At 62.0% G+C, this 57397-nt stretch carries 53 protein-coding genes (1 of these 53 cut by a window edge); 25 read left to right on the top strand and 28 right to left on the bottom strand.

Translation table 11 applies throughout. From position 1 onward, the window contains the following. The 8 genes from BM416_RS23060 to pqqE form a co-directional block, all read left to right on the top strand. Window positions 1–539, top strand: the 3' portion of a protein-coding gene (locus BM416_RS23060; RefSeq protein ID WP_092489595.1) for a flavin monoamine oxidase family protein. It extends 1144 nt beyond the left edge of the window; only the last 539 of its 1683 coding nucleotides appear in the window; its start codon lies beyond the left edge, outside the window; the stop codon is at window positions 537–539. Between the two features lie 11 nt (window positions 540–550). Continuing rightward, entirely contained in the window at window positions 551–1345 is a 795-nt protein-coding gene (locus BM416_RS23055; protein ID WP_092489573.1) for a carbon-nitrogen hydrolase family protein, read from the top strand. A 48-nt stretch (window positions 1346–1393) separates the two neighbouring features. Further along, on the top strand, window positions 1394–3763 hold the full coding sequence (gene pqqF / locus BM416_RS23050; protein ID WP_092489572.1) for a pyrroloquinoline quinone biosynthesis protein PqqF: 2370 nt from the start codon (window positions 1394–1396) through the stop codon (window positions 3761–3763). A 159-nt stretch (window positions 3764–3922) separates the two neighbouring features. Next, complete coding sequence (gene pqqA / locus BM416_RS23045) at window positions 3923–3997, top strand: pyrroloquinoline quinone precursor peptide PqqA (RefSeq protein WP_003194766.1); 75 nt, start codon at window positions 3923–3925, stop codon at window positions 3995–3997. A gap of 71 nt (window positions 3998–4068) precedes the next feature. Beyond that, entirely contained in the window at window positions 4069–4980 is a 912-nt protein-coding gene (gene pqqB / locus BM416_RS23040; protein WP_032883902.1) for a pyrroloquinoline quinone biosynthesis protein PqqB, read from the top strand. A gap of 11 nt (window positions 4981–4991) precedes the next feature. After that, the gene (pqqC, locus tag BM416_RS23035; RefSeq protein ID WP_065938223.1) at window positions 4992–5744 is read left to right on the top strand and encodes a pyrroloquinoline-quinone synthase PqqC; all 753 of its coding nucleotides are present in this window, start codon (window positions 4992–4994) and stop codon (window positions 5742–5744) included. Beyond that, complete coding sequence (pqqD, locus tag BM416_RS23030) at window positions 5741–6016, top strand: pyrroloquinoline quinone biosynthesis peptide chaperone PqqD (protein WP_027605935.1); 276 nt, start codon at window positions 5741–5743, stop codon at window positions 6014–6016. The genes pqqC and pqqD overlap by 4 nt, the downstream gene beginning before the upstream one ends. Beyond that, window positions 6009–7139, top strand: coding sequence for a pyrroloquinoline quinone biosynthesis protein PqqE (gene pqqE / locus BM416_RS23025; RefSeq protein ID WP_092489571.1), 1131 nt, complete (start codon window positions 6009–6011; stop codon window positions 7137–7139). Before pqqD ends, pqqE begins: the two co-directional genes overlap by 8 nt. Window positions 7140–7144: 5 nt before the next feature. Here the strand turns inward: pqqE and BM416_RS23020 are convergent, their stop codons facing one another. The 4 genes from BM416_RS23020 to BM416_RS23005 form a co-directional block, all read right to left on the bottom strand. Further along, entirely contained in the window at window positions 7145–7303 is a 159-nt protein-coding gene (locus BM416_RS23020; protein WP_024077743.1) for a YqaE/Pmp3 family membrane protein, read from the bottom strand. 95 nt (window positions 7304–7398) lie between these two features. Further along, window positions 7399–7719, bottom strand: a complete 321-nt coding sequence (locus BM416_RS23015; RefSeq protein WP_027605937.1) for a helix-turn-helix domain-containing protein — start codon at window positions 7717–7719, stop codon at window positions 7399–7401. Beyond that, window positions 7703–8068 (bottom strand): type II toxin-antitoxin system RelE/ParE family toxin, encoded by a 366-nt coding sequence (locus BM416_RS23010; protein WP_092489570.1) that lies wholly within the window; start codon window positions 8066–8068, stop codon window positions 7703–7705. Before BM416_RS23010 ends, BM416_RS23015 begins: the two co-directional genes overlap by 17 nt. A gap of 224 nt (window positions 8069–8292) precedes the next feature. After that, window positions 8293–9561: an aspartate aminotransferase family protein gene (locus BM416_RS23005; RefSeq protein ID WP_092489569.1), complete on the bottom strand. Its 1269-nt coding sequence runs from the start codon at window positions 9559–9561 to the stop codon at window positions 8293–8295. 209 nt (window positions 9562–9770) lie between these two features. Between BM416_RS23005 and BM416_RS23000 the strand changes: the two genes are divergently transcribed. Further along, on the top strand, window positions 9771–10670 hold the full coding sequence (locus BM416_RS23000) for a LysR family transcriptional regulator (protein ID WP_092489568.1): 900 nt from the start codon (window positions 9771–9773) through the stop codon (window positions 10668–10670). Between the two features lie 240 nt (window positions 10671–10910). Here the strand turns inward: BM416_RS23000 and BM416_RS22995 are convergent, their stop codons facing one another. From BM416_RS22995 to bioB, 10 genes are all read right to left on the bottom strand, one after another. Further along, window positions 10911–12689 (bottom strand): acyl-CoA dehydrogenase C-terminal domain-containing protein, encoded by a 1779-nt coding sequence (locus BM416_RS22995; RefSeq protein ID WP_092489567.1) that lies wholly within the window; start codon window positions 12687–12689, stop codon window positions 10911–10913. A 122-nt stretch (window positions 12690–12811) separates the two neighbouring features. Further along, the gene (locus BM416_RS22990) at window positions 12812–14581 is read right to left on the bottom strand and encodes an acyl-CoA dehydrogenase C-terminal domain-containing protein (RefSeq protein WP_092489566.1); all 1770 of its coding nucleotides are present in this window, start codon (window positions 14579–14581) and stop codon (window positions 12812–12814) included. Window positions 14582–14671: 90 nt separating this feature from the next. Beyond that, entirely contained in the window at window positions 14672–15961 is a 1290-nt protein-coding gene (locus BM416_RS22985) for a GGDEF domain-containing protein (protein WP_027605943.1), read from the bottom strand. A gap of 204 nt (window positions 15962–16165) precedes the next feature. Then, window positions 16166–17971 carry a phenylacyl-CoA dehydrogenase gene (locus BM416_RS22980; RefSeq protein WP_027605944.1) on the bottom strand — a complete coding sequence of 602 codons (1806 nt, stop codon included), beginning with the start codon at window positions 17969–17971 and terminating at the stop codon, window positions 16166–16168. A 252-nt stretch (window positions 17972–18223) separates the two neighbouring features. Beyond that, window positions 18224–18505, bottom strand: coding sequence for a hypothetical protein (locus tag BM416_RS22970; protein WP_027605946.1), 282 nt, complete (start codon window positions 18503–18505; stop codon window positions 18224–18226). A gap of 106 nt (window positions 18506–18611) precedes the next feature. Beyond that, a complete protein-coding gene (gene bioD / locus BM416_RS22965) occupies window positions 18612–19292 on the bottom strand; it encodes a dethiobiotin synthase (RefSeq protein WP_027605947.1) in 681 nt (226 codons plus the stop codon). Continuing rightward, a complete protein-coding gene (bioC, locus tag BM416_RS22960; RefSeq protein ID WP_092489564.1) occupies window positions 19289–20101 on the bottom strand; it encodes a malonyl-ACP O-methyltransferase BioC in 813 nt (270 codons plus the stop codon). Before bioC ends, bioD begins: the two co-directional genes overlap by 4 nt. Then, entirely contained in the window at window positions 20094–20825 is a 732-nt protein-coding gene (locus BM416_RS22955; protein WP_092489563.1) for an alpha/beta fold hydrolase, read from the bottom strand. The genes bioC and BM416_RS22955 overlap by 8 nt, the downstream gene beginning before the upstream one ends. After that, window positions 20818–21999 (bottom strand): 8-amino-7-oxononanoate synthase, encoded by a 1182-nt coding sequence (gene bioF / locus BM416_RS22950; protein ID WP_092489562.1) that lies wholly within the window; start codon window positions 21997–21999, stop codon window positions 20818–20820. The genes BM416_RS22955 and bioF overlap by 8 nt, the downstream gene beginning before the upstream one ends. 46 nt (window positions 22000–22045) lie before the next feature. Next, window positions 22046–23101, bottom strand: coding sequence for a biotin synthase BioB (bioB, locus tag BM416_RS22945; RefSeq protein ID WP_065925417.1), 1056 nt, complete (start codon window positions 23099–23101; stop codon window positions 22046–22048). A 92-nt stretch (window positions 23102–23193) separates the two neighbouring features. Between bioB and BM416_RS22940 the strand changes: the two genes are divergently transcribed. The 5 genes from BM416_RS22940 (at window position 23194) to rarD (ending at window position 28884) form a co-directional block, all read left to right on the top strand. Next, a complete protein-coding gene (locus tag BM416_RS22940; RefSeq protein ID WP_092489561.1) occupies window positions 23194–23931 on the top strand; it encodes a ComF family protein in 738 nt (245 codons plus the stop codon). A gap of 52 nt (window positions 23932–23983) precedes the next feature. Further along, on the top strand, window positions 23984–24748 hold the full coding sequence (locus tag BM416_RS22935; protein WP_092489560.1) for a TOBE domain-containing protein: 765 nt from the start codon (window positions 23984–23986) through the stop codon (window positions 24746–24748). A gap of 79 nt (window positions 24749–24827) precedes the next feature. Next, window positions 24828–26726 carry a PhoX family protein gene (locus BM416_RS22930; protein WP_092489559.1) on the top strand — a complete coding sequence of 633 codons (1899 nt, stop codon included), beginning with the start codon at window positions 24828–24830 and terminating at the stop codon, window positions 26724–26726. A gap of 175 nt (window positions 26727–26901) precedes the next feature. Next, entirely contained in the window at window positions 26902–27876 is a 975-nt protein-coding gene (locus tag BM416_RS22925) for a serine/threonine protein kinase (protein WP_015886213.1), read from the top strand. Between the two features lie 123 nt (window positions 27877–27999). Further along, a complete protein-coding gene (rarD, locus tag BM416_RS22920; RefSeq protein ID WP_092489558.1) occupies window positions 28000–28884 on the top strand; it encodes an EamA family transporter RarD in 885 nt (294 codons plus the stop codon). Between the two features lie 222 nt (window positions 28885–29106). Here rarD and BM416_RS22915 read toward each other — a convergent pair whose 3' ends face one another. Beyond that, a complete protein-coding gene (locus tag BM416_RS22915) occupies window positions 29107–29619 on the bottom strand; it encodes a glycine cleavage system transcriptional repressor (protein WP_027605957.1) in 513 nt (170 codons plus the stop codon). A 266-nt stretch (window positions 29620–29885) separates the two neighbouring features. On the opposite strand from BM416_RS22915, the gene BM416_RS22910 reads away from it, so the two are divergent. Beyond that, window positions 29886–32063 carry a malate synthase G gene (locus BM416_RS22910; protein ID WP_092489557.1) on the top strand — a complete coding sequence of 726 codons (2178 nt, stop codon included), beginning with the start codon at window positions 29886–29888 and terminating at the stop codon, window positions 32061–32063. 118 nt (window positions 32064–32181) lie between these two features. Here BM416_RS22910 and BM416_RS22905 read toward each other — a convergent pair whose 3' ends face one another. After that, on the bottom strand, window positions 32182–32628 hold the full coding sequence (locus tag BM416_RS22905) for a response regulator (RefSeq protein ID WP_092489556.1): 447 nt from the start codon (window positions 32626–32628) through the stop codon (window positions 32182–32184). A gap of 246 nt (window positions 32629–32874) precedes the next feature. On the opposite strand from BM416_RS22905, the gene BM416_RS22900 reads away from it, so the two are divergent. From BM416_RS22900 to BM416_RS22865, 8 genes are all read left to right on the top strand, one after another. Beyond that, window positions 32875–34797 (top strand): putative nucleotidyltransferase substrate binding domain-containing protein, encoded by a 1923-nt coding sequence (locus tag BM416_RS22900; protein WP_175539091.1) that lies wholly within the window; start codon window positions 32875–32877, stop codon window positions 34795–34797. Continuing rightward, window positions 34794–35501: a 3'-5' exonuclease gene (locus tag BM416_RS22895; RefSeq protein ID WP_092489554.1), complete on the top strand. Its 708-nt coding sequence runs from the start codon at window positions 34794–34796 to the stop codon at window positions 35499–35501. The genes BM416_RS22900 and BM416_RS22895 overlap by 4 nt, the downstream gene beginning before the upstream one ends. A 100-nt stretch (window positions 35502–35601) precedes the next feature. Continuing rightward, window positions 35602–36120, top strand: a complete 519-nt coding sequence (locus BM416_RS22890) for an RNA polymerase sigma factor (protein WP_027605963.1) — start codon at window positions 35602–35604, stop codon at window positions 36118–36120. Continuing rightward, entirely contained in the window at window positions 36117–37085 is a 969-nt protein-coding gene (locus tag BM416_RS22885) for a FecR domain-containing protein (RefSeq protein ID WP_092489553.1), read from the top strand. The genes BM416_RS22890 and BM416_RS22885 overlap by 4 nt, the downstream gene beginning before the upstream one ends. 219 nt (window positions 37086–37304) lie before the next feature. Continuing rightward, window positions 37305–39737, top strand: coding sequence for a TonB-dependent siderophore receptor (locus BM416_RS22880; RefSeq protein WP_092489552.1), 2433 nt, complete (start codon window positions 37305–37307; stop codon window positions 39735–39737). Between the two features lie 171 nt (window positions 39738–39908). After that, entirely contained in the window at window positions 39909–41012 is a 1104-nt protein-coding gene (locus BM416_RS22875) for a PepSY-associated TM helix domain-containing protein (protein WP_092489551.1), read from the top strand. Then, window positions 41009–41191, top strand: coding sequence for a hypothetical protein (locus BM416_RS22870; RefSeq protein WP_092355556.1), 183 nt, complete (start codon window positions 41009–41011; stop codon window positions 41189–41191). Before BM416_RS22875 ends, BM416_RS22870 begins: the two co-directional genes overlap by 4 nt. 100 nt (window positions 41192–41291) lie before the next feature. Next, on the top strand, window positions 41292–41921 hold the full coding sequence (locus tag BM416_RS22865) for a glutathione S-transferase family protein (protein WP_092489550.1): 630 nt from the start codon (window positions 41292–41294) through the stop codon (window positions 41919–41921). A 186-nt stretch (window positions 41922–42107) separates the two neighbouring features. On the opposite strand, the gene creD is transcribed toward BM416_RS22865, so the two are convergent. Genes creD through BM416_RS22845 form a run of 4 tightly spaced genes read right to left on the bottom strand, consistent with a single transcriptional unit; the run spans window position 42108 to window position 46150 of the window. Further along, window positions 42108–43481 (bottom strand): cell envelope integrity protein CreD, encoded by a 1374-nt coding sequence (creD, locus tag BM416_RS22860; protein WP_092489549.1) that lies wholly within the window; start codon window positions 43479–43481, stop codon window positions 42108–42110. Window positions 43482–43532: 51 nt separating this feature from the next. After that, window positions 43533–44972 carry a two-component system sensor histidine kinase CreC gene (gene creC / locus BM416_RS22855; protein ID WP_092489548.1) on the bottom strand — a complete coding sequence of 480 codons (1440 nt, stop codon included), beginning with the start codon at window positions 44970–44972 and terminating at the stop codon, window positions 43533–43535. Further along, window positions 44972–45640 (bottom strand): two-component system response regulator CreB, encoded by a 669-nt coding sequence (gene creB / locus BM416_RS22850; protein ID WP_027605971.1) that lies wholly within the window; start codon window positions 45638–45640, stop codon window positions 44972–44974. The genes creC and creB overlap by 1 nt, the downstream gene beginning before the upstream one ends. Before the next feature lie 9 nt (window positions 45641–45649). Further along, complete coding sequence (locus BM416_RS22845) at window positions 45650–46150, bottom strand: retropepsin-like aspartic peptidase RloA2 (RefSeq protein WP_027605972.1); 501 nt, start codon at window positions 46148–46150, stop codon at window positions 45650–45652. Window positions 46151–46323: 173 nt separating this feature from the next. Between BM416_RS22845 and BM416_RS22840 the strand changes: the two genes are divergently transcribed. Next, window positions 46324–47211: an acyltransferase gene (locus BM416_RS22840; RefSeq protein WP_092489547.1), complete on the top strand. Its 888-nt coding sequence runs from the start codon at window positions 46324–46326 to the stop codon at window positions 47209–47211. Here BM416_RS22840 and BM416_RS22835 read toward each other — a convergent pair. The 8 genes from BM416_RS22835 to glyA form a co-directional block, all read right to left on the bottom strand. Then, window positions 47208–47780, bottom strand: a complete 573-nt coding sequence (locus tag BM416_RS22835; RefSeq protein ID WP_092489546.1) for a DUF2780 domain-containing protein — start codon at window positions 47778–47780, stop codon at window positions 47208–47210. The genes BM416_RS22840 and BM416_RS22835 overlap by 4 nt on opposite strands. Before the next feature lie 303 nt (window positions 47781–48083). Further along, window positions 48084–49283 carry a formaldehyde dehydrogenase, glutathione-independent gene (gene fdhA, locus BM416_RS22830; protein WP_005792122.1) on the bottom strand — a complete coding sequence of 400 codons (1200 nt, stop codon included), beginning with the start codon at window positions 49281–49283 and terminating at the stop codon, window positions 48084–48086. A gap of 120 nt (window positions 49284–49403) precedes the next feature. Continuing rightward, window positions 49404–50261 carry a formyltetrahydrofolate deformylase gene (gene purU / locus BM416_RS22825; protein WP_057702207.1) on the bottom strand — a complete coding sequence of 286 codons (858 nt, stop codon included), beginning with the start codon at window positions 50259–50261 and terminating at the stop codon, window positions 49404–49406. 10 nt (window positions 50262–50271) lie between these two features. Next, the gene (locus tag BM416_RS22820) at window positions 50272–50904 is read right to left on the bottom strand and encodes a sarcosine oxidase subunit gamma (protein ID WP_027605977.1); all 633 of its coding nucleotides are present in this window, start codon (window positions 50902–50904) and stop codon (window positions 50272–50274) included. A gap of 123 nt (window positions 50905–51027) precedes the next feature. After that, on the bottom strand, window positions 51028–54045 hold the full coding sequence (locus BM416_RS22815) for a sarcosine oxidase subunit alpha (protein ID WP_027605978.1): 3018 nt from the start codon (window positions 54043–54045) through the stop codon (window positions 51028–51030). Then, entirely contained in the window at window positions 54042–54344 is a 303-nt protein-coding gene (locus BM416_RS22810; RefSeq protein WP_003194855.1) for a sarcosine oxidase subunit delta, read from the bottom strand. Before BM416_RS22810 ends, BM416_RS22815 begins: the two co-directional genes overlap by 4 nt. 15 nt (window positions 54345–54359) lie before the next feature. Next, window positions 54360–55610 carry a sarcosine oxidase subunit beta gene (locus tag BM416_RS22805; RefSeq protein ID WP_010207084.1) on the bottom strand — a complete coding sequence of 417 codons (1251 nt, stop codon included), beginning with the start codon at window positions 55608–55610 and terminating at the stop codon, window positions 54360–54362. A 22-nt stretch (window positions 55611–55632) separates the two neighbouring features. Further along, a complete protein-coding gene (gene glyA, locus BM416_RS22800; RefSeq protein ID WP_065947481.1) occupies window positions 55633–56886 on the bottom strand; it encodes a serine hydroxymethyltransferase in 1254 nt (417 codons plus the stop codon). Between the two features lie 245 nt (window positions 56887–57131). Here glyA and BM416_RS22795 point away from each other — a divergent pair. Continuing rightward, on the top strand, window positions 57132–57397 hold a 266-nt coding region (locus tag BM416_RS22795), incomplete at its 3' end, for a helix-turn-helix domain-containing protein (RefSeq protein WP_139237770.1).

The following is a 57397-nucleotide window of genomic DNA, read 5'->3' as shown; positions in this document are numbered from 1 at the left end:
CCGGCCGCGACCTGATGAGCATGACCCTCACCGATCGCCTCACGCGCGGCACTTACCTTTTCGACAACGGCGAGGACAAACCAGGGGTGATCTGCCTGTCGTACTCGTGGATGAGCGACGCGCTGAAAATGCTCCCGCAGCCCATCGACAAGCGGGTGAAACTGGCGCTGGACGCCTTGAACAAGATCTACCCGAAAGTCGACATCAAGGCGCGCATCATCGGCGACCCAATCACTGTGTCCTGGGAGGCCGACCCGCATTTCCTCGGGGCCTTCAAAGGCGCGCTGCCAGGTCACTACCGCTACAACCAGCGCATGTATGCGCACTTCATGCAGAAGGACATGCCCGCTGAACAACGTGGGATTTTTATCGCCGGTGACGACGTGTCCTGGACTCCAGCATGGGTGGAGGGCGCGGTACAAACCTCATTGAACGCGGTGTGGGGCATCATGACCCACTTTGGCGGCAGCACTCACCCCGAGAACCCGGGGCCGGGTGATGTGTTCGATGAGATCGGGCCGATTGCCCTGGCCGATTAAGGAGTTACGCCATGCGTGTCGCCCTGTACCAATGCCCGCCGCTACCGCTGGATGTAGCCGGGAACCTCAAGCGCCTGCACCAGCTCGCGCATGAAGCGACCGATGCCGATGTGCTGGTGCTGCCGGAGATGTTCCTCACCGGTTACAACATCGGCGCCGAAGCCGTAGGTGCATTGGCCGAAGCGCAGGATGGGGAGTCTGCGCAAGCCATTGCCGAAATCGCACAAAACGCCGGGCGAGCCATTCTGTACGGCTATCCGGAGCGGGCCCAAGACGGGCAGATCTACAACGCCGTGCAGTTGATCGACGCCCACGGCCAGCGCCTGTGCAACTACCGCAAGACCCATCTGTTCGGCGATCTGGATCACTCGATGTTCAGTGCCGGCGATGATGATTTCCCGCTGGTGGAACTCAACGGATGGAAGCTGGGGTTCCTGATCTGCTATGACCTCGAGTTCCCGGAAAACACCCGACGCCTGGCCCTGGCCGGTGCCGAGCTGATCCTGGTGCCCACCGCCAATATGGTGCCGTTCGACTTTGTCGCCGATGTCACCGTGCGGGCGCGGGCCTTCGAAAACCAGTGCTATGTGGCCTACGCCAATTACTGCGGGCACGAAGGCGATATCCAGTACTGCGGGCAAAGCAGCATTGCCGCACCGGATGGCCAGCGAATCGCCCAGGCGGGCCTGGATGAAGCCTTGATTGTCGGGACAGTGGACCGGCAATCGATCCTCGACGCCCGCGCCGCCAACCATTACCTGCAAGACCGGCGTCCCGAGCTTTACGGCCCGCTGCACAAGCCCTGATTGAATGGGTTTGTTAGCATAGGCACTTGCCCCGTTCTGGAAGTGCCCATGCCCGCCCCGGCCCACCTTTATCCCGTTCACCTGACCCTGGCCAATGGCCTTCGGGTTTCCCTGCGCCATGCACCGCGCTTAAAACGTTGCGCGGCGGCGCTGCGGGTCGCTGCCGGTAGCCACGACGTGCCGTTGGCCTGGCCGGGGCTGGCGCATTTTCTTGAGCATTTGGTGTTTCTGGGAACCGAACGCTTCCCTACGGGCGAAGGCCTTATGGCCTACGTGCAGCGCCACGGCGGCCAAGTGAATGCAAGCACCCGCGAACGCACCACGGACTTCTTCTTTGAACTACCGGTTTCAGTCTTTGCCCACGGGCTGGAGCGACTGGCGGACATGCTGACCCATCCGCGCCTGACCCTGGAAGATCAACTGCGCGAGCGCGAAGTGCTGCACGCCGAGTACGTCGCCTGGTCCCAGGATGCCAAGGCACAGCAGCAGGTGGCGCTGCTTGAAGGCTTGGCAGCGGATCATCCACTGCGCGGCTTTCACGCGGGCAACCGCGACAGCCTGCCGGTGGAGCGCGAGGAATTTCAAAAGGCACTCAGGGAATTCCACGGACATGTCTATCAAAGCGGGCAGATGACCTTGAGCCTCGCCGGCCCGCAGACGCTGGATGAGCTGGAAGACCTGGCGCAGCGTTTCAGCGCGCAACTGATCGCTGGCCCCTTGCATCCGCAGGCCTCACCACCGGCCTTGATGCAAGGCCAGGCTCGGCGCTATCAACACATCGACAACAACCACCTGCACCACGTCATCACCTGTGAAGGGCCCCGCGAAGCCCTGGATTTCCTCTGCACCTGGCTCAATGCTTCTGCGCCGGGCGGGCTGCTCGCCGAGTTGAAAACCCGACACTTGGCCAGCGCCCTGCAGGCATCGGTGCTGTACCACTTCGCCGGACAAGCCGTACTGGATATCGACTTTACACTCGACAGCAAGGACGAACCGACCACACCCATTGAGACGCTGCTGCACGACTGGCTGAGCTTTTTCGCCCACAGCGACTGGACGCCACTGCGCGAAGAATTCGCCCTGCTGAACGCTCGCCAACAACAGGTCCAGGGCGCCCTGGCATTGGCTCGAAACGACAGCGAAGACCTCAGTGAACAGGGCGTCGCCACGCTCAAGGCCCTGCTTGATTCACTGCACTTGCCGCCCGCCGAACATCGTTGGCAACTGCCCCCGAACAACCCGTTCCTGCGCCCACCGGCCAAAGAAGAACGCGCCGGCCTGATCCGTGGCCAAACCAGCGCTCACCGAGGCTTGCGCACGTTTGCCCAGGATCGTTCACGGGGGCGAAGGGACGTATCGGCGCTGACCTTCAGCCAGGCCTTGGCGGATGACGGCGATGAAGGCGCGCTGTACGTGCAGTGGCGCTTCGACGCGCCAGCGCCTGCCGGGCTGGAAAACACCTTGCAGCCATTGCGTGAGCATGCGCGCCAGGCGGGCGTCGAATTATCGTTCGAAGCCACCGGCAATGATTGGCGGGTGAAAATGATGGGGCTGCACGAGCCGATGCCAGCCGTGCTGGAGGCGTTGGCGCAACACCTGAACCTGCCGCAGGAAACTGCCCCGACACCTGCGCCCATGATCGCTATCCGGGAACTGCTCCAGGCCCTGCCCGCGTGCTGCGCCACCGGCCATGCCGACGCCAGCGAACAGCCTGGATCCTGGGCCACTGCACGCTGGCACGGCCTGGGGCTGAGTCTGCCCGCCGCATGTGAAACGTTGATAAAGGCGGCCGCCGCCCGTCTGCCTGGGCAACCTGCACACTTCGAACCGTCTCTTCAACACCTCGGTGGTCAACGTGTGTGGCATACGGTTAAAACTCACTCAACCGAAGCCGCCGTGCTGCTGTTTTGCCCGGCACCCAGCCAATCCCTGGCCGATGAAGCCTCATGGCGGCTGCTTGGGCACCTGCTCCAAGGGCCGTTTTACCAACGCCTGAGGGTCGAGTTGCAGTTGGGCTACGCCGTATTCAGCGGTGTCCGACAGATCAACGGGCAAATCGGCCTTCTCTTCGGTGTGCAATCACCCAGCGTTTCACTGGCAGGTATCGTCGATCACCTGCAAGCCTTCCTGAAACACCTACCGTTGTTGATCGACGGCACCGGTGACGTGGGCAATCATGCCTTGGCACAGCAGTTCTGCGCTGCGACGTTAGCGATCACCCAAAGCGCCGAACTGCTTTGGCACGCGCGCCTGGCGGGCCATCCGTCGGATTACCTGTACCGGCTTCAACAGCTGATCCAGGCCCGCACACGGGAGGACCTGCAACACGCGGCCCAACAGCTGCAGGACGCGACCGGCGGCTGGCGATGCATCGCCAACGGCCCACCTGTCGACGAAATCTGGCAACCAGCGAGCTGATCATTGCCAACCCTGCAACAGGCTTTTTCCACCAAGACAGCGCTAACTTGAGAAGAATTGCGTAACATTCCCACGCACACATCTGAACATCTCCGACTGGAGGTGGACTATATGTATTACTTGGTAGTAAACGTCCCATCCCTTCGTAGGAGTAAGAATATGACCTGGTCCAAACCTGCTTACACTGATCTGCGCATCGGCTTCGAAGTCACCATGTACTTCGCCAGCCGCTAAGCCGCTGGGTAATACAACGCCTCGGTTCGCCCGGGGCGTTTTTGTTTTGAGCTTTGCTTGATGGAGCGGCCATGTTTGTCCAGATTCTAGGTTCCGCCGCTGGCGGCGGCTTCCCGCAGTGGAACTGCAACTGCGTGAACTGCGCAGGTTTTCGTGACGGCAGCCTGCGGGCGCAGGCGCGGACCCAGTCGTCCATCGCCATTTCCGACGATGGCGTGAACTGGGTACTGTGCAATGCCTCGCCGGATATTCGCGCGCAACTCCAGGGTTTTGCGCCGATGCAGCCCGGCCGCGCACTGCGCGACACCGGCATCAGTGCCATCATCCTGATGGACAGCCAGATCGATCACACCACCGGTTTATTGAGCCTGCGCGAAGGTTGCCCGCACCAGGTGTGGTGCACCGACATGGTCCATGAAGACCTGAGCACCGGCTTCCCGCTGTTCACCATGCTCACCCACTGGAACGGCGGCCTGGCCTGGAACCGCATCGAGCTGGATGCCAGCTTCACCATCCCGGCCTGCCCCAACCTGCGCTTCACCCCGTTGCCCCTGCGTAGCGCCGCCCCACCGTACTCGCCGCACCGCTTCGACCCGCATCCAGGCGATAACATCGGCCTGATCGTCGAAGACCTGCGCACCGGCGGCAAACTGTTCTACGCCCCGGGCCTGGGCAAGGTCGACGCGCCGTTGCTGGAGATCATGGCCGGCAGCGATTGCCTGCTGGTGGACGGTACGATGTGGGACGACGATGAAATGCAGCGCCGTGGCGTCGGCACCCGCACCGGCCGCGAGATGGGCCACCTGGCGCAGAATGGCCCCGGCGGCATGCTCGAAGTGCTGGAGCAATTGCCCGAGCAGCGCAAGGTGCTTATCCACATCAACAACACCAACCCGATCCTCGATGAAGATTCTCCCGAGCGCGCGGAACTGGTGCGGCGCAACGTCGAAGTCGCTTACGACGGCATGAGCATTGAATTGTAGGAGCAGACGACATGACTGACACACCATTGAGCACCGCAGAGTTCGAAGCCGCCTTGCGGGCCAAAGGCGCCTTCTACCATATCCATCACCCGTACCACGTGGCGATGTATGAAGGCCGTGCCACCCGCGAGCAGATCCAGGGCTGGGTCGCCAACCGTTTCTATTACCAGGTGAACATCCCGCTGAAAGACGCCGCGATCCTGGCCAACTGCCCGGACCGCGAGATCCGTCGCGAATGGATTCAGCGCCTGCTCGACCACGATGGCGCACCGGGTGAGGACGGCGGCATCGAAGCCTGGCTGCGTTTGGGCCAGGCGGTCGGCCTCGACCCCGACCAGCTGCGCTCCCAGGAACTGGTGCTGCCCGGCGTACGCTTTGCGGTAGACGCCTACGTCAACTTTGCGCGCCGCGCCAGCTGGCAGGAAGCCGCCAGCAGCTCGCTCACCGAGCTGTTCGCGCCGCAGATCCACCAGTCGCGCCTCGACAGCTGGCCGCAGCACTACCCGTGGATCGACCCCACCGGTTACGAATATTTCCGCACCCGCCTGGGCCAGGCGCGGCGCGACGTGGAGCATGGGCTGGCAATCACCTTGCAGCACTACACCACCCGTGAAGGCCAGGAGCGCATGCTGGAAATCCTCCAGTTCAAACTCGATATCCTGTGGAGCATGCTGGATGCCATGAGCATGGCCTACGAACTGAAACGCCCGCCGTATCACAGCGTGACCGAGCAGCGGGTGTGGCATAAAGGGATCACCCTATGAGCTTCGATCGCAGCAGAAAACCGACCTGGCGCCAGGGCTACCGCTACCAGTACGAACCCGCGCAAAAAGGCCATGTGTTGCTCTACCCCGAAGGCATGATCAAGCTCAACGACAGCGCCGCGCTGATTGGTGGCCTGATTGACGGTGAGCGCGACGTGGCGGCGATCATTGCCGCCCTCGAAGAACAGTTCCCCGGCGTGCCTGAGCTGGGTGACGACATCGAGCAATTCATGGAGGTCGCCCGTGCTGAGCACTGGATCACCCTTGCCTGAAAAACCCGCCATCGGCCTGCCGCTGTGGTTGCTCGCCGAGCTGACCTACCGCTGCCCGTTGCAATGCCCGTATTGCTCCAACCCGCTGGACTTTGCCGAGCAGGGCAAGGAGCTGAGCACCGAGCAGTGGATCAAGGTATTTCGCGAGGCCCGTGAGATGGGCGCGGCGCAACTGGGGTTTTCCGGCGGTGAGCCGCTGGTGCGCCAGGACCTCGCCGAGTTGATCGCCGAGGCGCGCAAGCTGGGGTTCTACACCAACCTGATCACCTCGGGCATCGGCCTGACCGAGCAGAAGATCAGCGACTTCAAGAAAGCCGGCCTGGACCATATCCAGATCAGCTTCCAGGCCAGCGACGAACAGGTGAACAACCTGCTGGCCGGTTCGAAAAAAGCCTTTGCGCAAAAACTGGAAATGGCCCGCGCAGTGAAGGCGCATGGCTACCCGATGGTGCTGAACTTCGTCACCCATCGGCACAATATCGACAAGATCGACCGCATCATCGAGCTGTGTATTGCGCTGGAGGCGGATTTTGTCGAGCTTGCCACCTGCCAGTTCTATGGCTGGGCGCAGCTCAATCGCGTGGGTTTATTGCCGACGAAGGAACAACTGGTGCGCGCCGAACGCATCACCAACGAATACCGCGCCAAGTTCGAAGCAGAAGGCCATCCGTGCAAGCTGATATTCGTGACGCCGGATTACTACGAGGAACGCCCGAAAGCCTGTATGAACGGCTGGGGCAGTATCTTTCTGACCGTGACGCCAGACGGCACCGCCTTGCCCTGCCACGGCGCCCGACAGATGCCGGTGCAGTTTCCCAATGTGCGCGACCACAGCATGCAGCACATCTGGTACGACTCTTTCGGGTTCAACCGCTTTCGCGGCTACGACTGGATGCCCGAGCCGTGTCGTTCGTGCGATGAAAAGGAAAAGGATTTCGGTGGCTGCCGTTGCCAGGCCTTCATGCTCACGGGGGATGCGAGCAATGCCGACCCGGTGTGCAGCAAGTCCGAGCAGCACGGCATCATCCTCAAGGCGCGGGAAGAAGCCGAGTACGCTACCCAGACCATCGAGCAACTGGCCTTTCGCAATGAGCGCAATTCACGGCTCATCGCAAAAGGCTGACGGGCTCAGCGCTTGGCGATGATGTACACGGCGTGAATGATGCCTGGGAAGTAACCGCACAAGGTCAGCAGAATATTCAGCCAGAACGCGCCGGCGAAACCCACTTGCAGGAACACACCCAGTGGCGGCAGCAGAATGGCGATGATGATACGAATGAAGTCCATGGGTCAGCTCCAGAAAATCGGCTCGTGTGAGCCGTGTAGCTAATCGACCTTGGGCGTTCGTGAGGGTTCAGTGGGATCTGGCACCGGGCCATCCTTCAGGCCAGAATCTCTAACCCATGCTTTTGCACGATGCTAAGAAGTTTGAGCGCCATGCCGCTGGGTTGCTTCTCGCCAGATTCCCATTTCTTCACCGTGGAGGCGCTGGTATTCAGGTAACGAGCAAACACCGGTTGGCTGACATGGCTACTTTCACGTAGCTGCTTGATCTGTTCGGCAGGTATTTGTTCCGGGACGGCAGAGAAGCACGCTTCGTCGTATTCACGAAGGGTAGTTTTACTAATGGCACCGATGGCATAAAGCGCTTTGGCGGATTGGTGAATGGACTCCAGCGCTTCACTTTCATATTTTTTGGTCATGATGTATCTCCACAAACGCCCTGAGATCCAAGAGCTGCTGGATCTGCGTTTCGTTTAAGCCTTCATAAACTTTTGCCATCGCCCGAAACCAAGCCAAATCTTTCTGACTGATATTGCTTTGGTCTTGCTTGGCGAACAGCAACTGATAAACCCAGTATTGCCTGCCCTTGGCCAACACTATGGAGCGATGCCTATTCTGGTTGAGGCGCTTTTTCCAAACACCGCCGCCCAGATTATCTGCCTGCCCCCTCAGCAATTGGCCAAATGCCTCCCTCAACTCCGAATCGTAGATCCAGGACTTGCTGGCCGCATCAGCAAACTGCCGTGTTTTAAACAACCTAAGCCTCATGGATATCCCTTCCCATAAACATACCACCCAGTGGTATAGATTAGAAGTGGAGCAACCAATGCTCCGTCGACAGTCCTTATCGACGCACGCTAAAAAGCCATTGTTTTCACAGGCGATCAATCAACGCTTTCAATCCAAAAATTTCACACGCAAAAAAACGCCCCCAGCCGAAAAAATCAGGCTGGAGGCGCCGCGTATACCGCGAGACGGTTCAGGAATATGGGTTAAACAGCGATGCCCTTGCGGCATTGCAACTGGGCGGTGCGCACCCGGGAAAAAGCGCGGGCCAGGCGCAGGAGCATTTCGTCGATGTTGCTTTTGCTCACCGTAAGCGCCGGGGTGAAGCGCAGGCAGTCAGGTTGCGGGGCGTTGAGGATCAGGCCTTCGTGCAGGGCGGCTTTTACCACTGCATCTGCAGAATCATCCGACAACGTCAGGCCCCAAATCAGGCCGTCGCCGCGCAATTGGCCCTGGTCGTAGCGGTAGGCCAGCCGGGCAAGGCCTTCGCCCAGGTAAAGGCCTGATTCACGTACGTGTTCCAGGAAGCCGTGCTCCAGCACCGTATCGAGTACCGCCAGCCCGGCCGATGCCATCAATGCGTTGCCATGATGGGTGCCTTCCAGCTCACCCACTTCAAAGCAACAGGCGTTGCCGCGCGCCAGCAGCGCAGCCAATGGCACGCCGCCGCCCAGGCCTTTGCCGAGGGTGATGATGTCGGCTCGCACGCCGTATTGCTGTTCGGCAAGCAAGGTGCCGCAACGGCCAAGGCCGGTTTGTACTTCGTCGAGGATCAGCAGGATCCCCAGTTCGCGGCACAGCCGTTCAACCCCCTTGAGGTAATGCTCCGTCGCGGGGATCACACCGGCTTCGCTCTGGACCGGCTCCAGCAGGATGGCGACTGTCTGTGCATCGACCGCTGCATGCAGGGCCGGCAGATCGTTGAACGGCACATGGCTGAAGCCGGGCAATTGCGGTTCAAAGCGGTTTTCCAGATTGCCGGCCGACGCCGCCAGTGCCGCGAAACTGCGCCCATGGCAACCATTGCTCGCGCTGATAATGCGGTAGGCCCCGCCGCGATGCAGTTGGCCCCACTTGCGCGCCAGCTTGATCGCCGCTTCGCAGGCCTCGGCGCCACTGTTGAGCAGGTAGGCCTGGTCGCTGCCGGTACGATGGCACAGGCGGTCGACAAGATTGAGTTGAGCGCGGTTATGCAGACCCAGGCCTGGATTGATCAGGGCCTGGGTCTGGTCGGCAAGGGCTTTGATCAAGACCTGCGGGCTGTGGCCGAGGCTGTTGGCAGCGTTGCCCTGGCTGAAATCCAGGTAAGCACGGTCGTCGCTGTCCCACAGCCACGAGCCCTGGCCACGTACGAAAACCTGAGGCGGCCTCGCCACGGTGGGCATCAGCGCCTCGCTGGACAGCGTATCGGGTGAAGCCTCCAGCACCAGGTCGTCCAGGCTGGGCACGGGGCGACGCATATTGAAGAGATTCACAGCTTGCCCCCAGTGGCAACCGGGCCTTGGTCGGTTTTCCCTGCAATCACTGTCTGCGGGTGTGTTGCCTTGCCTATGTAAACGCCATCAACATAAACGCTGTTCATTGCCCGATCCGGCCCTGTAAGCCCTGCGAATAGGCGCTAGACTAGGCGCCTCGGGGGCCACCGGCCATTTCGTTTTTCCAGCTTTTTCGATAAGTAAGTCTTATGGATTTCAAACAACTGCGTTATTTCGTCGCGGTGTATGAAGAAGGCCATGTGGGCCGTGCCGCTGAACGCCTGTCGATCTCCCAGCCGGCGCTCTCACAACAGATCCGCCAGTTGGAGCGCAACCTCGATGTAAGCCTGTTCGAACGCAGCAGCAAACGCCTGCTGCCCACCCTGGCCGCCCATACCCTGTACAACCATGCCTTGCCGCTGATCGATGGCATGCAGCAAGCCGTCGAAGCCTTGCGTAACTTCAAGGGCCAGGCCATGCGCACCCTGGCCATCGGCGTGCTGCAAACCGTGCACACCAGCCTGGTCCCGCAAATGCTCGAGCGCGTGCGCAAGGCCCAGCCGCACCTTGTGGTGCAGATCTACGAATTGACCGGGATCGAGATTGAACGGCGGTTGCTTAACGGCTCGCTGGACATCGGCATCAGCTATCTGCCGCCACGCCAGCCGGGGCTGCACGGCGTGTTGTTGTATGAGGATGAGCTGAAGGTGGTCATCCCCGAGGACCATCCCCTGCGCGAATTCAAGAAAGTCTCGCTGAAACAGGCCGCCGAACTGCCGATGTTGTTGCTGGGGGAAGAGTTTCAGGTTCGACAGATCTGGCAGGGTCAGTTATCCAACCTCGGACGCCGGCCGCAGGTACAGGCAGAGTTGAATACCATGGTGGGGATTCTCGACAGCTTGCCTAACACCAAATTGGCCACGGTGCTGCCGGGACGCTCCCAGGACGAACACAACAGCCAGTCGCTGCTCTGGAAGCCCTTGAGTGAACCCAGGGTGCCGTTAAAGGTAGGTTTGGTGTGTCGCGATGTACAGCGCCAGCAGGCAACCATGGCGCTGCTGCGCACCTTGCTGGAAGACGTGATGAATGCCCCGCCGGCACTGCCGTGAAATTCGGCGCCTGACTTTTTCGCGGGCAAAAGAAAACCCCGCCGAAGCGGGGCTTTGCAGACTGTTTCCCTGACATCCATTTCACTCCGCCATCCTGGCAGAATCCTACGTGTCCGTGTTGTTGCTTTGCGCTTCCTGCGCGACGTCCATGTGAAGTAGATTATCCGTGGATCCAATTTGGCGATAGAGGACGATTAGCAGTACGTCATGTAAGAGAATGCTTACACGCCCTCCAAGCCCTTAGAACAGTGCCTCATCCAGCAAAAACAAGGATTCGCTACCGGCTTTTACCGACGCACTCAGCGAGTGAATACGTGGCAACAGACGCGCAAAGTAGAAGCGCGCGGTGCCCAGTTTGCTGGCGTAGAAGTCTTCCTCAGCCTCCTTGCCCAACGCGGCCTTGGCCATGCGTGCCCACATATAGGCGTAGGCCATGTAACCAAATGCATGCAAATACTCCACCGACGCTGCGCCGATCTCGTTCGGGTTGGTCTTGGCGCGATCCAGCACCCAGGCGGTCAATTCGTCCAGGTTATCCACCGCTGCGCTCAGCGGTTGGCTGAACTCAGCCAATTCGGGCCCCGCTGAGGCGATGAACTGGCGGATCTCGTCAGCGAACAAGGTGTAGAACGCACCGCCGCTGCCGACGATCTTGCGCCCCATCAAATCCAGTGCCTGGATGCCGTTGGTGCCTTCGTAGATCTGGGTGATACGTACATCACGCACCAGTTGCTCCTGGCCCCACTCACGAATGTAACCGTGGCCGCCAAACACTTGCTGGCCGAGCACGGTGGTTTCCAGGCCCAGGTCGCTGAGGAACGCCTTGGCGACCGGCGTCAACAAGGCCACCAGGTTATCGGCCCGCTCGCGGGCAGCGGCATCTTCACTGAACTTGGCGATGTCCAGCTGCGTCGCCACATAGGTGGAAAACGCGCGTCCGCCTTCGTTGGCGGCTTTCATGGTCAACAGCATACGGCGCACGTCGGGGTGGACGATGATCGGGTCGGCCACTTTGTCTTTGGCCTGGGCACCGGTCGGCGCACGGCTTTGCAGGCGGTCGCGGGCATATTCAATCGCGTTCTGGTAGGAGCGCTCTCCGGACGCCAGGCCCTGGATACCCACGCCAAGGCGCTCGTAGTTCATCATGGTGAACATCGCCGCCAACCCACGGTTGGGTTCGCCCACCAGGTAACCCACGGCTTCGTCGAAGTTCATCACGCAGGTGGCGGATGCCTGGATACCCATCTTGTGTTCGATGGAGCCGCAGCTCACCGGGTTGCGCGCGCCCAGGCTGCCGTCGGCGTTGACCATGAACTTCGGCACCAGGAACAGCGAAATCCCCTTGGGGCCGGCCGGGGCGTCCGGCAGCTTGGCCAGTACCAGGTGAATGATATTCTCGGTGAGGTCGTGTTCACCGCCAGTGATAAAGATCTTGGTCCCGCTGATCCTGTAGGAACCGTCTGCCTGCGGCTCGGCCTTGGTGCGGATAATCCCCAGGTCGGTACCGGCGTGTGCTTCCGTCAGGCACATGGAGCCGGCCCACTCGCCGGAATACATCTTCGGCAGGTAGATGGCCTTGAGTTCCTCGCTGGCGTGGGTGTTGATCGACACGCAGGCGCCGGAGGTCAGCATCGGGTACAGGCCGAACGCCAGGCTTGACGAGTTGATCATCTCCTCGACCTGGGCCGATACCGCCTTGGGCATGCCCATGCCGCCAAACACGGGATCGCCGCCTACGCCGACCCAGCCACCTTCAGCGTAGGTCTTGTAGGCCTGTGGATAACCATCCGGAGTAAACACCGCCGTGTTATCCCAGCGGCAGCCCTGTTCATCGCCGCCACGGCTGAGCGGGGCGATGGATTTGGCGGTGACCTTGCCGGCTTCTTCGAGGATGGCCTCTACGGTTTCGGCGTCAACGCTGTCTGCCAATGCCGGCAATTGGGCCCAAGTGGTGGCGACCTCAAAGACTTCGTTGAGGACGAAGCGCATATCACGCAGCGGCGCTTTGTAATCAGCCATGGCAAACCTCGTGAGAACGTGAAAAGTGATTCGATAGGATCGGTTTTACAGGCTCCGAGTGTACCCGAACAACTTTTCAGACACATAGGGTCCACTTGTGACTGACTGGTATTTTTAAGTCATCATAGCGCAAACGACTCCGCAGGCAGACTCATCAGGCATTCGCTGCCCGCTTCCACGGCGGCGCGGTGGGTTGCGGTACGTGGCAGCAGGCGCTTGAAGTAGAAGTCGCAGGTCGCCAGCTTGGCCTTGGCGAAGTCAGTGTCATCCTGCGCCAGCGCTGCAATGGTCATCCGAAGCCACAGGTAGGCGAGGATGATGTAACCGCTGTACATCAAGTAATCCACCGCCGCTGCGCCCACCTCATCCGGGTTTTTCATCGCGGCCATACCGACCTGGGTGGTCAGCTCGCCCCATTCCTGATTCAGTTGATTAAGCTGCACCACATAGCCCTTGAGCTGCGCATGTTCGGCATTCGCCGCGCAAAACTTATGCACGATTTTGGTAAAGCCGCGCAGCAGCCTGCCCTGGCTGCCCAACACCTTGCGCCCCAGCAGGTCGAGGGCCTGGATGCCGTTGGTGCCTTCGTAGATCGGCGCAATCCGCGCATCGCGCGCCAGTTGTTCCATGCCCCACTCACGAATGTAGCCATGGCCGCCGAATATCTGCATGCCGTGGTTGGTCACCTCCAGCCCGGTGTCGGTCATAAAGGCTTTGCAGATGGGAGTGAGGAACGCCAACAGGTCTTCGGCCTCCTGGCGCTGGCCGGCGTCGCTGCAAAGGTGCGCGGTGTCGAGCAACTGCGCGGTGAAATAGGTCAGTGCGCGGTTGCCTTCGTTGAAGGCTTTCATGGTCAGCAGCATACGGCGCACATCGGGATGCACGATGATCGGGTCGGCGGCTTTCTCCGGGGCCTTGGCGCCGGTCAGCGCGCGCATTTGCAGGCGGTCGTTGGCGTACTTGATTGCGCCCTGGAAGCTCGCCTCGCCATTGCACAGGCCCTGCATGCCGGTGCCCAGGCGGGCGTGGTTCATCATGGTGAACATGCAGTTGAGGCCTTTGTTCGCCTCGCCAATCAAAAAGCCCTTGGCGCCGTCGAAGTTGAGCACGCACGTGGCCGAGGCCTTGATGCCCATCTTGTGCTCGATAGAGCCGCAGTGCACCGCATTGCGCTCAGCCGAATCCACATGGAACTTGGGCACGATAAACAACGAGATACCCTTGGTGCCCGCCGGCGCATCTGGCAGCTTGGCCAGCACCAGATGGATGATATTGGCGCTCATGTCGTGCTCACCGGCCGAGATGAAGATCTTGCTGCCGGTGATCGCGTAGCTGCCATCCGCCTGGGGCACGGCACGAGTCTTGATCAGGCCCAGGTCGGTGCCGCAATGGGCTTCGGTCAGGCACATGGTGCCGGTCCATTCGCCGGCGGTGAGTTTGCTCAGGAACGTGGCCTTCTGCTCTTCGGTGCCGTGGGCGTGGATCGCCGACATCGCGCCGTGGGTCAGGCCCGGATACATGCCCCACGAGGTGTTGCTGGAGCCGATCATCTCGCTGAGCACCAGGCCCAACGAGTGCGGCAGGCCCTGGCCACCGTAGGCCGGGTCTGCCGCCACGCCGTGCCAGCCGCCTTCGACGTACTGGGCGAAGGCTTCCTTGAAGCCCTTGGGCGTGGTCACCACGCCGTTGTCGAAATGGCAGCCCTCTTCATCACCACTGCGGTTGAGTGGCGAAAGCACGTTCTCGCAGAATTTGGCGCCTTCTTCCAGGATTGCACTGACCATGTCCGGGCTGGCGTCCGTGGCGCCCAGGGCAGCGTAGTGGCCGTGGAAATCAAACACGTGGTCGATCAGAAAGCGCATGTCGCGCAGGGGAGCTTTGTACTCAGGCATGGCGATGTCTCCGGCAGCAGATCCTTTCAACCTACTGCCGGCCAGCGCCTCGGACAATCATTGTAGAACCGCTGAATACAGCGCCATCACTCAACCGGCAGCGCTCTGCATGCGCACCGCGCCACGGCGGGTCTGCCCGGCCGCAACCACACAGTTACGCCCCGCGCCCTTGGCGGCGTACAGCGCCTGGTCGGCGGACTTGAGCACTTCTTCCGCCGTGCGCTGGTCGATCTGGCGTTCGGCCACGCCGATGCTGACCGTCACCGACACACTCGACGCGCCGCTGCCCGCCCGGCGTTGACGGCCTTGTTGATCATCCTGGGGCCGGTCCGAATTGCGCAGCTTGATGTCGTAGTTGGCGACGATCTCGCGGATTTCCTCCAGGTGCGGCATGCACTCATCCAGGGTCTTGCCGGCAAACACCACGGCGAATTCTTCACCGCCGTAGCGGTAGGCACGCCCACCCCCATTGACCTTGGACAGCTTGCTCGCCACCAGGCGCAGTACCTGGTCGCCCACATCGTGACCATGGGTGTCATTGAAGCGCTTGAAGTGATCGACGTCGGTCATCGCCAGCACATAGTTGCGCCCCAGCCGCTGCATGCGTTCGTTCAGGGCACGGCGCCCCGGCAGGCCGGTCAGTTCGTCGCGGAACGCCATTTGATAAGCTTCGTGGGCCACACCGGCGGCGATCATCAGCATGACCTGGCTGCACATGATATTCAGCGTGAACGGAAGGATGAAGGTCTGCGGCAACATCCAGAACATCCCCAGCAACCCGACCAGTTGCGCCGCATGCAGCGGGCGCGGCTGGTACCAGTATTGCGCCGCCAGAGTGAGGAAGCCGACCAGGAACATCGGGTATGACAGCTGGATCAGGCTCATCCAGGTCCCATGCAGAGCGGGCCAGCGGATCTCCGCCAGCCAGTTCAGCAGTGCCTGGGGATAACTTTGCTCCAGGGCCAGCGCGACGCTGCCGATTGCCAGTAGCACCGCACAACGGGCAACGAAGTCGCGAAACAGGTGGGTCTTCTCCTGCCACAGCGCGTAGATGCTGAACAGCAGCGGCAATAACAGGCAACACAGGTGAAACACCACGGCTGCGTCTTCGCGCACGCGGCCATTGTCGCGATAGAAATCGGTCTGGGTATCGAGCAGGAAGTAGGCGATGTACACCGTGATCATCAGGAACAATTCACGCTGGCGGCGATAAACCGCGCAGTACGAACCGCCCAGCAACAGCACCAGGGTCGGCAACACATTGAACAGCGAGGTGAAAAAGACGCTGAGGTCCTTGACGTACGCAGCCGAGAGCCCGGCCAGCAACAGCAGCAACGAAGGAAGAAAGTGACTGAAACGTAAAGCAGACACGCGTGACAAGGGTAAAACTCCGACCCGCAAAAAGTAGTGGCACTGTGCCTTGATGCGAACAGTTAAGCACACCTTGCCCGTCATGTATCACATTGCCATCACTGTAACGGCAGCCGGAGAAAATCCCTGAGCGCTGCACTGTGTTTTTTATCCCCCAATGAAAAAACCGCCGCTCCCAAGGGAAGCGACGGTTTCAGATGAACCCGGTAAGGCTTAGTAAGCCAGGCCGAAGTCTTCTTCTTTCATGTCCATCAGGTTACTGGCGCCCGACAGCATGGTGGCCACGTGGGTACGGGTCCGCGGCAGGATGCGCTGGAAGTAGAAGCGCGCGGTTTGCAGCTTGGCGGTGTAGAACGCTTCTTCGCTGGTACCGGCGGCGAGTTTTTCGGCAGCCAGGCGCGCCATGTCGGCCCAGAAGTAAGCCAGGCAGGCGTAACCGGAGTACATCAGGTAATCCACCGAAGCGGCCCCCACTTCTTCGCGGTCTTTCATCGCGGCCATGCCGACCTTCATGGTCAACTCGCCCCACTCTTTGTTCAGCGCAGCCAGCGGTGCCACGAACTCCTTGACCGCGTCGTTGCCTTCGTTGGCCTGGCAGAACTTGTGCACGATCTTGGTGAAGCCCTTGAGCGCTTCGCCCTGGGTCATCAGCACTTTACGGCCGAGCAGGTCCAGTGCCTGGATGCCGGTGGTGCCTTCGTACAGCATGGAAATGCGGCTGTCGCGAACGTTCTGCTCCATGCCCCACTCGGCGATAAAGCCGTGGCCGCCATAGATCTGCACGCCGTGGTTGGCGGATTCAAAACCGACTTCCGTCATGAACGCCTTGGCAATCGGGGTCATGAATGCCAACAGGCCATCGGCCTGTTTCTTGGCCTCGTCGTCGGTGCCGTACTTGACGATGTCCACTTGCTTGGCGGTGAAGTACACCATCGCACGGTTACCTTCGGCGAAGGCTTTCATGGTCAGCAGCATGCGGCGCACGTCAGGGTGCACGATGATCGGGTCAGCGGCCTTTTCCGGCGCTTTCGGGCCAGTCAGGGAACGCATCTGCAAGCGATCGCGGGCATATTTCAGGCCGCCCTGGAAGCCGATCTCGGCGTGGGCCAGGCCTTGCAGCGCGGTGCCCAGGCGAGCGGTGTTCATAAAGGTGAACATGCAGTTCAGGCCTTTGTTCGCCGGGCCGATCAGGAAACCGGTGGCCGCGTCGAAGTTCATCACACAGGTGGCATTACCGTGGATACCCATCTTGTGTTCCAGGGAACCACAGCTCACGGCGTTGCGCGCACCGATCGAGCCGTCGGCGTTGGGCAGGAACTTGGGCACGATGAACAGCGAGATGCCTTTGGTACCGGCCGGTGCGTCCGGCAGGCGGGCCAGCACGATGTGGACGATGTTGTCGGCCATGTCGTGTTCACCGGCCGAGATGAAGATCTTGGTACCGGAGACTTTGTAGGAACCGTCGGCCTGAGGCTCGGCCTTGGTGCGCAGCATGCCCAGGTCGGTACCGCAGTGTGGCTCGGTCAGGCACATGGTGCCGGTCCACTCGCCCGACACCAGCTTGGTCAGGTAGGCCTCTTGCTGCTCGGGGGTGCCGTGCTCGGAAATGGTGTTCATCGCGCCATGGGACAGGCCCGGGTACATACCCCACGACCAGTTGGCTTCGCCGACCATTTCGCTCACGGCCAGGCCCAGGGATTCCGGCAGGCCTTGGCCACCGTGCTCCACGTCGTGGGCCAGGCTTGGCCAGCCGCCTTCGACAAATTGCTTGTAGGCTTCTTTGAAACCAGCAGGGGTTTTAACGCCAGACTCACTCCAGGTGCACCCTTCGATGTCACCCACGCGGTTCAACGGTGCCAGCACTTGCTCACAAAACTTGGCGCCTTCTTCGAGAATGGCGTCAACCATGTCCGGGGTAGCGTCCTGGCAAGCCGGCAGGCTCTGATAGTGCGCTTCATAGCCGAGCAGTTCGTCACGAACGAAGCGAATATCACGCAAGGGGGCCTTGTAGTCAGGCATAGCGATAAACCTCTGCTGATGTATCTGGAATGAACAACCGCGTGGATTTGTTATGGCGGTCAAACAGGTGTTTGAAACATACGTTTACGACCTGGGGATGTCAAGCGCCGTCCAGACACCGTTTGTCATGACGCGGGTCAATGGCAGGCATGGCGAGGCCTGCGGCGGGATGCCACAAGGTGCTCAGAAGAAAATGGAGGATTGCACAAAGGCGACCAGCCCCAGGAAGGAGCCGGTCGTACGAAAGAGGGGTTAAGCGAAGGTGTCGATCAGGGTACCGAGCATTTCGTCTGAAGCCTTGGCGACCTTGGCGCCCAACTCCACTTGAAACTTGCCTTGGGCCATTTCAACCATATTGCTCGCCGAGTTCGTCGGCTGGGCGCGGTCATTGGCTTGCAACCGGTCGCTCTGTGCGTCCGACGGCTGGGTGGTCGCGGCGCTGGCAATTCTGCCGGCGGCCTGGTCGACACGGCTCTGCCCGGCCTGAATGGTGCTCAGCCCCGAGTAAAACGCGCTGCTGCCAGAGATGTCCATGGCTTCAACCTGCCTTTAGAGAATCGTGAAGTTGAATTGAAGCAGACATACTGGCAAAAAGCCCGTTAAAAACACTAATGGCATAATGCCGTGCCGATAGCCAGAATCAGTCAAGCAGGTCCAGTTGCAGGTACTCGGCTACCGCCTCAGCGCCGGCGTGCTTGAGCTTGGGCACTCGTCCAAGGCATGGCGCGGGCAAACGCTCGGCCAGGGTGGCGAGGTTTTCTTCCAGACGAGAGGTCTTGGGGTCGATGATATTCGCCACCCAACCGGCCAAGGGCAAACCGTCCCGGGCGATGGCTTCGGCGGTGAGCAAGGCATGGCTGATGCAACCCAGGCGCACGCCCACCACCAGGATCACCGGCAGTTGCAGCGCCATGGCCAGGTCCGACAGGTTGTCCTGGTCAGCCAACGGCACACGCCAACCGCCTGCGCCTTCGATGAGGGTGAAATCCGCCTGACGCGCCAGAATCTGCTGCATGGGTTTCAACAACGACTGCACCGTCAGCGCGACGCCGGCCTCCCGCGCGGCCAGATGGGGCGCGATGGCGGGTTCGAACGCCACCGGGTTGACCTCGGCATAACTCAACGGCAATGAACACTCGGCCAGCAGCGCCAGGGCATCGGCGTTGCGCAAGCCCTTGGCCGTGACCTGGCAGCCGGAAGCCACGGGCTTTCCAGCCGCAGTGCTTCTGCCCGCTTGCCGGGCGGCGTGCAACAGGCCGGCGGCGATAGTGGTCTTGCCGACATCCGTATCGGTGCCGGTGATGAAATAGGCGGCGCTCATAGGGGCTTCTCCAGGACGGCGTACACCACTTGATACGTGGCCGGCAGTCCCTCGGCCTGACGGAACTGCTCGTAGGCGTCTACCAGTGCAACAATCCGCGCACGGCCCGTCAACCCTCCCGGGCGGCCCGGATTGAGATTATGCGCCCCCAGCGCCTTGAGCTCATGGGTCAGGCTGCGCACATCCGGGTAATGCAGCACATGGGCACTCCGCTCCAGGCTGACCACGCGCAAACCACTGGCCGCGCACAACTGCTGGTACGCCTCGAAAGTGCGGAAGCGATTGACGTGCACCAGGCCATCCGCCGCCCGCCAGCTTTCGCGCAGCTCATCCAGCGTCCCGACGCACAAACTGGCGAACGCCAGCACGCCACCCGGTTGCAGCACGCGATAGGCCTCGCTGAGCACCGCCTCGAAGTTCGCACACCACTGCACCGCCAGGCTGGAGAAGAGCAGCTCGAAGCTCTCGGCTTTCAGCGGCAAGCGTTCTGCATCGCCCGCGACAAAATGATGTGCGCCACCCAAAGGCCACGCATGGTTAAGCATGCCCTCGGCAATATCCAGCGCCACACCTTGGCTGGCGGGCAACAACTCGCCCAGCACACGGCTGAAATAACCCGTGCCGCAGCCCATATCCAGCCAATGCCGTGGCGCACACGCTGATGGCAGCCGGGCCAGCAGCCCATGCCCTACGGCTCGCTGTAACTCGGCGACGCTGTCGTAACTGGCCGCCGCACGGGAAAACGACGCCGCCACCTGACGTTTGTCCGGCAAGGCGCCCGGCAGGAAGGGCTGGGATAAATCAGTCATCGACGCACTCATGCAAAAAAGCCTGGATGGCCCCCGCTACACCGTGGGGGTCTTCCAGAAGAAAAGCGTGACCAGCCTGTTCAATCAGGCCGATTTCCACATCCGGCAGCAGCCTCAGCAGGTCGCTGGCGGCTTCGGCGGGCACCAATCCGTCCATGCCGGCGAACAGGTGCAACTGTGGGCCGCGATAAGCCAGCAAGGCTTCGCGGGTATCCAGTTGGGCCAGCAGTTCCAGGCCGGGCATCAACACGCTGGACGCTGAATGCGGCGCGCCGCTGACCAGCAGGCGCGACAGCCCCCGCGGGTCTTCGGCGCCCTTGGCGCACAACAGGCCGAAGCGCTTGAGGGTGACTTGGGAGTCGGCATGGCAGCCGGCCAGGAACGCATCGAAGGTCGCGGCGGGCATCCCATGGGGCCAGCCGTCGTGGGCGACGAAACACGGGTTGCTCGCCAGGGTCAGCAAGCCGCAGCAACGCTCGCCGCGCCGCGCCGCCAGTTCTGCAGCGAGCATGCCGCCCAGGGACCAGCCGCCCAGCCAGGCGTTGTCGGGCAGGGTAGCGTCGAGTTCGTCGAGCCATTCATCGAGGTCGCTGGAATCAAGCGCCGGCAATGGCTCGACCTGCACCTGCAGGTGTGCGTCCAGGCCACGCAAGGCAGCGGCCAAAGGCTCCAGCGGCGATACGCCGAGGCCCCAGCCGGGCAGCAGGATCAGTCGATCACGCATGCTCGGGCTCCATGGCACCAGACAAGCGGAAACACTCTTCCAATGCGTTTAACAATAGCTGCACCTGCGCTTCGCTGTGGGCTGCGGTCAAGGTCACGCGCAAACGCGCGCTGCCGGCAGGTACGGTGGGCGGGCGGATCGCCGTGACCATCAGGCCGCGCTCACGCAGCATCCGCGACAGCCGCACGGCCTTGGCACTGTCGCCGATCAGGATCGGCTGGATCGGTGTAAAGCTGTCCATCAAGTCCAGGCCAAGCTGCTCGGCGCCCTGGCGAAACTGACGAATCAGGCGGTCGAGGTGTTCGCGCCGCCAATGTTCGGTGCGTAGCAGCTCCAGGCTTTTCAGGGTGGCGCAGGCCAGCGCCGGCGGTTGGCTGGTGGTGTAGATATACGGCCGGGCAAACTGGATCAGGCTTTCGACCAGGTCCTCACTGCCCGCGACAAACGCGCCCGCCGTGCCGAACGCTTTGCCCAGGGTGCCGACCAATACCGGCACGTCGTCCTGACTCAAGCCGAAATGCTCGACGATCCCACCGCCGTTAGCACCGAGCGGACCAAAGCCATGGGCATCATCCACCATCAACCAGGCGCCTTTGGCCCGGGCGGCACGGGCCAGCGTCGGCAGGTCGGCCAGATCGCCGTCCATGCTGAACACGCCATCGGTGACCACCAGCGTATTACCGGTGGCTTTCTCCAGGCGCTTGGCCAGGCTGATCGCATCGTTGTGCTGGTAGCGATTGAAGCGCGCACCGGACAGCAAGCCGGCATCCAGCAGCGAGGCATGGTTGAGACGGTCCTCCAGCACCGTATCGCCCTGCCCCACCAACGCCGTGACCGCACCAAGGTTGGCCATGTAGCCGGTGGTAAACAGCAACGCTCGCGGGCGGCCGGTAAAGTCGGCCAGCGCCTCCTCCAGTTCATGGTGCGGCGTGGCATGGCCCACCACCAAGTGCGAAGCCCCGCCGCCCACGCCCCAACGCGACGCCCCGGCGCGCCAGGCCTCGATCACTTGCGGGTGACTGGCCAGGCCCAGGTAATCGTTATTGCAGAATGCCAGGAGGGGTTGACCATCAACCACCACCTCCGGGCCTTGGGGGCTCTGGAGCAGCGGACGTTGACGGTAAAGGTGTTCGGCACGGCGGGCAGCAAGGCGCGCGGAGAGATCAAAAGACATGCAGGCCTCGGGGTGGCAGGTGCAACTCGATCAAAACAGGTGGGAATCAAACAACGGCGTTATAGAACTGCTCGCTGCTCTTCTGCTCCACCAACGCCTGTTCGATGGCCGCCTGGTGCACTTCATCCGCATGCTCTTCACGGGCTTCCGGCAGGATGCCCAGGCGCGAGAACAGTTGCATGTCCTTGTCGGCCTGAGGGTTGGCGGTGGTCAGCAATTTGTCTCCGTAGAAGATCGAGTTGGCACCGGCAAAGAACGCCAGGGCCTGCATCTGCTCGTTCATGGCTTCGCGCCCCGCCGACAGGCGCACATGGGATTGCGGCATCAGGATGCGCGCCACGGCCAGCATGCGGATGAAATCGAACGGGTCGATGTCCTCGGCATTTTCCAACGGTGTGCCGGCGACTTTCACCAGCATGTTGATCGGCACCGACTCCGGATGCTCCGGCAGGTTGGCCAACTGGATCAGCAGGTTGGCGCGGTCGTCGAGGGACTCGCCCATGCCGAGGATGCCGCCGGAGCAGATCTTCATCCCCGACTCACGCACATAGGCCAGGGTTTGCAGGCGCTCGCTGTAGGTACGGGTGGTGATGATACTGCCGTAGAACTCCGGCGACGTATCCAGGTTGTGGTTGTAGTAATCCAGGCCGGCCTGGGCCAGGGCTGCAGTCTGGTCCTGGTCGAGACGGCCGAGGGTCATGCAGGTTTCCAGGCCCATGGCCTTCACGCCTTTGACCATCTGCAGCACATAGGGCATGTCTTTGGCCGACGGGTGTTTCCAGGCGGCACCCATGCAGAAACGGGTCGAACCGATGGCCTTGGCGCGAGCGGCCTCTTCGAGGACCTTCTGCACTTCCATCAGCTTTTCTTTTTCCAGGCCCGTGTTGTAGTGGCCCGACTGCGGACAATATTTGCAATCTTCCGGGCAGGCACCGGTCTTGATCGACAGCAGGGTCGACACCTGTACACGGTTGGCATCGAAATGCGCGCGGTGCACGGTCTGCGCCTGGAACAACAGATCATTGAACGGCTGCACGAACAACGCTTTGACTTCGGCTAAGGACCAATCGTGACGCAAGGTGGCGGTGGTGCTGGCGCTCATGGGCGATTCCTTGATTATGCTTTGGCAAGCGCTGCGGGAAGGGCAATACCCACAGACACGACACGGATGCTCGGCATATTTAAGGAAGATTCATGCACTGTCAACCAAGCTACAAACACGAAGTTTACATCTGGTCAAAAAACATACAGAAATGTTTAATCTGCGACGAGACGACTGAAACCGCTGACTGTGTGTGCAACGTCTGCGAAACCGAGCTGCCCTGGCTGACGGAGCATTGCGAAATCTGCGCCTTGCCTTTGGCGATGGACGGCCTGGTCTGCGGCCAGTGCCTGAGACAACCGCCCGCCTTTAAACACGTGATCGCCCCCTGGACCTACAGCTTTCCGGTGGACACCCTGATCAGTCGCTTCAAGCACCAGGCACGCTGGCCCCTCGGGCATATGCTGGGGCGCTTGCTGGGGCACTACTTGCAACATCGCTTCGACAACCACTCACTCACCCGCCCGGACATGCTGCTGCCGGTGCCCATGGCCCGCAGGCGCCTGCGTGAACGGGGCTATAACCAGGCGCTGATGCTGGCGCGCTGGCTCAGCGCCGACCTCGACCTTCCCCACGATGAACACCTATTGCAACGCCCTTATGAAACCGTCGCGCAGCAAGCCCTCGACGCCAAGACACGCAAACGCAACCTGCTCAACGCCTTCGCCCTGGCCCCGGGTGCCGAGGTGCGCGGCCGCCACCTGGCGCTGGTGGACGACGTGCTCACCACCGGCGCCACCGCCCACAGCCTGGCGCGGTTATTGATCAACGCCGGCGCGCGACAGGTAGACGTGTACTGCCTGGCCCGCACGCCAAAGCCTGGCACTTGACTCTCATGCCTCACGGCCGCAACGTCCGCTCATCCCACTACAGCGAATGCCCATGTCACTACCGACTCTGCTCAGCCAACATATTGTCCGCCGCCCCCAGCGTATCGCCCTGCTGGGGCATATCGCCGAGCAGGGCTCCATCACCCGCGCCGCCAAAAGTGCGGGCTTGAGCTACAAGGCCGCCTGGGACGCCATCGACGAGCTGAACAACCTGGCGCAAAAACCCTTGGTCGAACGCAGTGTCGGCGGCAAGGGCGGCGGCGGTGCCCGGCTCACGGCCGAAGGTGAACGGGTGTTGCGCCTCTATCAACGCCTGCAAGTGTTGCAGGCCGAGGTGCTCGGTTCGGACGAAGCCGCCAGTGACTTCAACCTGCTCGGCCGCTTGATGCTGCGCACCAGCGCCCGTAACCAGTTGCATGGCCAGGTCATTGCGATTGAACAGCATGGCCGCAACGACCTGATCCACCTGCAACTCGCCGGAGGGCTGACCCTGGCGGCGCAAATCACCCATGACAGTACGCAACGGCTGGAGCTGGAGGTCGGCGTGGAAGTTGTCGCGCTGATCAAGGCCGGCTGGCTGGAACTGCTGGCGCCCGACAAACCTGCAACACCTGGACACAATTGCATGAGCGGAACCGTCGACGCGATTCTCGCCGCCGAGGACGGCCCCAGCGAAGTGCGCATCGCCCTGCCTAATGGCCAGGTTTTATGCGCCTTGGCGCAGCCCGCCGCGCTCGAGGCCCTGGGCGCCGCCGCTGGCCAAACACTCCGCGTGCAATGTGCACCCAGTAATGTGCTGCTCGGCACGCCGGTCTAAGTCGGGCGGCGCTTCAAACTGCAACAATTTCGTCACGCCCGCTCCTTAAGGTGTCTGCAAAAACCGCAGGGAGCCTGACATGAACCTATTAGAAGAAAACCAAGCCACCGACCTCGAACAGATGGTCGGCCTCACCCGCCGCCGCTTCATCGGTGCCGGCGCCCTGTGCGGTGCGGCGATGTTCCTCGGTGGCAACCTGCTGAGCCGCAGCGCCCTGGCCGTCAACGCCGCCTCCGCCAGCCCGCTGCTGGGCTTTACCAGCATCGCCGCGGCCACCAGCGACACCATCACCCTGCCGCCGGGCTACAGCGCTTCGGTGCTGATCAGCTGGGGCCAGCCGCTGCACAGGAGCGCGCCGGCCTTCGACCCGTCCGGCAACGGCACCGCCAAAGCCCAGGAACAACAGTTCGGCGACAACAACGATGGCATGAGCCTGTTCGCCTTCCCCGGCGACGACAACCGCGCGCTGATGGCGATCAACAACGAATACACCAACTACCGCTACCTCTTCGCCCACGGCGGCGCGCCGCAATCGGCCGAAGACGTGCACAAGGCCCAGGCCAGTGAAGGTGTGTCGGTGATCGAGGTACGGCGCAAGGGCGATACCTGGCAGTTCGTCCAGGACTCGCGCTACAACCGCCGCATCCACGGCAACTCGCCGATCCGCCTGAGCGGCCCCGCCGCCGGCCATGAATGGTTGAAAACCAGCGCCGACAAGTCGGGCAAAAAAGTCCTCGGCACCTTCCAGAACTGCGCCAACGGCCAGACCCCATGGGGCACTTACCTGACCTGTGAAGAGAACTTCACCGACTGCTTTGGCAGCAGCAACCCACAACAAACCTTCGATGCCGGGCAGAAACGCTACGGCGTGGTGGCCGCCAGCAAAGAGATCAACTGGCACCTGCACGACCCGCGCTTCGACCTGGCCAAGAACCCCAATGAGCTCAACCGCCACGGCTGGGTCGTGGAAATCGACCCGTTCGACCCGCAATCCACCCCGGCCAAACGCACCGCCCTGGGCCGTTTCAAGCACGAGAACGCCGCGCTCGCGCAAACCCGCGACGGCCGCGCCGTGGTGTACATGGGCGACGACGAACGCGGCGAGTTCATCTACAAGTTCGTCAGCCGCGACAAGATCAACCACAAGAACCCCAAGGCCAACAAAGACTTGCTCGACCACGGCACCTTGTACGTGGCCATCTTCGATGCGGGCGATGGCAACGCCGATCATCCGAAGGGCAAAGGGCAATGGGTCGAGCTGACCCATGGCAAAAACGGCATCGACGCCAGCACCGGCTTCGCCAGCCAGGCCGAAGTGCTGATCCACGCACGGCTGGCCGCCAGTGTGGTGAAAGCCACGCGCATGGACCGCCCGGAATGGATCGTGGTCAGCCCCACCGACGGCCAGGTCTACTGCACCCTGACCAACAACGCCAAGCGCGGCGAAGACGGCCAACCGGTGGGCGGGCCCAACCCGCGAGAGAAAAACGTCTACGGCCAGATCCTGCGCTGGAAGGCCAACGCCGATGACCATGGCGCCGCGGACTTCAGCTGGGACCTGTTTGTGGTGGCCGGCAACCCGGGCGTGCATGCCGGCACGCCAAAAGGCGGCTCGTCGAACATCAACCCGCAGAACATGTTCAACAGCCCCGACGGCCTGGGGTTCGACAAGGCCGGGCGCCTGTGGATCCTCACCGATGGCGACTACAGCAACGCCGGCGACTTCGCGGGCATGGGCAATAACCAGATGCTCTGCGCCGACCCAAGCACCGGCGAAATCCGTCGTTTCATGGTTGGGCCGGTGGCCTGTGAGGTGACAGGCATCAGCTTCTCGCCGGATCAGAAAACCCTGTTTGTGGGGATCCAGCACCCGGGTGAAACCGGGGGTTCGACCTGGCCGGAGCATCTGCCGAATGGCAAGCCGCGCTCCTCGGTGATGGCGATTCGGCGGGATGATGGCGGGATTGTCGGTGCCTGATTGATCGCTATCGGGGGCAAGCCCCCTCCCACACTGGACCGCATTCCTACAGGATAAACGCGGTCACCTGGGAGAGGTTGCCCCCGATGCCAATGGCACAGGCGCCCCCTATCTCCAGCCTGGTGCGTTACCATACCCGGCCGGACGCGGCGACCTGCTGCGCGCAGGAGTTCGCATGGCCCATCCGTTTGAAACACTCACTCCCGACCTGGTACTCGACGCTGTCGAAAGCATCGGTTTCCTCAGCGACGCTCGCGTTCTGGCGCTCAACAGCTACGAAAACCGCGTGTATCAGGTGGGCATCGAAGACTCCGAACCGCTGATCGCCAAGTTCTACCGCCCCCAGCGCTGGACCAACGAAGCGATCCTCGAAGAGCACCGTTTCACCTTCGAGTTGGCCGAGTGTGACGTGCCGGTGGTCGCGCCGATGATTCATAACGGCGAAAGCCTGTTCGAACACGCCGGTTTCCGCTTCACCCTGTTCCCCCGCCGTGGCGGCCGCGCACCGGAGCCGGGCAACCTTGACCAGCTTTATCGCCTTGGGCAACTGCTCGGCCGCTTGCATGCCGTGGGTTCCACCCGCCCGTTCGAACACCGCGAAGCCTTGGGTGTGAAGAACTTCGGTCACGACTCACTCAATACCTTGCTCGAAGGCAACTTCATTCCCAAGAGCCTGCTGCCAGCCTACGAGTCCGTGGCCCGCGACCTGCTCAAGCGCGTGGAAGAGGTGTACAAAGCCACGCCGCACAAGAACATCCGCATGCACGGCGATTGCCACCCCGGCAACATGATGTGCCGTGATGAGATGTTCCACATCGTCGACCTCGACGACTGCCGCATGGGCCCGGCGGTGCAGGACTTATGGATGATGCTCGCCGGTGATCGCCAGGAATGCCTGGGCCAGCTGTCGGAACTGATGGACGGCTACCAGGAATTCCACGACTTCGACCCCCGCGAACTGGCGCTGATCGAGCCGCTGCGCGCGTTGCGCCTGATGCACTACAGCGCGTGGCTGGCACGGCGCTGGGATGACCCGGCGTTCCCCCACAGCTTCCCGTGGTTCGGCAGCGAGCGGTATTGGGGCGACCAGGTGCTGGCGCTGCGCGAGCAACTCTCAGCGCTCAACGAAGAGCCGCTGAAACTCTTCTGATTGCTTCTAATGTGGGAGGGAGCCCCCTCCCGCACAAAGCAGACCTCACTACCAAGCCAGTCCCATTGGTAGACAAATATCCTTACAATCGCCCTTTGTTAGCTGCCTAAGCAAGGATTCCGCATGCAAGCCGCCAACCCCCGCAAGGGGTACATCCTGGGCCTGAGCGCCTATGTCATCTGGGGTCTGTTCCCGCTCTACTTCAAAGCCATCGCCAGTGTGCCCGCCGCCGAAATCATCGTGCACCGAGTGCTGTGGTCGGCGCTATTCGGTGGTTTGCTGCTGATGGTGTGGAAGCACCCGGGCTGGTTCCGCGAACTGCGCGACAACCCCAGGCGCCTGGCAATCCTGGCACTCAGCGGTTCGTTGATCGCCGGTAACTGGCTGACCTATGTGTGGTCGGTGAACAGCGGGCGCATGCTCGAAGCCAGCTTGGGCTACTACATCAACCCGCTGGTGAATGTGCTGCTGGGCATGTTGTTGCTTGGCGAGCGCCTGCGTCGCCTGCAATGGGTGGCCGTGGGGCTGGCCGCAGTGGGTGTGGCACAACAGGTCTGGCAGGTGGGCAGCTTGCCGTGGGTATCGTTGGTACTGGCGTTGACCTTCGGTTTCTACGGCCTGATCCGCAAGCAGGCGCCGGTCAAGGCGCTGCCGGGGCTGGTGGTGGAGACCTGGATGCTGGTGCCGATTGCGGTGGCCTGGTTGTTGTTCAACCCGTCGGCCCACAGTGCACAACTGGCGTTCTGGAGCACATCCGAAGCCTGGTGGCTGGTGGCGGCCGGCCCGGTGACGTTGATCCCGCTGGTGTGCTTCAACGCCGCCGCACGGCATTTGCCCTACACCGCCCTGGGCTTTTTGCAGTATGTGGCACCGACCCTGGTGTTGCTGGAAGCGGTGCTGCTGTTCGGTGAGCACCTGGCGCCGAGCACGCTGATCGCGTTTGCCTTTATCTGGGCCGGGCTGGTGGTCTACAGCGTCGATGCCTGGTTGAGCGTGCGCAAACGCTGATCAAATAACGTACAAACCTCTGCAAGCCCCAGCCGGCCTGGCTTGCAGAGATCCACCCCAAGGTTATCCACAACCTGGTCCCCGCCATTTGTGCACAAGCCCTTGAAACTGCTCGTTTTTTGCTCAGTTGGCGCAGAAGCCCGGTGGACGTGGCCTGGCGCCGGGTCTCTACAGGTTATCCACAGGCCCATGCAAGATTTCCATGCATAACCTTGTGGGTGGTTATTCCTCGCTGTGCAGTTCCACCATCAGATCATCCGCCAGGGTTTCCAGGGATTCCTGCAACGCCTCCAAGGACAAGCTCGACGGCACCTGCAACAGTGCCTCGGCGCTGAACAGCGGATCACCGCTCATCGGTGCCGGGCGTACATCGGTGCTCAAGCGCTCCAGGTTGACGCCCTGCTTGCTCAACAGCGCCGTGATCTCGCGCACGATGCCCGAGCGGTCGTTGCCCAGCAGCGTCATCACGATCGACTTGGACGCCGATGCCTGGCCACTGCTGCCCTCGCCCACCAGCACGCGAATACCGTGTGTGGATAAATCCTCCAAAGCCCCCACCAAGGCCTGACGACTCTCGGCAGGCACGCTGACCCGCAGGATCCCGGCAAACTGCCCGGCCATATGCGCCATTCGGCTTTCCAGCCAATTGCCGCCGTGGGCCGCGATATTCTGCGCGATGCGTTCCACCAGGCCGGGTTTGTCGGCGGCGATAATAGTGAGTACAAGATGGTCCATGGCGAAGCCCTCTGAATTCAATCTACAAGGTGGACCCGGGGGCCCGCGAAAACAAATCGTGTACCATTTTTATATTTATCTGGAACAATCCAATAGTTTTTTGAGAACATCCGGTTCTCCGCTGTGACCGTACGACCAAAGTGGGTCGCTAAACGACGTATTTAGTCTAATTTTCACAACCGCAAGTCATCATGTAGTATGCCCTCCCGTGCACTACATAATGAAAATCCGAAACAGCGCATTAGCTCCGCAGAGTGAGGCAAGCAATGACTGAACACGTTCAAGTCGGTGGCCTGCAGGTCGCCAAAGTCCTGTTCGACTTCGTGAACAACGAAGCCATTCCCGGTACCGGCATCACTGCCGACCAGTTCTGGGCCGGCGCCGACAAGGTCATCCACGACCTGGCACCGAAGAACAAAGCCCTACTCGCCAAACGCGACGATTTCCAGGCGCGGATCGATACCTGGCACCAGACTCACGCCGGCCAGGCCCACGACCCGGTGGCCTACAAAGCCTTCCTGCAAGACATCGGATACCTGCTGCCAGAAGCCGCAGACTTCCAGGCCTCGACCCAAAACGTCGATGACGAGATCGCCCGCATGGCCGGCCCGCAGCTGGTGGTGCCGGTGATGAACGCCCGCTTCGCCCTCAACGCTTCCAATGCACGTTGGGGCTCGCTGTACGACGCCCTGTATGGCACCGATGCCATCAGCGAAGCCGACGGCGCCGAAAAGGGCAAGGGCTACAACAAAGTGCGTGGCGACAAGGTGATCGCCTTCGCCCGTGCCTTTCTCGACGAAGCCGCGCCGCTGAGCGCCGGCAGCCACGTCGACTCAACCGGCTACAAGATCGTCGACGGCAAGCTGATCGTCAGCCTCAAGGGTGGCAGCAACAGCGGCCTGCGTGACGATGCCCAGTTGATCGGTTTCCAGGGCCCTGCGGCCGAGCCGATCGCGATCCTGCTGAAACACAACGGCCTGCACTTCGAAATCCAGATCGACGCCAGCACCCCGGTCGGCCAGACCGATGCCGCCGGCGTCAAAGACGTACTGATGGAAGCCGCACTCACCACCATCATGGACTGCGAAGATTCCGTCGCCGCCGTCGATGCCGATGACAAGGTGGTGATCTACCGCAACTGGCTCGGCCTGATGAAGGGCGACCTCGCCGAAGAAGTGGCCAAGGGCGGCAAGACCTTCACTCGCACCATGAACGCCGACCGCGTCTACACCGGCGTCGACGGCCAGGACGTGACGCTGCACGGCCGTTCGTTGCTGTTCGTGCGCAACGTTGGCCACCTGATGACCATCGACGCGATCCTCGACAAACACGACAACGAAGTACCGGAAGGCATCCTCGACGGCCTGCTCACCAGCCTGGCGGCGATCCACAGCCTCAACGGCAACAACACGCGCAAGAACAGCCGCACCGGTTCGGTCTACATCGTGAAACCGAAGATGCACGGCCCGGAAGAAGCCGCGTTCACCAACGAGCTGTTCGGCCGCATCGAAGACGTGCTGAACCTGCCGCGCAACACCCTCAAGGTCGGGATCATGGACGAGGAGCGCCGCACCACGGTCAACCTCAAGGCCTGCATCAAGGCCGCCAGCGAGCGCGTGGTGTTTATCAACACCGGCTTCCTCGACCGCACCGGCGACGAGATCCACACCTCCATGGAAGCCGGCGCGATGGTGCGCAAGGCGGCGATGAAGGCGGAAAAATGGATCGGCGCCTACGAGAACTGGAACGTCGATATTGGCTTGAGCACCGGCCTGCAAGGCCGTGCACAGATCGGTAAAGGCATGTGGGCGATGCCCGACCTGATGGCGGCGATGCTCGAACAGAAAATCGCCCATCCACTGGCCGGCGCCAACACCGCCTGGGTACCATCGCCGACGGCAGCCGCACTGCACGCGCTGCACTACCACAAGGTCGACGTGTTCGCGCGCCAGGCCGAACTGGCCAAGCGCGAACGCGCGTCGGTGGACGACATCCTCACCATTCCCCTGGCCAGCAACACCGACTGGTCCGAGGAAGAAATCCGCAACGAACTGGACAACAACGCCCAGGGCATCCTCGGCTATGTGGTCCGTTGGATCGACCAGGGCGTGGGCTGCTCGAAAGTGCCGGACATCAACGACGTCGGCCTGATGGAAGACCGCGCCACCCTGCGCATCTCCAGCCAGCACATTGCCAACTGGCTGCGCCACGGCATCGTCAACGAAGCCCAGGTGATGGAAAGCCTCAAGCGCATGGCGCCGGTGGTGGACCGCCAGAATGCCGGGGATGCGCTGTACCGTCCGCTGGCGCCGGATTTCGACAGCAATATCGCGTTCCAGGCAGCGGTGGAGTTGGTGATTGAAGGGACCAAACAGCCCAATGGCTATACCGAGCCGGTGTTGCACCGTCGGCGTCGGGAGTTCAAGGCTAAAAACGGCCTGTAAATGAAAAAGCCCTGATCGTGAGATCAGGGCTTTTTCTTTGGGGCGGTGTTGTGGATGTACGCGGTCAACTGTGGGAGGGGGCTTGCTCCCGATGAGGCCCGTACAGACACTGCAAAAATCAGGAAGCCATCCCCAACTCCCGCTTGACCAACTTCGCCAACTTGACGCTATCGATCGGCTTGAGCAGGAAGTCCACCACACTCAAATGCATCGCATCAATCACATCCGGCGCTTCGGCATCCCCCGACATGATGATGATCGGCAGCGCCGCGCGGGTGGATTCGCGCACTTGCTTGATCAACTCCAGACCATTGCTGGGTTTCATGCGCAGATCGGTGATCAGCAAACCGATGGAACTGCTGGACTTCAATAAATCCCACGCAGCCTCGCCACTGTCGGCCGTCATGCAGCGAATGCCGTCCAAGCCCAGGATCTCCGCCAGCAGTTCACGCGCGTCCCTGTCGTCATCAACAATCAACACGCGTTGTGGCGGTAAATCAGGCTCCAGCATCACGGCGCTCAGCGCCTCGCGCTCGGCATCACTCAAAATATCGTGGTCGGACATACGTTTCTCAGCGGTTTTCGACAATCTTCCAGCACACTCGTCAGACATCTGCGGAAGGGCGTTCAATGTGCACTTCGTCGGAAAGTTTGCCTAGTGGGTGTTCTACGGGGTTTGGACGATAGTCGTGTAAGGTTTTTCCCTAGTTCTGCGGCATTTTCATCGACCTAGACTTACGTCCAATGGGCACCCGCCGCTCAGGGGTCGACCATGCAGGACGATAACGACAAAAAAATTGCGGTCATGGTTATGAGTAAAGCTGATGCCTTCGCCCAGGCGGGAAAAACTGCTGTCTTGCAGAACATCCACGGCACCCTGCAGTTCCTGCAACGCTTCCCACCGTTCAACCAGATGGAAAACGCGCACCTGGCGTTTCTGGTGGAACAGTGCCAACTGCGCTTCTTCGGTCCCGGCGAGAGCATCCTCAAGCCATCGGGCGGGCCGGTGGAACACTTTTACATCGTCAAGCAGGGCCGCGTCGTGGGTGAACGGCCGGACGCCACGCAAGCCACCTTCGAAATCACCACCGGCGAGTGTTTCCCCCTCGCTGCGCTGCTAGGTGAACGCGCCACCCGCACCGAACACAAGGCCGCTGAAGACACCTTCTGCCTGCAACTGAACAAGCCGGCCTTTATCAAGCTGTTCGCGCTGTCCAGCCCGTTCCGCGACTTCGCCCTGCGCGGCGTCAGCAGCCTGCTCGACCAGGTCAACCAGCAAGTGCAGCAAAAAGCCGTGGAAACCCTCGGCACCCAATATTCCTTGAATACCCGCCTGGGCGAATTGGCCATGCGCCATCCGGTCACCTGCAGCCCGCAGACACCGTTGCGTGAAGCGGTAACGCTGATGCATGAGCAGCAGGTGGGCAGCATTGTGATCGTCGATGAACACAAGGCGCCCCTGGGTATTTTCACCCTGCGCGACCTGCGCCAGGTGGTGGCCGACGGCACCGGCGACTTCAGCCAGGGCATTGAAGGCCATATGACCCAGGCGCCGTTCTTTTTAACGCCGGACCACAGCGCCTTCGACGCGGCCATCGCCATGACCGAGCGGCATATCGCCCACGTCTGCCTGGTCAAGGAACAGCGCCTGTGCGGCGTGGTGTCCGAGCGCGATCTGTTTTCCCTGCAACGGGTCGACCTGGTGCACCTGGCCCGCACCATCCGCAACGCGCCCCGGGTGGAAAACCTGGTGGCGCTGCGCGGCGAGATCGGCCAACTGGTGGAGCGCATGCTCGCCCATGGCGCGTCGTCTACCCAGATCACCCACATCATTACCCTGCTCAACGATCACACCGTGTGCCGGGTGATCGAGTTGACCCTGGCCGAAAAAGGCGATCCCGGTGTGCCGTTCAGTTGGCTGTGTTTCGGCAGCGAGGGCCGGCGCGAGCAGACGCTGTACACCGACCAGGACAACGGCATCCTGTTCGAAGCCAGGGACGCGGTGGAAGCCGCCGAGATTCGCGGGCGGTTGCTGCCCCTGGCACAGCAGATCAACCAGAGCCTGGCGCTGTGCGGGTTCAGTCTGTGCAAGGGCAACATCATGGCCGGCAACCCCGAGCTTTGCCTGTCGCGGGCGGAATGGGCGCGGCGGTTTGCGGCGTTTATTCGCGAGGCGACGCCGGAGAACCTGCTGGGCTCGAGTATCTATTTCGACCTGCGCGTGGTGTGGGGCGATGAACGCGGCTGCGAGCAACTGCGCCAGGGCATTCTCGACCAAGTCGGGGATAACCGGCTGTTCCAGCGCATGCTGGCCGAGAATGCCTTGCGCCAGCGCCCGCCCGTAGGGCGTTTCCGCGATTTTGTGCTGACCCGCAAAGGCGCGGAAAAGGCCACCCTCGACCTCAAGGTGCAGGGCCTGACCCCCTTTGTCGACGGCGCACGCCTGCTGGCACTGGCCAACGGCATCCACGCCAATAACACCCTGGAGCGCCTGCGCCAGCTGGTGGTCAAGGAAGTGATCGAGCCCCTGGACGGCGCCGCCTATGAAGAGGCGTATCACTTTATCCAGCAAACCCGCATGCAGCAGCATCAGTTGCAGACCCGCGAGAACCAGCCGTATTCCAACCGCGTCGACCCCGACAGCCTCAACCACCTGGACCGGCGCATCCTGCGTGAATCCCTGCGCCAGGCCCAGCGCCTGCAAAGCAGCCTGACCTTGCGGTATCAGCTGTGAGCTTGTTTGACTGGCTGCGCACGGCCAAGCCCAGACTCGATACCGCGCAACAACGGCGCCTGGAGCAACTCCCCAGGCCCGTAGGGTTGGGCGACAGCACGTTGCGCAGCCAACGCTGGGTAGTGGTGGACCTGGAGACCAGCGGCCTGAATCTCAACCGTGACCAGGTGCTGTCCATCGGCGCGGTGGTGATCGAGGACGGCGCGGTGGATTTTTCCCAACTGTTCGAGCGCACCCTGCACCGCGCCGACACCAAACTCAGCCCCAGCGTGCTGATCCACGGCCTCGGCCCCAGCGCCATCGCGGCGGGCAGCGACCCGGCCGAGGCACTGCTGGACTTTATGGAGTTCGTCGGCGACAGCCCGCTGCTCGCCTTCCACGCACCATTCGATCAACACATGCTGGGCCGCGCGCTCAAGGACAGCCTGGGTTACCGCCTGGCCCACACGTTCCTCGATGTGGCCGACATCGCCCCGCTGTTGTGCCCCGAGGCGCATATCCGCGAGGCCGGCCTGGACGACTGGATCAACCACTTCAACCTGCACGTGGGCGAACGCCATCACGCCAGCGCCGATGCCCTGGCCACGGCGGAGCTGATGCTGATCCTGTTCAGCCGCGCGCGTCAGCAGCAGATCGACACGCCTCAGGCGCTGCAGGAGCGTTTGAGTCAATGGAAACGGCGCAGGCACGCGCCATCATTTTAGTGTCATCTCCCGACGGACGCCAATTGCACCCGCCCCACGCCTCTGACACAATCGCGAATAATTCTCGTTAGTTTAAAACTCTTGTTTATTCGGTGATGCCTTGTCGTCGGTCCAGAACCCACACAGTGAGCTTGTTGGTGCGTTGTATCGCGACCATCGTGGCTGGCTGTTGGCCTGGCTGCGGCGCAATGTGGCCTGCCCGAGCCGTGCCGAAGACCTGAGCCAGGACACCTTCATGCGCCTGCTCGGCCGTGACGAGTTGCGCGAGCCCCGCGAACCACGGGCGTTTCTGGTGGCCATCGCCAAGGGCTTGCTATTCGACTACTTCCGCCGCGCGGCCCTCGAACAGGCCTACCTCAGCGAACTGATGCTGATCCCGGAAAGCGAACACCCGTCGCCGGAAGAACAGCAACTGATCCTCGAAGACCTCAAGGCCATCGACCGCCTGCTCGGCAAGCTGTCGAGCAAGGCCCGCGCCGCCTTCCTCTATAACCGCCTCGACGGCCTGGGCCATGCCGAAATCGCCCAGCGCCTGGGTGTGTCGGTGCCGCGTGTGCGCCAGTACCTGGCCCAGGGCATTCGCCAGTGCTATATCGCCCTGTATGGCGAGCCGCTGTGAACGTGATCAGCTCCAAGCCCGTGTCGGCCCGTGTCCTGGATGCGGCCATTGCCTGGCAGTTGTCCCTCGATTCGGGTGATGGCAGCGCGGTAGAGCGCGAAGAATTCAGCAAATGGCTGGCCAGCGATGAAGAGCACGCCCGTGCCTGGCGCCAACTGGGCATGCTCGACCAGCGTTTCAGCGTGGCCTCGGGCCCGGCGCGGGCGGCGTTGTTACAGTCGCGCGAGGGCATTCGCCAGCGCGTGCGCAAGCTCGGCAGCGGCCTGGCGAGCATTGCGCTGGTGTGCGGCCTGGCGTTGTTTGCCGGCGAGCGCTACGTACCGATCCACTATTGGCTCGCCGACCAGCGCACCGCCACCGGGGAGCAGCGCACGCTGAAACTGGCGGACGGTACGTTGATCAACCTCAACACCCACAGCGCCATCGACGTGCGCTTCGATGAGAAGCGCCGGCTGATCGTGTTGCAGGAAGGCGAAATCCTCGTCGAAACCGGCCACAACGATGCGCGCCCGTTTTATGTGCAAACCCGCGACGGCAGCCTGCGCGCGCTGGGCACGCGGTTTATCGTCAAGCGCGAAGACGACGCGACGCGCCTGAGCGTGCTGCAATCGGCGGTGGGCGCCCAGCCTGAGGCGCTGCAGCAGGAACAGGTGTTCAAGGAAGGCCAGCAAGTGCTGATGCGCAGCGACGGCCTCGGCCCTGCACTGGCCGTCACCCCCGCCAGCGATGCCTGGACCCGCGGCATGCTGGTGGTCGACAACGCCCGCCTGGGCGATGTGGTGCAGGAACTCAGCCGCTACCGCACCGGCCATCTGGGTGTGGATAAAAACGTGGCCGACCTGCGCATCACCGGCAGCTTCCCGCTGCACGACACCACCCTGGCGCTCAACGCGCTGCTGCCGACCCTGCCGGTGCAGATCGAACAGCACACGCCGTGGTGGGTGACGGTCACAGGTAAGCCTTAGGGTCTGTGGTAGCGGGGCTGTCGCTATCGGGAGCAAGTCGAATCGTCGCGCCGCCCCTCCCACAGGTTGATTTGCGAATACCTTCAAATGTGGGAGGGGGCTTGCCCCCGATGAGGCCCTCAAACCCACCACAAAAATATTTTGATCCTGCCCTATCACTTTTCGATTCTCGTTCGGCACATAGGCAACTGCGAATTACTTCCATTCAGGAGCCGCCCTATGTCCCGCACGCTAGACACCTTGTTGCGCCCCAGCCTGTTAGCCGTGGCCATTGCCCTCAGCGCCCCGCTGGCCAGCACTGCGCTGATTGCCGCCGAACAAGCCTCCAGCGTGCGCGCCTACAACCTGCCGGCCGCTTCATTGGCCAGCACCCTGAACCAGATCGCCAGCCAGGCCGGCCTGGCACTGACCCTCAACCCAGCGTTGGCCTCGGGCAAGACCTCGGCCCCGGTCCAGGGCCAGTTCGATGCACCGGGTGCACTGCGTGAAGCCTTGCGTGGCACCGGGTTGCAGCTGGAGCAGAGCAGCGCGGGGACGTATACGCTGGTGGCGGTTCCGGAGGGGGTGATGGCGCTGCCGGTGACTAACATCACAGGGCAAGATGGCAACCAGGAAAGTGCCTGGGGCCCGGTACAAGGCTACCTGGCCACACGGACCGCCGCCGGCACCAAGACCGACACCGCCCTGGTGGAGGCCCCGCGTTCGATCTCCGTGGCCACCCGCGAGCAGATGCAGGATCGCAACGTGCAGAACCTGGACGACGCGGTCAAATACATGCCCGGCATCGTGTCCGCCAGCTATGGCAGCGACACCCGCTACGACTGGATGCGCGTGCGCGGCTTCGAGCCCACCCAGTTCCTCGACGGCCTGCCGTTGCCGCGCGGCGTGTACGCCAACCCCAAAGCGGAAACCTGGAACCTCGACCGCCTCGCCCTGCTGCGTGGCCCGGCCTCGTCGGTGTACGGCCAGACCCCACCGGGCGGCCTGCTGGACATGGTCAGTCGACGCCCCAGCGCAGAATCGAGCAACGCCATCCAAGTGCAATACGGCAGTGACAACTACCGCCAGATCAACTTCGCCAGCACCGGCAAGATCGATGATGAAGGCCAATTCCTCTATGGCCTCAGCGGGGTGGTACGCGATGCCGGCACCCAGGTCGATCACATCGACAACAAGCGCTACAACATTGCGCCGAGCCTGACCTGGAACATCGATACCGACACCAAGCTGACCCTGCTCTCGCAGTTCACCCGTGACGATACCGGGACCACCAGCCAGTTCATGCCGATCCAGGGCACCAAGATCAAATCGCCGCTGGGCGAAGTCTCCCACCACAAGAACCTGGGCGACCCGGACTACGAGTTCTACGATCGCACCTACTACGCGCTGGGCTATGCCTTCGAGCATCGTTTCAACGACACCTGGCAGTTCAAGCAAAACCTGCGCTATACCAAGTCGGATCTGTCGTTCCAGCAACTGACCGTGGGTTCCTACGCGTTCTCCCCCGCGGATGCAGCGGGCAATATCAGCCGCTCGACCACCAACGTCGACGAGGACATCGGCCAGTTCGCGGTGGATAACAACTTCCAGGCAGACTTTGCCACTGGCGATGTCATCCACACCCTGCTGCTCGGCCTGGACCACCAGCGCACCGATACCTCCTATCGCGCGATATTCGGGACGGCCTCGGGCACCAATATTTTCAACCCGATCAATACCCAGCCAACCCTGCGCCCGACCGATGTCCGACCTTTTTACGACTACAACCAGAAAACCGTGCAGACCGGTCTCTACGTGCAGGACCAGATGGCCCTGGACAAGTGGCGCCTGACCCTGGGCGGGCGTGAAGATTGGGTGCATCAGGGCACCACCTACTTCAACGACAGCGATGCGACCAACACTGACCGCATCAAACACTTCAGCGGCAACGCGGCGCTGAGCTATGTATTCGACTCGGGCTTCGTACCCTACTTGTCCTACGCCGAGTCGTTCCAACCGGCGAGCAACGCCGATACAAACGCGCTCAAGACGTTCAAGCCCACCGAAGGCAAGCAGTGGGAAATGGGGGTCAAGTATCAGCCGCCCGGCTCCAATACGTTGCTCAGTGCAGCGGTCTACGACCTGACCCAGAAGAATGTGCAGGTGACCACCCTCGGCGCTGGGGGCCAGCAGATCAACAGCCAGACCGGCGAAGTGAAGGTCAAGGGCCTGGAGTTGGAAGCCGTGTCCGACGTGAGCGAAAACCTCAAGGTCATCGCCGCCTACACCTTGGCAAAATCCGAAGTGCAGAAAGGCATCTACAAAGGCAACCGCCTGACGTTGATGCCCAACCAGCAAGCCTCGCTGTGGACCGACTACACCTGGCACACCGGCATGCTCGACGGCTTCGGCATCGGCTTTGGCGCCCGCTACACCGGCAACACCTATGGCGACCAGGCCAATACCTGGCTGGGCAAGGCCAATGCCTATACCGTGTTTGACGGTGCGGTGCATTACGACCTGGGCCGACTGGACAACAGTCTCAAGGGCGCATCGGTCAAGTTGAACGCCACCAACCTGTTCAACAAGGACTACCTGTCGACCTGTGATGGCAACTACTGCTACTTCGGCGACCAGCGCAGCGTCGTCGCCAGCGCCACCTACCAGTGGTAATCGACCGCTTATGTGGGCGGCTTTGGCGTGTTTGAAGCATGAGTCTCTACACAACTTCAATAGGCTAATGCGTAGCAGCTGTCGAGCCTTGGCGAGGCTGCGTTTGCGGTGTGTCAGGCATAACGCAAACGCAGCCTCGCTTGCGCTCGTCAGCTGCTACAAGGCTAGAAAATGAAAAGCAAAACCATCCGCCGCTGGTCCTTCATCCACACCTGGACCAGCCTGATCTGCACGGTGTTCCTGCTGCTGCTCGCCCTCACCGGCCTGCCGCTGGTGTTTCACCACGAGATCGACCACCTGCTGGGCAACGAGCCCCAGCTGGCGCAGATGCCTGCCGATACGCCACAGCTCAATCTTGAGCAACTGGTGAGCAAGGCCCAGGCCCATCGCCCGGGCGAGGCCATGCAATACCTGGCGTGGGATGAAGATGACAAGAACGGTGTGATCGCGATCATGGCCGCCACAGCGGGCACCGAGCCCAACTCATCCCACACCTTCATGCTCGACGCGCGCACCGGTGAGGCGGTCGAAATGCCGTCGGCCAATGGCGGCTTCACCCTGTTCCTGCTGCGCCTGCATGTGGATATGTTCGCCGGCCTGCCGGGCAAGTTGCTGCTGGCATTCATGGGCGTTCTGTTTGTGCTCGCGATTGTCTCGGGCACGGTGCTGTACCTGCCGTTCATGCGCCGCTTGAAGTTCGCCACCGTGCGCCAGGACAAGTCCACGCGCCTGCGCTGGCTCGACCTGCACAACCTGATCGGCGTGGTCACCCTGACCTGGGCGCTGGTGGTGGGCGTGACCGGCGTGATCAGCGCCTGTGCCGACTTGATCATCGCCGCCTGGCGCACCGACAGCCTCAGCGCAATGATCGAACCCTACAAAAACGCCCCGCCCCTGACCCAACGCGCACCGGCCAGCGAGCTGCTGAACATCGCCGCCAAGGCCGCGCCCGGCATGCAGCCGGACTTTATCGCCTTCCCCGGTACGCGCTTCTCCAGCGAGCACCATTACGCGGTGTTCATGAAGGGCAGCACACTCCTGACCTCGCACCTGCTCACGCCGGTCCTCATCGATGCCAGCACCCTGGCCGTCACCGCCATCGCCGAACGGCCGTGGTACATGGACGCCATGAGCATGTCGCAGCCACTGCACTTCGGCGACTACGGCGGCATGCCGATGAAGATCCTCTGGGCAGCGCTGGATGTGCTCACCATCATCGTGCTGGTAAGTGGGATTTACCTGTGGATCGTGCGGCGCAAGGCGGGCAAGGCATGAAGCCAAGGCAGTCGAGTTTCTGGAAGGTATTTGGCATTCCCCTGGGGATTGGCCTGCTCAGCGCCGCCGGGTTGTTTGCGGCGTTGCTGGGGGATGGGCTGTGGGATTCGTTGAGTTGGGTGGGGTTGGGCATACCGGCCGCCATTGGCATTTGGGCGTTGTTCAAGCGGCGTGGCTGAGGGCTTGCCCCCGGTGAGGCCCTCAAAAACACCCGCACTCCCCCTCGCCAGCCACCGCGCAACCCTCTAGGCTAGCCACAGTCCATTGTGAGGTTCGCCCATGTCCGCTCCCAGCATGACCTTGTTCCACAACCCCGCATCACCGTTCGTGCGTAAAGTCCGCGTGCTGCTGGCCGAGACCGGCCAGCAGGACCGCGTCGCCCTGCACGGTTGCATGCCGACCCCGGTCAACCCCGATGCGCAGCTGGTGCAAGGCAACCCCGTGGGCAAGATCCCGGCCCTGCGCCTGGCCGACGGCAGCGTGCTGCACGACAGCCGGGTGATCCTCGATTACTTCGACCACCAGCACGTCGGCAACCCACTGATCCCCCGCGATGGCTCGGCCCGCTGGCGGCGCCTGACCCTGGCTTCGATGGCCGACGGCATCATGGATGCCGCCGTGCTGGTGCGCTACGAGACCGCCCTGCGCCCGGTAGAAAAACACTGGGCGCCGTGGCTCGATGAACAACGCAACAAGATCCACCGCGCCCTCGCCGAACTGGAACAGGACGCCATCGCCGAGCTGACCAGCCACTTCGATATCGCCTCGATCAGCGTGGCCTGCGCCTTGGGTTACCTCGACTTCCGCCATCCGGACATGCACTGGCGCTCGGACAACCCCAAGCTGGCCGCCTGGTACGCCGAGGTCAGCCAGCGGCCTTCGATGCTGGAGACCCAGCCGCCCGTGTGACGTTCACACCGACCCAATGTGGGAGCGGGCTTGCCCGCGATCGCGGTATGTCATTCAGCACATCTGTTTCTGAACCACCGCTATCGCGGGCAAGCCCACTCCCACATTGGACGGTGGTGGTATTGAGGAATGTAACGATCCTTGCGGCTAACTGCGCCCCCACTTGCTGATCCTCGCGCAAACCGATCATTGCACCGCCTCCAGGTCGAACTGCAGGGGCTCGGCCGCCTTGCGCTTGCCCACGCCGTACCAATCCAGCTTACGCGTCAGCACCATCACCGTCCCCAGCAGCCCGAACAGCAGCAGCGAGCCCATCAGCAGTGCGTAGTCCTCGGCACTCAACAGCCCGTACAGCAAGCCATACAACGCCGCCAACCCCGCCGAAAACCCCAGGCCATGGGCAACGCTGCGCAGCACATGGCACACGTAGAACCCGATCAACAGCACGCAGGCACTCGCCGAAATCAGGTAGGCCAAGGCAAAGCCCAGGTGCTCGGACAACGACAACAACAGCAGGTAGAAGAACGCCAAGGCAACGCCCACCAATGCGTACTGGACGGGGTGCACCGCCAGGCTCTTGAGCACTTCGAACAGGAAAAATCCGGCAAAGGTCAGGGCGATAAACAGCAGCGCGTATTTGATCGCGCGGTCGCTCTTGAGGTACTGGTCCACCGGATCGATGAAGTTCACGCCGAAGCTGCGGTTGTTGAAGTCGTTGCAGCCCTGGCCGTCCAGGCACGTTTGCAGGGCCTGTTCGAGGTTGGTGGAAAAGAATGAGGTTTGCCAGTTGGCCGTGAAGCCGTTGTCAGTCACTTCGCGCCGGGCCGGCAGGAAGTTGCCGATAAAGCTCGGGTGCGGCCAGTTGGAGGCCAGGGTCACCTGGCTGGTCTTGCCCACCGGCACCACTTGCAACTGCTCGGTGCCTTGCAGGCGCAGGTCGAAGGCGAAGTCCACTACAGCCAGTTTCCTGCTGTCCTGCTCCGGCAATGCCACATGCACGCCCTCCCCCAGCCAGTCCACTTGGGAGCCCGGTTCGAACTCCAGGCGCTGGCTGCCCAGCTCCAGCTTCAGCGCATTTTCGATGCCGCGAATATCGCTGATCCCCACCGCCAGAAACGCCGGCTCAAAGCGGTAATCGGCAAAGTCTTCGGTGATGCCCAACTGCGCAGGCAGCTCGAAACGCCCGCTGATACGGTTGTCGGCATGGAACAGCCGCGCCTGGTAAATCCCCCGTGCGCGCAGTTCGGTCTGCACCTTGCCGTCGAGCTCAAAACGGTCCGGCAGGAAATACAGGCGACCCCGCTCTTCACGGGTGACCTCGTAGCGCTTGTTGAGCTTTTCATTGAGCTTCCACTCGCGCACGGTCTTGCGATACGGCACCACCATCACCGGGCCGGTGAGGCGCTGGGCGTAGCTGGAACTGCGCGCGATGTCCATCAGGACGACGTCGCGCAGTTGCTGGCGGTCACTGATGATGCCGTTGATCATCAGTAACGGAATCAGCAACAGCAGGATCAGCAGCGCAATCGCGCCAAGTTTGAAAAGCAGGCTGCGGTTCATGGGTCTCTCCCTGTTTTGATGGGGAGAGTCTGGGCAGCCTGTGTGGGGGATTTATGTGGGCAATGTGGAGACTGTGTGGAGATGCAGCACCACGTGCACACCGCCCGACACATTGCCGATCTGCAAGGCACCGCCGTGCAGCTTCATGACTTCCTCGACAAAATTGAGGCCCAGGCCGGTGCTCTTGCGCCCGCTGCCGGGACGCGGCAAGGAATAGAAGCGCTCGCTGAGGCGCGGCAGGGCGTAATCCGGGATCGGTGCGGCCTGATTGAACAGGCTCACCTGCACGTCGTTGTGCAGCGTCTGTGCGCTGAATCTCAACACGCCACCGGGCGGAGTGAAGTCCAGCGCGTTGTCCAGCACGTTACCCAGGGCCTGGCGCAGCAGGAAGGGTTCGCCGACTACCTTCACATCAGCGGCAATCGTCTGTTCGACGTGCAGCCCGGCGCCTTCGATTCGCGCACATTGGGCGTTGAGTACATCGTCGACCAAAGCCGCCAGCGGGATACTCGCCTGCTCCTCCAAACCCTGGCGTTGCTCGACCTGCGCCAGGTTCAGCAGGCGTTCGATCAACTGCTGCAGGCGTGCACTTTCGCTGTCGATATTGCCGACGAAGCGCTGCTGCTGTTCGCGGCTCATCTCGCCCTGCAGCAACTCTGCCGCGCCGCGAATCGCTGCCAGCGGGCTTTTCAATTCATGGGTCAGGGTGTGCACGTAATGTTCGACGTAGGCCTTGCCCTCCAGTTGCGTGCGCATGTGCTCGACGGCGGTGGACAGCTGCTTCAGCTCGCCGCCGCGATAATGCGGCAGCTCCGCCCTTCGACCTTCACTGACGGCTTCGGCGTAGGCGGTCAGGCGACGCAGCGCAACGCTCAGCCACCACGACAGCAACGCACCGAGCAACAGGCCGAGGATAACCAGGCCCGCGCCGTACCACAGCAGGCGGCGTTCAGTGCGGTCGACATACGGCTGCAACGAGCTGTTGGGCTTGGCCACGGTGACCACGCCGATGATCTGCCCGTTATCGCGGATCGGCGCGCCGACGTGCATCACCGATGAGGTGGGGTCATCCGCTGCGCTGCGGGTGGAGCGCGCGCCGTATTCGCCGCGCAGGGTCAGGTAGACGTCGTTCCACTTCGAGTAGTCCTGGCCCACGGCTTCGCCCGTGGAGTCGAGCAGCACGGTGCCCTTGGCGTCGGTCACGTAGATACGGTGGTTGACCTGGTTTTTCGGCAAGCCCCAGATGGTCGCGCCGGGCTGGCGGTTGCCATAGGCCTTGAGCAATTCGGGCCAGTGGCTCTGGCCGAGGGTGCCGTTCTTCACGTCTTCGCGCAGGATTTCGGCCAACAGGTTGGCAGTGTCCACCAGGGTTTCTTCGGTGGACTGGCGCACGCCGGGGCGGATTTCCTTCATCACGGTGCTGAGCACGAAATAACCGGTGAGGCCGATAAACAGCGCATACACCAGGAAAATCCGCAGCCCCAGGCGCATCAGCTGTTGCTCGGGCTGTAGCTGTAGCCGAGGCCGCGATGGGTCTGGATCGGCTCGGCATCGGCGGCCACGCTGCGTAACTTGCTGCGCAGGCTCTTGATATGGCTGTCGATATTGCGCTCGTAACCGGCGTCGGCCGCCACGCCCACCGCGTCCAGCAACTGCTCGCGGCTGAACACCCGCTCGGGTTGCTCCAGCAGGCTTTGCAGCAGGCGGAATTCATGCCGGGTCAGGCTCAGGGGTTGGCCGCGATAGCTGATCTGCATGCGCTCCAGGTCCACCTGGAACAGCGCCGGCGCCACACCGGGGCCGACGCGCTTGAGGATCGCCCGCACCCGCGCCGCCACTTCCCGTGGGCTGAACGGCTTGACCACGTAATCGTCGGCGCCGATCTCCAGCCCGACCACGCGGTCGATCTCGCCATCCCGCGCGCTGAGGAACATCACCGGCACTTCGCTGAAACGGCGCAATTGCTTGCAGGTTTCAAAACCGCTGATGTCCGGCAGGCCGATGTCGAGGATGATCAGGTCGGCGGGGGTCTGGCGCTGATGGGCCAACGCCTCCTGGCCGAGGCTCAGCCAGGTGGTGGTAAAGCCCTCGCCTTGCAGGGCGAATATCAGCGTGTCGGCTATCGCCGCTTCGTCTTCGACAATCAGGATGTGGGGCATGGGTTCAAATCAGCAGTCCGGTTTGTCGGCAGTGTAGCGACGGGCCGGGTTTACTGCTGCGCCAAATTCACGCAAGGCCTTGGCGCCGATCAGCAACGGGTAATTGAAGCTGCTGCGATCGGTGAGGTTGACCTCGACGGTACGCTTGACGTTGCCCAGGCACATTTCCAGGTCGATCACCGGGCGCTTGGCCACGGTGGCTTCGTCCTTGTCGTCGTCTTCATCGGCGCGGCTCTTGATCTTGCTGATGCGCGAGACCTTGTGTTCGTAAACCTTGTTGGTAGCGTCCTTGCCGCCGAGGCGGAAGCGCACCCAGTCGTCACCGTCACGGGTGAAGGTCTCGATATCGCGGGCCGACAGCGAGGCCGTCAGCGCGCCGGTGTCCATCTTGGCCTTGAAGGTTTCGCCGATCTCCGGCAATTGGATGTATTCATAGCGACCGTAAAGGGTCGGCTCGGCAGCCATGACAGGCAGGGCAACCAGGGCGAGGGAGGCAAGAAGCAATTTCACGAAGTGATTTCCTCGGAAAGAAGTAGGCGGATTCTAGACCGCAAAGACGGCACTTAGTTAGTCACACCCACCATAACCGGCACATTGTGAAACATTCGTACGGCCATTTGCGATTTGGCCTCTAGACTCAGCTTGCTTATGATGGCCCGCCCACAAGATTCCAAGAGTTACTTATGCGCCGCCTGCTCACCGGCTGTTTGGTTTCACTGCTGCTGTTGCTCAACACCCTGGTCCTGATCGGACCGCTGCTGGTGTTTGCCCTGCTCAAACTGGTGGCGCCCGGTCGCTATCGGGACTACGCCTCATGGGCGGTGATGTGGATCGCCGAGACCTGGGCCGAGATCGACAAGCTGATTTTTTCCTTGTGCATCCCCACCCAATGGGACATTCGCGGCGGTGATGAGCTGCGCGGCGATACCAGCTACCTGGTGATCAGCAACCACCAATCCTGGGTGGATATCCCGGCGCTGATCCAGGCCCTCAACCGCCGCACACCGTTCTTCAAATTCTTCCTGAAAAAAGAACTGATCTGGGTGCCCTTCCTGGGCCTGGCCTGGTGGGCCCTGGATTACCCGTTCATGAAGCGCTACACCAAGGCATTCCTGGCCAAGCATCCCGAGCTGGCAGGGCAGGATTTAAAGATCACCAAGGAGGCGTGCGAGCTGTTCAAGCGCCAGCCGGTGACCGTGGTCAATTACCTCGAAGGCACGCGGTTCAGCGAGGCCAAGCGCAAGCAGCAGGCTTCGCCATTCACTCACTTGCTCAAGCCCAAGGCGGGTGGCGTGGCGTTTGTGCTGGCGGCGATGGGGGAACAGCTGGACGCCGTGCTCGACGTGACCGTGGTCTATCCGCAGCAAAAGATTCCGGGGTTCTGGGATTTGATCAGCGGTGCGGTGCCCAAGGTGATCATCGACATCCAGACCCGTGAGCTGGACCCGGCGTTGTGGCAGGGGGATTACGAGAATGATCCGGCGTTTCGCCAGACCGTCCAGAACTGGGTGAACCAGCTCTGGACGCAGAAGGATGCGCGCATCGAACAACTGCGCGCGGAGCGTATTTAGCTACCGGTGCCCCAGGCCTGGGCCAACTTACCCAACAGCGAGCTGTTGGCACCCTGCCCGCCCAGGTATTGCAGGATCACCGGGGCAAACTGGCCGACCATGCCACTGTCCATGCCCAGTGCGCTGAACGCGGTGTTCAGGTCGTTGGTGTTCTTCACGTTACCCAGCAAGCCGTCCAGGCCGCTGGTCTTGCTGCCGCCGGCCTGGCCGAGCATCCCGCTCAAGGCCCCGAGGCTGCCCAATGCGTTGTTACCCGAGAGTTGGTCGAGGCCCGGCACGCTGTTGCCCAGTTGCGAATAGTCGTTGCCACTCAATTTGTTCTTGGCCAGGCCCAGCATGGCACCGGTACCGCCTACGGCTTGTTCGGGGGTGATGTTCAGTTGCGAGGTCAGGGCGCTGAGCAAGCCGGCCGTCTCGGACGACGGTGCTGCAGCTGCGGCCTTGTTGTTGCCCCCTTGCATGCCCGCGATGGCATTGGCCGCATCGCCAAGGCTGAACCCCGCGGCAAACACCGGGGTGGCGGCCAGGCTCATCAGGCAGGAAAGGGCGAAACCGCGTGAAATCTTCATTGGAGCAACCTCTGGATGTCGGGGTGAACGCAGGCGTTGGACTGGGTATCCCGTCGGTTGTTCCAGGCACCTCTGGAACCCCATCGGAATAAGCCGGCCTGAATCCGCGTCAGCAGCAATCGATCAGCAACCCCGGGGAACTGATAGTGAGCTCGGAAAGCAAATAAGGATCAGTGAGTAAGCGGCCAACGGGCCCGACCGTATACCAAGTGTGTTGGCCAACCGTAGATATCCCAAACACGAAAACCCAAATGTGGGAGGGAGCAAGCCCCTTCCCACATTTGGGTTTCGTGTACCCGGGATTTATGCCGCGCTGAACAACTTATGCGGATCAATCACAAACTTCTTCGGTACGCCCGCATCGAACTCGCCATACCCACGCGGTGCGTCATCCAGGCTGATCACCTGCACGCCGACGATCTCGGCGATGTTGATGCGGTCCCACATGATCGCCTGCATCAGTTGGCGGTTGTACTTCATCACCGGCGTTTGCCCAGTGTGGAAGCTGTGGGATTTGGCCCAGCCCAGGCCGAAGCGAATGCTCAGGCTGCCCATTTTCGCGGCGGCATCCACGGCACCCGGATCTTCGGTGACGTACAGGCCGGGGATACCGATCTTGCCCGCCACGCGCACCACGCCCATCAGTGAGTTGAGCACTGTGGCCGGGGCTTCGGCCTTGACGCCGTCGTGGCCATGACCGCGTGCTTCAAAGCCCACGCAGTCGACGGCGCAGTCCACTTCCGGCTCGCCGAGCAGCGCGGCGATCTGTTCATGCAACGGCGTATCGGTGGACAGGTCGACGATTTCAAAACCCTGGGCCTTGGCGTGGGCCAGGCGGATGGAGTTGACGTCGCCGATGATCACCACCGCGGCACCCAGCAGGCGTGCAGACGCGGCAGCCGCCAGGCCGACCGGACCGGCACCGGCGATGTACACGGTGCTGCCAGGGCCAACGCCGGCAGTGACGGCGCCGTGGTAGCCAGTGGGGAGAATGTCGGAGAGGCAGGTCAGGTCACGGATTTTCTCCATGGCCTTGTCACGGTCCGGCAGTTTCAGCAGGTTGAAGTCGGCGTACGGCACCAGCACGTACTCGGCCTGGCCGCCGGTCCAGTCGCCCATGTCGACATAGCCGTAGGCGCCACCGGCACGGGCCGGGTTGACGGTCAGGCACACGCCGGTGTGTTGCTCCTTGCACGAGCGGCAGCGGCCGCAGGCGACGTTGAAGGGCACGGAAACCAGGTCGCCGATCTTCAGGTTTTCGACGTCGCTGCCCTTCTCGATCACTTCACCGGTGATCTCGTGACCGAGCACCAGGCCGGTCTGGGCGGTGGTACGGCCGCGCACCATGTGTTGATCGGAGCCGCAGATGTTGGTGGAGACCACGCGCAGGATGACGCCGTGCTCAATCTTCCTGCCACGGGGGTCCTGCATTTTGGGATAGTCGATTTTCTGTACTTCGACCTTGCCGTTGCCGAGATACACGACACCACGATTACCAGACATGCTTTCACCTCGCTGTTGTTTTTATGGAACTGCGTTGCCCTTTTGGGTGGGCAGCGCGTTTAAGTGCTCGGGTACAGATGCTGTTTCTTGTGTTGTTTGTGAGGGCCTCATCGGCGGCAGTCAGAGCACCACAGTTCTATTGGCGTTCAAGAACACCCGCCGCTCAATGTGATACCCCACCGCCCGAGCCAATGTCAGCCCTTCGATGTCCCGCCCCTTGGCAATCAGATCCTCGGGATAGTGACTGTGATCCACCACCTCCACGCCCTGGGCGATGATCGGGCCTTCGTCCAGGTCGTTGTTGATGTAATGCGCCGTGGCCCCCACCAGCTTCACCCCCTTGTTGTAGGCCTGGTGATACGGCTTCGCGCCCTTGAACCCCGGCAGCAACGAGTGGTGGATATTGATGGCCTTGCCGTCCAGCTTGCGGCACAGCTCCGGCGACAGCACTTGCATGTAGCGCGCAAGGATCACCAATTCGGCGCCGGTATCTTCCACCACTTGCCACACCTGACGCTCCTGGGACGGTTTGTCGTTAGGGTCGAGGGGGAAATGGTAGTAGGGAATTTGATGCCAGTCGGCCAAAGGTTTGAGATCGGGATGGTTGGACACCACCGCGACCACGTCCATCGACAGTTGGCCGATACGCTGGCGGTACAGCAGGTCGTTGAGGCAGTGATCGGCCTTGGAGACCATGATCACCACTTTTGGCCGGTAGTTCGGCGCCGTCAGCTCGAAGATCATGCCAAAGGCTTCCCCCCGCGAGGCCAGGCCATCGCGGAAAGCCTGCTCGTCGAAGCCATCCGGCTGGCGAAATTCCACGCGAATAAAAAACCGGCCCGAGAGGCGGTCATCGAACGAGTGGTGCTCGGTGACGTAACAGCCCTGCTCGAACAGATAGCGGGTGACCGCGTCCACCGTGCCGAGCACGCTGGGGCAGTCGGCGGTCAAAATCCATGTATCGGGTGCGCGGCTCATGGGTCATTCCTCAGGCTTGAACGCTCAGGCCAAATTCGGCCGAGGCGTCCTGCAACCACAACCACCAGTAATCCGAGAAGCTGCGACGAATCACCAGTTCCCAGGTGTCTTCGGCGGTGTGGCGGATCACCAGTTGCGACTTGGCGAACACCGTGCCCACCGCCTTGCCCACCGGGAAGTTGTTGGGGTGCACGTCGTAACTGGTGGACTTCATCAGCACATCGCGCACGTTCGGGCCGCTGAGTTCGAGGATCTGCTGGCCGCCGCTGACGTTGACGACCTGGATATGCAGGTCGCCCAGGGCGGCGCGCAGGTTTTGTTCGGCGGCGAATTCCTCACCGCCCGGCACGATCAGCAACCACTCATCCGGGCCGAGCCATTGCAGGCTGGTTTCGCCTTTGACGATGACCTGCAGGGCGCCAGGCAGTTCGATGCCCAGGGCCTTGTGCACACCGGCGGCGAAGGCCGCGTCATGGCCGTCGCCACGGATCGTGAGATGACCAAGCAATTTCTTTTCGCGCACGGTCACGCCGGCGTTCTTGCGGCCCTTGCCGACCAAGCTGGCGAGGTCGGCATGGTGCAGCGACGACTCGGCCTTGGCACCGGAGGTGGGGCGTTGCTGGTAAACATTGGCTGCTGTCATAAAGCACCTGTCTTGAATTCTGTGGTGACTGTTCTGGCCTCATCGGGGGCAAGCCCCCTCCCACATTTGGAATGCATTCCCCTGTGGGAGGGGGCTTGCCCCCGATGCAGGCGACTGGGTCTATCAGATGTTCTGCCGATCACCCTTAGGGTCGAAGAACACCGAAGACACAATCTCCGCCTCGATCACGCTGCCATCCGCCTGGGGCGAAAACACCCGTTCGCCGATGCGCTTCAAGCCGCCCTTGACCACGCCCATGGCAAACGAATAACCCAGGGAGTTGTGCGCGTAGCTGGAGGTGACGTGACCGACCATCTTCATCGGGATCGTCTGCTTCGGATCGAACACCAGTTGCGCGCCCTCCGGCAGCCACACGTTCGGGTCGATCGGCTTCAAGCCCACCAGTTGCTTGCGCTCTTCACGCACACAGTCTTCCCGGTTCATGCCGCGCCAGCCGATCCACGAGAACGGCTTGGTGCGACCGACACACCAGCCCATGTTCAGGTCGTCCGGGGTCATCGAGCCGTCAGTGTCCTGGCCGACGATGATGAAGCCCTTCTCGGCCCGCAGTACGTGCATGGTCTCAGTGCCGTACGGGGTCAGGTTGTACTTCTTGCCGGCTGCGACGATCTGTTCCAGCACGCCCATGGCGTAGTCGGCCTGCACGTTGACTTCGTACGACAGCTCACCGGTAAACGAGATACGGAACACCCGCGCCGGTACACCGCCCACCAGGCCTTCTTTCCAGGTCATGAACGGGAAGCCGTCCTTGTCCAGGTCGATGTCGGTGACTTCCGCCAGCAGCTTGCGGCTGTTGGGGCCGGACAGGGTCATGGTCGCCCAATGGTCGGTGACCGAGGTGAAGTACACCTTGAGGTCCGGCCATTCGGTCTGTTGGTAGATTTCCAGCCACTGCAGCACACGGGCGGCGCCGCCGGTGGTGGTGGTCATCAGGAAGTGGTTGTCGGCGAGACAGGCGGTAACGCCGTCGTCGAAGACCATGCCGTCTTCCTTGCACATCAGGCCGTAGCGCGCCTTGCCCACGTCGAGCTTGGTCCAGGCGTTGGTGTAGATGCGGTTGAGGAATTCACGGGCATCCGGGCCCTGGATATCGATCTTGCCGAGGGTGGACGCATCCAGCAGGCCGACGCTGTCGCGCACGGCCAGGCATTCGCGTTTCACCGCGGCGTGCAGGTCTTCACCGTTGCGCGGGAAGTACCACGGGCGTTTCCATTGGCCGACGTCTTCGAACTCGGCGCCGTTTTTCACGTGCCAGGCTTGCAGGGCGGTGTAGCGCACCGGCTCGAAGATGTGCCCACAGTGCCGGCCCGCCACCGCGCCGAAGGTCACCGGCGTGTAGTTGGGGCGGAACATGGTGGTGCCCATCTGCGGGATGGTCACGTTCAGCGAGCGCGCGGCAATCGCCAGGCCGTTGACGTTACCGAGCTTACCCTGATCGGTGCCGAAGCCCAGCGCGGTGTAGCGCTTGACGTGTTCCACCGACTCGAAACCTTCGCGGGTGGCCAGTTCGATGGCAGCGGCGGTGACGTCGTTTTGCAGGTCGACAAATTGCTTCGGCGCCCGTGCAGTCGCTTTCTCGTGAGGCACCTGGAACAGCGCCAGGGTCGGCTCTTCCAGACGGCTCAAGGCTTTTGGCAGCGTACCTTCCACCGGGGCAAAACCGGCGTCGCTGGCGGCACGCACGCCGCCTTCAAAACCATCGGCCAGGGAATCGCCAAGGCCGTAGACGCCGTTGATACCACCGACGCACACGCGTTTCTGCGGGGCTTCACCCGGTACAAAGCCGAGGATGTCTTCGCGCCAGGTCGGCTTGCCGCCCAGGTGCGAGGCCAGGTGAACCACCGGGCTGTAGCCGCCGGAGCTGGCCACCAGGTCGCAGTCCAGCCATTCGCCGGGGCTGGTGACTTTATGCGCCTTGACGTCGATCGCGGCGATACGCGCAGCGGTCACGCGCTTGGTGCCACGGGCCTCGATCACGGCGCTGCCGGTGAGGATCCGAATACCTTTGGCGCGGGCTTCTTCAACCAGTGCACCGCGTGGGTTGTGGCGCACATCGGCCACCGCCACCACTTGCAGGCCCGCATCCAGCCAGTCCAACGCAACGCGGTAGGCGTGGTCGTTGTTGGTCGACAGCACCAGTTTCTTGCCCGGTGCCACGCCGTAGCGGCGCACGTAGGTGGACACCGCACCGGCCAGCATATTGCCCGGCACGTCGTTGTTGCCGTACACCAGCGGACGCTCGCACGCACCGGTGGCCAGCACCACGCGCTTGGCACGTACACGGTGGATACGCTGGCGCACCACGCCAATCGGCGCACGGTCACCCAGGTGGTCGGTAAGGCGCTCGTGGATGGTCAGGAAGTTATGGTCGTGGTAGCCGTTGACGGTGGCGCGGGGCAGCAGCACCACGTCCGGCAGGGCTTTCAATTCGGCAATGACACTGGCGACCCATTCAGTGGCCGGCTTGCCATCGAGGCTTTCGCGGGAGTCGAGCAGCGAACCGCCGAACTCTTCCTGCTCATCCGCGATGATCACGCGCGCACCACTGCGTGCTGCAGCCAGTGCAGCGGCGAGGCCGGCAGGGCCGGCGCCGACCACCAGCACGTCGCAGTGACGGTTGAAGTTGTCGTAGGTGTCTGGATCGTTCTCGGTCGGCGAGCGACCCAGGCCGGCGGCCTTGCGGATGTACTTCTCGTAGGTCATCCAGAACGATTGCGGGTACATGAAGGTTTTGTAGTAGAAACCCGGCGGCATCAGCTTGCCGCCGACCTTGCCGAGGATGCCCATCATGTCGTTGTTGACGCTCGGCCAGCCGTTGGTGCTGGTGGCGACCAGGCCCTGGTACAGCGCCTGTTGCGTGGCGCGCACGTTAGGGATTTGCGTGGCTTCGGTAGCGCCGATCTGCAGCACGGCGTTCGGCTCTTCGGCACCGGCGGCAAAGATGCCCCGTGGGCGCGAGTACTTGAAGCTGCGGCCGATGATATCGACGCCGTTGGCCAGCAAAGCAGCGGCCAGGGTGTCGCCCTCGAAGCCTTTGTAGCTCTGTCCGTTGAAACTGAAGGTCAGGACTTTGTTACGGTCGATCCGGCCACCGTTGGACAGGCGATTGATCTGGCTCATACCTTCTCTCCAGAGGCCTTGGCGGTGAACTGAGGCTTCTCACCGATCTTGTAGGTTTCAAGAATTTCGTAGGTCACGGTGTCGCGGGTCGCGTTGAAGTATTGGCGGCAACCGGCAGCGTGAATCCACAGTTCGTGGTGCAGGCCACGGGGGTTGTCGCGGAAGAACATGTAGTCGCCCCACTGCTCGTCGGTGCAGGCATTCGGGTCCAGCGGGCGCGGGATGTGCGCTTGGCCGGACGCGTGGAATTCCTCTTCGGAGCGCAGTTCGCCACAGTGAGGACAGAAGATATGCAACATAGGGAATTTCTCCTGTTAGTGGGCGACGGCCGCAGCGCCGTGTTCGTCGATCAACGCACCGTTGTGGAAACGGTCGATGGAAAAAGGCGCCGCCAATGGGTGCATTTCACCCTTCGCGAGGCTGGCGGCAAATACGTTGCCTGAGCCCGGCGTGGCCTTGAAGCCACCGGTGCCCCAACCGCAGTTGAAGAACATGTTCGGTACCGGGGTCTTGGAGATGATCGGGCACGCATCCGGCGTGGTGTCGACGATGCCGCCCCACTGGCGGTTCATGCGCACCCGCGACAGCACCGGGAACATCTCGACGATGGCCTGGATGGTGTGTTCGATCACCGGGTACGAGCCGCGCTGGCCATAGCCGTTGTAACCGTCGATACCGGCGCCGATCACCAGGTCGCCCTTGTCGGACTGGCTGATGTAACCGTGCACGGCGTTGGACATGATCACGCTGTCGATGATGGGTTTGATCGGCTCCGACACCAACGCTTGCAGCGGGTGGGATTCGATCGGCAGGCGGAAGCCCGCCAGCGAGGCCATGTGCCCGGAGTTACCCGCCGTCACTACACCGACGCGCTTGGCGCCGATAAAGCCTTTGTTGGTTTCCACACCGATGCACACGCCGTTTTCCTTGCGGAAACCGATCACTTCGGTCTGCTGGATCAGGTCCACGCCGAGTGCGTCGGCGGCGCGGGCAAAGCCCCAGGCCACGGCATCGTGACGGGCCACGCCGCCGCGACGTTGCACGGTGGCGCCGAGTACCGGGTAGCGGGTGTTTTTCGAGCAATCCAGGTACGGAATTTCGTCGGCTACTTGCTTGGCATTCAGCAACTCGCCATCCACGCCGTTAAGGCGGTTGGCGCTGACGCGACGCTCGGAATCACGAATGTCCTGCAGGGTGTGGCACAGGTTGTAGACGCCACGCTGGGAGAACATCACGTTGTAGTTCAGGTCCTGGGACAGGCCTTCCCACAGTTTCATCGCGTGTTCGTACAGGTGCGCCGACTCGTCCCACAGGTAGTTGGAACGCACGATGGTGGTGTTGCGCGCGGTGTTACCGCCGCCCAGCCAGCCTTTCTCGACCACGGCCACGTTGGTGATGCCGTGCTCTTTGGCCAGGTAGTAGGCCGTCGCCAGACCATGCCCGCCGCCGCCGACGATGACCACGTCGTAGACCTTCTTGGGGGTCGGCGTGCGCCACATCTTCTGCCAGTTTTCGTGGTGGCTGAGGGAGTGCTTGAAGAGGCCGAAGCCCGAGTAGCGTTGCATAGTCATTACTCCAAAACCGCGCTCAGCGATAAACCGGGAAATCAGCGCACAGGGCAGACACGTGCTTGGCCACGTTGGCCTCGACGTCGGCGTCGCCGAGGTTGTCGAGGATGTCGCAGATCCAACCGGCCAGCTCGATGCACTGCGGCACCTTGAAACCGCGCGTGGTCACCGCCGGGGTGCCGATGCGCAGGCCCGAGGTCACGAACGGCGACTGCGGGTCATTCGGCACGGCGTTCTTGTTGACGGTGATGTGGGCGCGACCGAGGGCGGCATCCGCCTCTTTGCCGGTGAGGCCCTGGCGAATCAGGCTGACCAGGAACAGGTGGTTATCGGTGCCGCCGGACACTACATCGTAGCCGCGTTTGATAAACACGCTGGCCATGGCCTGGGCGTTGTCGATCACTTGCTGCTGGTAGGCCTTGAAACCGGGCTCCAGCGCTTCCTTGAAGCACACGGCTTTGCCGGCGATGACGTGCATCAGCGGGCCGCCCTGGGCGCCGGGGAAGACGGCGGCGTTGAGTTTCTTTTCAATTTCTTCGTTGGCCTTGGCCAGGATCAGACCGCCACGGGGACCGCGCAGGGTCTTGTGGGTGGTGGTGGTGACCACATCGGCGTACGGCAGCGGGTTCGGGTACAGACCGGCGGCGACCAGGCCGGCGACGTGGGCCATGTCGACGAACAGCAGCGCGCCTACTTTGTCAGCGATGGCGCGAAAGCGTGGGAAATCCAGGGTCTTGGAGTAGGCGGAGAAACCGGCCACGACCATTTTCGGCTTGTGCTCCACCGCCAGGCGCTCGACTTCGTCGTAGTCGATCAGGCCGGTGTCGGTGTTGATGCCGTACTGCACCGCGTTGTACAGCTTGCCCGAGGACGACACCTTGGCACCGTGGGTCAAGTGACCGCCGTGGGCCAGGCTCATGCCCAGGATGGTGTCGCCCGCATTGATCAACGCCAGGTACACAGCGCTGTTGGCGGACGAACCGGAGTGTGGCTGTACGTTGGCGTAATCGGCGCCGAACAACTGCTTGGCGCGTTCAATGGCCAGGGCTTCGACCTTGTCCACGTGCTCGCAGCCACCGTAGTAGCGCTTGCCCGGGTAGCCTTCGGCGTATTTGTTGGTGAGGCCGCTGCCCTGGGCCTGCATCACACGCTTGCTGGTGTAGTTCTCCGACGCGATCAGCTCGATATGATCTTCCTGACGCTGCTCCTCGGCGTTCATGGCCGCCAGCAGTGCGTCGTCATATCCCTGGATCTGGTCTTGTTTGCTGAACATCGCGTCTCTCCCAGCCTTTCGTATTGTTGAGGCCCGTGCAGGGCCCTTTGATGCGATGGTAGGGCTGGCGCAGACAGGCCAAATGCCTGCGCACGCCACGCAAAGGTGCGTTTACGACATTGCCGGAACAACACGAAACAAATGTGGGAGGGGGCTTGCTCCGGTACAAACCGGGGACATCGTTTACATTTCTAACCGGGGACATGGTTTACAGGCTAATACGCATGATCAGGAGGTAACTGATCATGCCCTGGAACCAAGAGTCCCCCATGAATCAAAGAATCAAGCTGGTAGCTGATTGGCTTTCTGGCAACTTCACCAAAAGCCAGTTGGCACGCCGCTTTGACGTTAGCCGACCTACCGTCGATAAGTGGATTGCCCGGCACGACGGCGATTTGAGGTCTTTATCCGAACTGTCCCGGCGACCTCACAACAGCCCAAATAAAACCGACGACGAGATTTTGGCCCGTGTAGTAGCGATGAAGGAGGCTCACGATAAATGGGGGCCGAA

The sequence above is a fragment of the Pseudomonas sp. NFACC42-2 genome (genome assembly GCF_900116055.1).
Taxonomy (GTDB): domain Bacteria; phylum Pseudomonadota; class Gammaproteobacteria; order Pseudomonadales; family Pseudomonadaceae; genus Aquipseudomonas; species Aquipseudomonas marginalis.
The sequence above is the reverse complement of the archived record's forward strand: the minus strand, read 5'-3'. Positions and strand labels throughout refer to the sequence as shown.

Excerpts from the sequence above, each read along its gene's own strand:
- BM416_RS22865 (WP_092489550.1), top strand. The coding sequence starts at position 41,292 with ATGTCCGCTCCCAGCATGACCTTGTTCCACAACCCCGCATCACCGTTC.
- bioF (WP_092489562.1), bottom strand. The coding sequence starts at position 21,999 with ATGTCTTTTGATCTCTCCGCGCGCCTTGCTGCCCGCCGTGCCGAACAC.
- BM416_RS22880 (WP_092489552.1), top strand. The coding sequence starts at position 37,305 with ATGTCCCGCACGCTAGACACCTTGTTGCGCCCCAGCCTGTTAGCCGTG.
- BM416_RS22980 (WP_027605944.1), bottom strand. The coding sequence starts at position 17,971 with ATGCCTGACTACAAGGCCCCCTTGCGTGATATTCGCTTCGTTCGTGAC.
- BM416_RS22810 (WP_003194855.1), bottom strand. The coding sequence starts at position 54,344 with ATGTTGCATATCTTCTGTCCTCACTGTGGCGAACTGCGCTCCGAAGAG.
- creC (WP_092489548.1), bottom strand. The coding sequence starts at position 44,972 with ATGCGCCTGGGGCTGCGGATTTTCCTGGTGTATGCGCTGTTTATCGGC.
- BM416_RS22970 (WP_027605946.1), bottom strand. The coding sequence starts at position 18,505 with ATGGACATCTCTGGCAGCAGCGCGTTTTACTCGGGGCTGAGCACCATT.
- BM416_RS23015 (WP_027605937.1), bottom strand. The coding sequence starts at position 7,719 with ATGACCAAAAAATATGAAAGTGAAGCGCTGGAGTCCATTCACCAATCC.
- bioB (WP_065925417.1), bottom strand. The coding sequence starts at position 23,101 with ATGAGCGCCAGCACCACCGCCACCTTGCGTCACGATTGGTCCTTAGCC.
- BM416_RS22835 (WP_092489546.1), bottom strand. The coding sequence starts at position 47,780 with ATGAAGATTTCACGCGGTTTCGCCCTTTCCTGCCTGATGAGCCTGGCC.
- pqqB (WP_032883902.1), top strand. The coding sequence starts at position 4,069 with ATGTTTGTCCAGATTCTAGGTTCCGCCGCTGGCGGCGGCTTCCCGCAG.
- BM416_RS22940 (WP_092489561.1), top strand. The coding sequence starts at position 23,194 with ATGCACTGTCAACCAAGCTACAAACACGAAGTTTACATCTGGTCAAAA.
- BM416_RS22900 (WP_175539091.1), top strand. The coding sequence starts at position 32,875 with ATGAGTAAAGCTGATGCCTTCGCCCAGGCGGGAAAAACTGCTGTCTTG.
- bioD (WP_027605947.1), bottom strand. The coding sequence starts at position 19,292 with ATGAGCGCCGCCTATTTCATCACCGGCACCGATACGGATGTCGGCAAG.
- BM416_RS22910 (WP_092489557.1), top strand. The coding sequence starts at position 29,886 with ATGACTGAACACGTTCAAGTCGGTGGCCTGCAGGTCGCCAAAGTCCTG.
- BM416_RS22840 (WP_092489547.1), top strand. The coding sequence starts at position 46,324 with ATGCGCCGCCTGCTCACCGGCTGTTTGGTTTCACTGCTGCTGTTGCTC.
- BM416_RS22925 (WP_015886213.1), top strand. The coding sequence starts at position 26,902 with ATGGCCCATCCGTTTGAAACACTCACTCCCGACCTGGTACTCGACGCT.
- BM416_RS22905 (WP_092489556.1), bottom strand. The coding sequence starts at position 32,628 with ATGTCCGACCACGATATTTTGAGTGATGCCGAGCGCGAGGCGCTGAGC.
- BM416_RS22915 (WP_027605957.1), bottom strand. The coding sequence starts at position 29,619 with ATGGACCATCTTGTACTCACTATTATCGCCGCCGACAAACCCGGCCTG.
- BM416_RS22955 (WP_092489563.1), bottom strand. The coding sequence starts at position 20,825 with ATGCGTGATCGACTGATCCTGCTGCCCGGCTGGGGCCTCGGCGTATCG.
- BM416_RS22930 (WP_092489559.1), top strand. The coding sequence starts at position 24,828 with ATGAACCTATTAGAAGAAAACCAAGCCACCGACCTCGAACAGATGGTC.
- BM416_RS22995 (WP_092489567.1), bottom strand. The coding sequence starts at position 12,689 with ATGGCTGATTACAAAGCGCCGCTGCGTGATATGCGCTTCGTCCTCAAC.
- BM416_RS22820 (WP_027605977.1), bottom strand. The coding sequence starts at position 50,904 with ATGACAGCAGCCAATGTTTACCAGCAACGCCCCACCTCCGGTGCCAAG.
- purU (WP_057702207.1), bottom strand. The coding sequence starts at position 50,261 with ATGAGCCGCGCACCCGATACATGGATTTTGACCGCCGACTGCCCCAGC.
- pqqC (WP_065938223.1), top strand. The coding sequence starts at position 4,992 with ATGACTGACACACCATTGAGCACCGCAGAGTTCGAAGCCGCCTTGCGG.
- creD (WP_092489549.1), bottom strand. The coding sequence starts at position 43,481 with ATGAACCGCAGCCTGCTTTTCAAACTTGGCGCGATTGCGCTGCTGATC.
- BM416_RS22875 (WP_092489551.1), top strand. The coding sequence starts at position 39,909 with ATGAAAAGCAAAACCATCCGCCGCTGGTCCTTCATCCACACCTGGACC.
- fdhA (WP_005792122.1), bottom strand. The coding sequence starts at position 49,283 with ATGTCTGGTAATCGTGGTGTCGTGTATCTCGGCAACGGCAAGGTCGAA.
- creB (WP_027605971.1), bottom strand. The coding sequence starts at position 45,640 with ATGCCCCACATCCTGATTGTCGAAGACGAAGCGGCGATAGCCGACACG.
- BM416_RS22935 (WP_092489560.1), top strand. The coding sequence starts at position 23,984 with ATGTCACTACCGACTCTGCTCAGCCAACATATTGTCCGCCGCCCCCAG.
- rarD (WP_092489558.1), top strand. The coding sequence starts at position 28,000 with ATGCAAGCCGCCAACCCCCGCAAGGGGTACATCCTGGGCCTGAGCGCC.
- BM416_RS22815 (WP_027605978.1), bottom strand. The coding sequence starts at position 54,045 with ATGAGCCAGATCAATCGCCTGTCCAACGGTGGCCGGATCGACCGTAAC.
- BM416_RS23000 (WP_092489568.1), top strand. The coding sequence starts at position 9,771 with ATGGATTTCAAACAACTGCGTTATTTCGTCGCGGTGTATGAAGAAGGC.
- pqqF (WP_092489572.1), top strand. The coding sequence starts at position 1,394 with ATGCCCGCCCCGGCCCACCTTTATCCCGTTCACCTGACCCTGGCCAAT.
- BM416_RS22805 (WP_010207084.1), bottom strand. The coding sequence starts at position 55,610 with ATGCAACGCTACTCGGGCTTCGGCCTCTTCAAGCACTCCCTCAGCCAC.
- BM416_RS23055 (WP_092489573.1), top strand. The coding sequence starts at position 551 with ATGCGTGTCGCCCTGTACCAATGCCCGCCGCTACCGCTGGATGTAGCC.
- BM416_RS23010 (WP_092489570.1), bottom strand. The coding sequence starts at position 8,068 with ATGAGGCTTAGGTTGTTTAAAACACGGCAGTTTGCTGATGCGGCCAGC.
- BM416_RS23020 (WP_024077743.1), bottom strand. The coding sequence starts at position 7,303 with ATGGACTTCATTCGTATCATCATCGCCATTCTGCTGCCGCCACTGGGT.
- bioC (WP_092489564.1), bottom strand. The coding sequence starts at position 20,101 with ATGACTGATTTATCCCAGCCCTTCCTGCCGGGCGCCTTGCCGGACAAA.
- BM416_RS22870 (WP_092355556.1), top strand. The coding sequence starts at position 41,009 with ATGAAGCCAAGGCAGTCGAGTTTCTGGAAGGTATTTGGCATTCCCCTG.
- pqqD (WP_027605935.1), top strand. The coding sequence starts at position 5,741 with ATGAGCTTCGATCGCAGCAGAAAACCGACCTGGCGCCAGGGCTACCGC.
- glyA (WP_065947481.1), bottom strand. The coding sequence starts at position 56,886 with ATGTTCAGCAAACAAGACCAGATCCAGGGATATGACGACGCACTGCTG.
- BM416_RS22990 (WP_092489566.1), bottom strand. The coding sequence starts at position 14,581 with ATGCCTGAGTACAAAGCTCCCCTGCGCGACATGCGCTTTCTGATCGAC.